This is a genomic window from Pseudomonas sp. AC239 (assembly GCF_979258545.1).
Genome location: NZ_OZ409864.1, coordinates 1655971 through 1710658 on the forward strand (window position 1 = coordinate 1655971; position 54688 = coordinate 1710658).

Here is a 54688-nt window from a genome sequence, read left to right on the forward strand (position 1 = left end):
TGCCGAGCACCGGAATGTCGTAACCGGTGGGTTTTTCGAACAGCAGCGCCGGCCCCTTGGCTCGCAGCGTGCGGTCGCACACCTCAGTCATCTCCAGCACCGGCGAGACGGGAATCTGGATGCGTTTCAACTCTCCGCGCTGCTCAAGCTGCTGCACGAAATCCCGAAGATCCTTGAATTTCATTGACGATGGCACCCTCAAAATAGGCGTACATCCTACCTGCTCTGAAGGGCAAACAGCAGTCCGTCAGAGCCTGACAGTACTCAATCTCGGTTTGTGCCCAGCAATACCGGCGCAAACAACGGGCTCAGCCTGGCGCTGCCAATGTCCGAGAGATGGTCCTCATCCTTGTACTGCGAGTGGCCGTTGACCTCGATGCTGCAGACCCCGTCAGCACACATCATCGGCGTCGGGTCGATGACGTGAACACCCGGATCGGCTTCGCTCATGGACGTGAACAAGTTGCCGAGAAAATGCTGGCGCGCCAGATGCTCATCAAGCGGACGCCCCAGACCTTCGGCGGACCGGCCAATCCTTGCCAGACTGGTCAGGCGGTTAATGGTGCCCTTGCGTTGCAGCGGCACCTCCTTGAACAGCCAGACCTGCACGCCGGCTGCGCGCAAGGCGGCCACCCGCGCGCGCAACGCGGCGGCCATGCGTTCCTCAGCCTGGGCGGTATCGTCATGGGCGTTGAGCAAAACCTTTCTGTCGCCATCCTCGCGACCATAGACGTAAAGACTCCAATTGGACGCCAATACCACGTCCTTGATGCCAAGGCTGAGCACTTTGTCCATGGTCTGCTGGTTGAAGTCCTTGCACCGCTGGCGCGGCTCGTCGCTGAGAATCGGCGGACAGGCGCTCATACTGAACAACCACACCGAACGACCGTCGCGGCGGGCATTGGCCTCGATGGCCGGCATCAACGCAGCCGCATGGCTGTCACCCCAGAACGCCTGGGTCGGCGGCGTACTCTGTTCGCCGCCGACCAGACAGGCCTTGTCGATCGATTTGTCTTGCGTCACCACCATGCATTTCATCTGCCCGGCACGCCATTCGCGGGCCTGCGCATATTCCAGAGCCTTGCCGCTCAGGCGCCCGGGGACACCGTCGGCCGAGCGAATCGCCGAACCGACCGCGACCAGTACAGCAATGGCCACTACCGCACCCGCCAGTATCGATTTACGTTCGCCCAGCAAACGCTTTTCTCGAAACGGCAATTCGATGTAGCGCAGGCTCAGCCACGCCAGACCCACTGCCAGCACCATCCAGGCGAGCGCCTCGAGCGGCTGGATACCGTCGATGGAAATGGCGTTGGCGTAAACGTAAATCGGCCAGTGCCACAGATACAGCGAATAAGACAGCAGGCCGATCCAGACCAGCGGTCGCAGGCTCAACAGTCGCGCGGCCCAGCTTGGTCCCTGGGCGCCTGACCAGATCAGGGCAGTGGTGCCCAATACCGGCAGCAACGCCGCCCATCCGGGAAACACCGTTGAGCGATCAAACGTGAACACGGCGAGCAGCACCGCTGCCAGACCGGCAATGCCGACCAACTGGTACAGCCACGGTCGTACGGCCTGTCTCGGCGCAGGCATTACCGCAAGCATTGCCCCGCACAACAATTCCCAGGCACGGGTCGGCAGAGAGAAAAAGGTGAATTCCGGCTTGTGCTCAATCCAGGCGATGTTCAGGCCAAAGGAAATCAGCAGCAATCCCAGCAACATCCAGCGCCAGTGTCTGACATAGCGAACCAGCACCGCCATCAGCAACGGGAAGAAGATGTAGTACTGCTCTTCAACCGCCAGCGACCAGGTGTGCAACAACGGTTTCAGATCGGAGGCCGGCTGGAAGTAGCCGTCCTCGCGCATGAACAGAATATTGGAGATGAACAGCGACTGATAACGCACCGTCCGGCCAAGTTCGGAGAAATCCTTCGCTGTCAGCAGCAGCCAACCCAGCGCCAGCGTCACCAGCATGACCACCGTCAGGGCCGGAATAATGCGGCGGGCACGGCGCGCCCAGAAATCGACAAAGCTGAAACGCTTGGCGCTGATTTCACGGAACAGGATCGAGGTGATCAGGAATCCGGAGATGACGAAGAAAACATCCACGCCGACAAAGCCGCCGCTGAATGTATTGAATCCGAAATGAAAGAGCACGACGGGAAGTACCGCGAGCGCGCGTAAGCCGTCGATATCACGGCGATTGCCAAACGTGTGCATGAAAAACCTTACCTGTTCTGGATACAGAATCCCTTGAAGGCGCGACGTTAGCAGCCGCGCAAACTTCAATCCAGATACAAATAAATCGCAGACAAAAAAAAGCGCCCCTTGTGGAGCGCTCCTTCTATCAGCGGCGTACTACTTGCGCTTCATCGACAAGAAGAACTCGTCGTTGGTCTTGGTCGTTTTCAGTTTGTCGACCAGGAACTCGATGGCGGCGACTTCGTCCATCGGGTGCAGCAGCTTGCGCAGGATCCACATGCGCTGCAGTTCGTCGTCGGCGGTCAGCAACTCTTCGCGGCGGGTGCCGGAGCGGTTGATGTTGATGGCCGGGAACACACGCTTCTCGGCGATCTTGCGATCCAGAGGCAGTTCCATGTTGCCGGTACCCTTGAACTCTTCGTAGATCACTTCGTCCATCTTCGAGCCGGTTTCAACCAGCGCGGTGGCGATAATGGTCAGCGAGCCGCCTTCTTCGATGTTACGCGCGGCGCCGAAGAAACGCTTCGGCTTCTCCAGGGCGTGGGCATCGACACCACCGGTCAGGACCTTGCCGGAGCTCGGGATCACGGTGTTGTAGGCTCGGGCCAGACGGGTGATGGAGTCGAGGAGGATCACCACGTCTTTCTTGTGTTCGACCAGGCGCTTGGCCTTCTCGATCACCATTTCAGCAACCTGCACGTGACGGGTCGGCGGCTCGTCGAAGGTCGAGGCAACCACTTCGCCGCGCACGGTGCGCTGCATTTCGGTCACTTCTTCCGGACGCTCGTCGATCAACAGCACGATCAGGTGAACTTCAGGATTGTTACGGGCGATGTTCGCTGCGATGTTCTGCAGCATGATGGTTTTACCGGCTTTCGGCGGTGCGACGATCAGGCCACGCTGACCTTTGCCGATCGGTGCACACAGGTCGATCACACGACCAGTGAGGTCTTCGGTCGAACCGTTACCGGCTTCCATCTTCATGCGCACGGTCGGGAACAGCGGAGTCAGGTTCTCGAAGAGAATCTTGTTTTTCGCGTTCTCCGGACGATCAAAGTTGATCGTGTCGACCTTGAGCAGGGCGAAATACCGCTCGCCTTCCTTCGGAGGACGAATCTTGCCAACGATGGTGTCACCGGTGCGCAAGTTGAAGCGGCGGATCTGGCTCGGCGAGACGTAGATGTCGTCAGGGCCGGCGAGGTAGGAAGCGTCTGCGGAGCGCAGGAAGCCGAAGCCGTCCTGGAGAATCTCCAGCACGCCATCACCGGAGATTTCCTCGCCGCTTTTCGCGTGTTTTTTCAGCAGGGAGAAAATCACGTCCTGCTTGCGCGAACGGGCCATATTTTCTATGCCCATCTGTTCGGCTAATTCGAGCAGTTCGGTAATCGGCTTTTGCTTGAGTTCAGTCAGATTCATATAGGAATGACGTAATCATTTATGGAGGGGGGAAATTAAGCTTTTGGCTTAATGAGGCCGCGCCGCGGAGAAGGCGACAGGATCGCGAACTAATTCGAAAAGGAGTGCGTCGGCGACGGCTAGCAGGGGGCAGTGGAGAAACCAGTGCGGGGCCGAATGTACCACCTGAGTTTCGGAGCGTCTAGCCCTGAATACGCAAAAAGCCCCGCGATTTGCGGGGCTTTTTTTCAGCGTTTTACTGCGACGCTCAGATGTTGGCGTCGAGGAAAGCCGCCAGTTGCGACTTCGACAGTGCGCCGACTTTGGTCGCTTCAACGTTGCCGTTCTTGAACAGCATCAGCGTCGGGATACCACGCACGCCATGCTTGGCCGGGGTTTCCTGGTTTTCGTCGATGTTCAGTTTGGCGACGGTCAGCTTGCCTTTGTAAGTCTCGGCAATCTCGTCCAGAACCGGTGCGATCATTTTGCAAGGGCCGCACCATTCAGCCCAGTAGTCGACCAGGACAGCGCCTTCGGCCTTGAGTACGTCGGCTTCGAAGCTAGCGTCGCTAACGTGTTTGATCAGATCGCTGCTCATGGAATTCTCCAGGTTGTAAGCAAAAAAACGTGGCCCATCATAGCCGCCCTTCCCTTGTTCAGGAAGCCGCAGATGATTGAGTGTTGCTATGGCCCCTGATGAGTTTGGGTATAGCTCAAGTCACGCCGTGGCGGGAGCGATGAAGGCGATTCCGGTGCGCAGTGCGGCGTTGCGCACGTGTTCCTGCATGGCTTTTTGCGCTGCTCCCGACGCACGGCGCGCCAAGGCACGGAGGATCTTGCGGTGTTCCTGCCAGGTTTCCATGGCGCGCTCGGCGCGGATGAACGGCAGTTTCTGGCTCTCGAGGAAGATCTCGGCGCTGGCGGTGAGAATGCTCAGCATCGCCTGATTGCCGCTGGCGAGAAGGATGCGCCGGTGAAATTCGAAGTCGAGTTTCGCCGCTGCTTCGAAGTCGCCGCCGCGCAAGTGCTCGCGCATCGCCGCGACATTGTCTTCCAGCGCATCCAGATCAAACGTACTCAAGGTTGTCGCGGCGAGCCCGGCGGCGAAGCCCTCCAGCGCGTAGCGCAACTGAAAGATGTCCAGCGGCGAGGCTTGCGCCGCGAATGGCCAGCCCGGCGCTTCGCCGCGCGACAACTCGACCGGCGACTGCACGAACACGCCCTTGCCCGGCTGAATACTGACCACGCCCAGTGCACTGAGCGACGACAAGGCTTCACGCAAGGAAGCGCGGCTGACGCCCAGTTGCAGCGCCAGATCCCGTTGCGACGGCAACGCATCGCCGGCGCCGAAACCCTGTTCGGTGATCAGTTTGCGGATCGCTTGCAGCGCCACTTCGGGTACGGCGCGGGAGATCGAATTCATGGTTTGCGGACGCATCAGGGCCAAGGTGCGGCTAGTTGTAAAGCTATTCGCCGAGTCCGGCAAGTCGTGCCCCAGCGGGGTTCGGCGCGGGCAGCCGATGCGCCATCGCAGTGCGAAAACCAAGTTGACTGTTCAGACCAGTAAGACCGAACCAAACCGCTGCTACCGCGGCCTGCCGGGGCGAAATCCACCTCTTGGCACGGCCCATGCTCTGTCCGATCGGAGCAACCACTTCCCGCCGATCCGGAGATTGTCCATGACCCAGCGTTACAGCGCCCTCCTCGCTTCCCTGTTTGCCGGCCTGCTGCTGTGCCAGGCTCCCGCTCACGCCGACGGTCTGGACGACGTGGTCAAACGCGGCACGCTGAAAATCGCCGTGCCCCAGGACTTCCCGCCCTTCGGCTCGGTCGGCCCGGACATGAAGCCGCGCGGCCTGGATATCGACACGGCGAAACTGCTGGCTGACCAACTCAAGGTCAAACTCGAGCTTACGCCGGTCAACAGCACCAACCGCATTCCGTTCCTCACCACCGGTAAGGTCGATCTGGTGATTTCCAGCCTTGGCAAAAACGCCGAGCGCGAGAAGGTCATCGACTTCTCTCGCGCCTATGCGCCGTTCTACCTCGCCGTGTTCGGCCCGCCAGACGCTGCGATCACCAGCCTCGACGACCTCAAGGGCAAGACCATCAGCGTCACCCGTGGCGCCATCGAAGACATCGAGCTGAGCAAAGTCGCCCCCGAAGGCGTGACCATCAAACGTTTCGAAGACAACAACTCGACCATCGCCGCTTATCTGGCAGGGCAAGTCGATCTGATCGCCAGCGGCAACGTAGTGATGGTGGCCATCAGCGAGAAGAACCCCAAGCGCGTACCGGCGCTGAAGGTGAAGCTCAAGGATTCGCCGGTCTACGTCGGTGTGAACAAGAACGAAGCGGCGCTGCTGGCCAAGGTCAACGACATCCTCAACACCGCCAAGGCTGACGGCGCACTGGAAAAGAATTCGCAGACCTGGCTGAAAGAGCCGCTGCCGGCCGATCTCTGATCGACTGCGCGGGAGACCTTCATGGCTTATCAGTTCGATTTTTTGCCGGTGGTGGAAAACACCGACCTGCTGCTGCGCGGCGCCCTGTTCACCCTCGAGCTGACCGCCATCGGCGCATTGCTCGGGGTCGGCGTCGGGATTGTCGGGGCGCTGGTGCGGGCGTGGCAGATCCGCCCGTTCTCGGCGATCTTCGGCGTCTACGTCGAGTTGATCCGCAACACGCCGTTTCTGGTGCAACTGTTCTTCATCTTCTTCGGCCTGCCGTCGCTCGGCATGCAGATCTCGGAGTGGCAGGCGGCGGTGCTGGCGATGGTGATCAACCTTGGCGCCTATTCGACCGAGATCATCCGCGCCGGCATCCAGGCGATTCCGCGCGGGCAGCTGGAAGCCGCTGCGGCACTGGCGATGACGCGCTTCGAAGCGTTCCGCCACGTCGTCCTGCTGCCGGCGCTGGGTAAGGTCTGGCCGGCGCTGAGCAGCCAGATCATCATCGTCATGCTCGGTTCGGCGGTGTGTTCGCAGATCGCCACGGAAGAATTGAGCTTCGCCGCCAACTTCATTCAGTCGCGCAACTTCCGCGCCTTTGAAACCTACGCGCTGACCACCCTGATCTACCTGTGCATGGCGCTGCTGATCCGCCAATTGCTCAACTGGTTCGGCCGCCGGTTCATTGCGAGGAGCAGCTAATGAGCGATTTCACTTTCTGGGACATCCTGCGCAACCTGCTCACCGGCCTGCAATGGACGCTGGCGCTGTCGCTGGTGGCGTTCATCGGCGGCGGCCTCGTCGGCCTGCTGATTCTGGTGATGCGCATCTCCAAGAACACCCTGCCCAGCAGCATCGCCCGCACCTGGATCGAGCTGTTTCAGGGCACGCCACTGTTGATGCAGCTGTTTCTGGTGTTCTTCGGTGTGGCGCTGGCCGGCATCGAGATTTCGCCGTGGATGGCCGCCGCGATCGCTTTGACCTTGTTCACCAGCGCCTATCTGGCGGAGATCTGGCGCGGTTGCGTCGAGGCCATTCCCCACGGTCAGTGGGAAGCTTCGTCGAGCCTGGCGCTCAATCCGCTGGAGCAGTTGCGCTATGTGATTCTGCCGCAAGCGCTGCGCATCGCCGTGGCGCCGACCGTGGGCTTCTCGGTGCAAGTGGTCAAAGGCACAGCGGTGACCTCGATCATCGGCTTCACCGAACTGACGAAGACCGGCGGCATGCTCGCCAATGCCACGTTCGAACCGTTCATGGTCTATGGCCTCGTCGCCCTCGGCTACTTCCTGCTCTGCTACCCCTTGTCCCTCAGTGCGCGCTACTTGGAAAGGAGACTGCATGCCTCTGCTTAGAATTTCCGCCCTGCATAAATATTACGGCGATCACCACGTACTCAAAGGCATCGACCTCAGCGTCGAGGAAGGTCAGGTCGTGGCGATCATCGGCCGCAGTGGCTCGGGCAAATCGACCCTGTTGCGCACGCTCAATGGCCTGGAGTCGATCAACGACGGCGTGATCGAAGTCGACGGCGAATACCTCGACGCCGCCCGCGCCGATCTGCGCAGCCTGCGACAGAAAGTCGGCATGGTCTTTCAGCAGTTCAACCTGTTCCCGCACCTGACCGTCGGCGAAAACGTCATGCTCGCCCCGCAAGTGGTGCAGAAAGTATCCAAGGCCAAGGCAGCCGAACTGGCGCGCGAAATGCTCGAGCGGGTCGGGCTCGGGGAAAAATTCGATGCCTTTCCGGATCGCCTGTCCGGCGGCCAGCAACAGCGCGTGGCGATTGCCCGGGCCCTGGCGATGTCGCCGAAGGTGCTGCTGTGCGATGAAATCACCTCGGCCCTCGACCCTGAGCTGGTCAACGAAGTGCTCAGCGTGGTGCGGCAATTGGCCAAGGAAGGCATGACACTGATCATGGTCACCCACGAAATGCGCTTTGCCCGGGAAGTCGGCGACAAACTGGTGTTCATGCACCACGGCAAGGTGCATGAGGCGGGCGATCCGAAGGTGTTGTTTGCCAATCCGCAGACGGCAGAGCTGGCGAACTTTATTGGCACGGTGGAGGCGACAGCCTGAAGCAGCCTCATCCTGATCGTTCCCACGCAGAGCGTAGGAACGATCAGGTTTGAACCATGCGCGTTGGCGCCAGCGTTTGATCGTGGCACGATGTCGGGGTTATCGACCGAGACCCCCTGACCATGCCGCAATCCCAAGCCAAGAATCTGTCCCTGATCGCCGCAATCGACCTGGGCTCCAACAGCTTTCACATGGTCGTGGCCAAGGCCCAGAACGGCGAAATCCGCATCCTCGAGCGCCTCGGCGAGAAGGTGCAACTGGCCGCCGGCATCGACGACGCGCGCCAGCTCAACGAAGAATCGATGCAGCGCGGCCTCGATTGCCTCAAGCGCTTTGCCCAACTGATCAACGGTATGCCGCTCGGCGCCGTGCGCATCGTCGGCACCAACGCCCTGCGTGAAGCGCGCAACCGCGGCGAATTCATCCGCCGCGCCGAGGAAATCCTCGGCCACACGGTAGAAGTCATCTCCGGCCGTGAAGAAGCGCGCCTGATCTATCTCGGCGTTTCGCACACACTCGCCGACACCCCAGGCAAACGTTTGGTCGCCGACATCGGCGGCGGCAGTACCGAATTCATCATCGGCCAGCGCTTCGAGCCGTTGCTGCGTGAAAGCCTGCAGATGGGCTGCGTGAGTTTCACTCAGCGCTACTTCAAGGACGGCAAGATCACCCCGGCCCGCTACGCCCAGGCCTATACGGCGGCGCGCCTGGAAATCATGAGCATCGAGCACGCCCTGCATCGCCTGACCTGGGATGAAGCCATCGGCTCTTCCGGTACGATTCGCGCCATCGGCCTGGCCCTGAAGGCTGGCGGCCATGGCAGCGGCGAGGTCAACGCCGAAGGCTTGGCGTGGCTCAAGCGCAAGCTGTTCAAGCTGGGCGACGCCGACAAGATCGATTTCGAAGGCATCAAGCCTGACCGCCGCGCGATCTTCCCGGCGGGCCTGGCGATTCTCGAAGCGATCTTCGACGCCCTCGAACTGCAACGCATGGACCATTGCGAAGGCGCGCTGCGTGAAGGCGTGCTCTACGACCTGCTCGGCCGCCATCATCACGAAGACGTGCGCGAACGCACCCTGACCTCATTGATGGAGCGCTATCACGTCGATCTGGAACAGGCGGCGCGGGTTGAGCGCAAGGCCCTGCACGCGTTCGATCAGGTCGCCGTCGACTGGGAACTGGACGACGGCATCTGGCGCGAACTGCTCGGCTGGGCGGCGAAAGTCCACGAAGTCGGCCTCGACATCGCTCACTATCACTACCACAAGCACGGCGCCTACCTGATCGAGCACTCCGATCTGGCCGGCTTCTCCCGAGAAGACCAGCAGATGCTCGCGCTATTGGTGCGAGGCCATCGGCGCAATATCCCCAAGGACAAATTTGCCGAGTTCGGCGATGACGGCATCAAGCTGATTCGCCTGTGCGTGCTGCTGCGGTTTGCCATTCTGTTCCATCACATTCGCGGAACCCAGGCGATGCCGCAGGTGGTGCTGCATGCCAATGGCGACCATCTCGATGTGCAATTCCCGGAGAACTGGCTGGATGAAAATCAGCTGACCCAGGCGGATTTCGGACTTGAGGCGGACTGGCTGACGCGGGTGGGGATTGTTCTCACGGTGCACTGACACTGATTGTGGCGAGGGGATTTATCCCCGCTGGCCTGCGCAGCAGGCCTGATTTTGCCTCAAGGGGTCGCTTCGCGCCCAACGGGGATAAATCCCCTCGCCACAGGTCGGAATCAGTGTAGATACAAAAAAGGCGATCCCGAGGGATCGCCTTTTTTATTGGGCTGACGGTCAACTGCTCACCGGCAATATCGGGCTGCCCAACCGCTCCAGCAACGTCGCCTGCGCACTGCGCGGGTTCTGGTTGCCAGTGGGCGTGTTGCGGATGTAGCGGCCGTCCGACTGCAAACTCCAGCTGTGGGTGTTGTCGGTCAGGTACAGCTCCAGCTCCTTCTTGACGCGGGTCAGCAGCTTCTTGCCTTCCACCGGGAAGCAGGTCTCGACGCGCTTGTCGAGGTTGCGCTCCATCCAGTCGGCGCTGGAGAGGAACATCTGCTCGTCGCCGCCGTTGAGGAAGTAGAACACCCGCGTGTGCTCGAGGAAGCGGCCAATGATCGAGCGCACATGAATGTTGTGCGAGACCCCGGCGATGCCCGGGCGCAGGCAGCACATGCCGCGCACCACCAGATCGATGCGCACCCCGGACTGACTGGCCTTGTACAGCGCGCGGATGATCTTCGGATCGGTCAGCGAGTTGAACTTGGCGATGATGTGCGCCGGTTTGCCTTCGAGGGCGAACTGGGTTTCGCGGGCAATCATGTCGAGCATGCCCTTCTTCAGGGTGAACGGCGCATGCAGCAGCTTTTTCATGCGCAGCGTCTTGCCCATGCCGATCAACTGGCTGAACAGTTTGCCGACGTCCTCGCACAAGGCGTCGTCGGAGGTCAGCAAGCTGTAGTCGGTGTAAAGCTTGGCGTTACCGGCGTGGTAGTTGCCGGTACCGAGATGCGCATAACGGACGATCTCGCCAGCCTCACGGCGCAGGATCAGCATCATCTTGGCGTGGGTCTTGAAGCCGACCACACCGTAGATCACCACCGCACCCGCCGCCTGCAGACGGCTGGCCAGTTGCAGGTTGGACTCTTCGTCGAAGCGCGCGCGCAGCTCGATCACCGCCGTGACTTCCTTGCCGTTACGCGCGGCGTCGACCAGCGCATCGACGATCTCGGAGTTGGCGCCGGAGCGGTACAGGGTCTGGCGAACGGCGAGAACGTGCGGGTCTTTCGCCGCCTGACGCAGCAGGTCGACCACCGGGGTGAACGACTCGAACGGGTGCAGCAGGAGGATGTCCTGCTTGCTGACCACGCTGAAGATGTTTTCGCTGTTCTGCAGCAGTTTCGGGATCTGCGGGGTGAACGGCGTGTATTGCAGCTCCGGATGGCTGTCCAGACCTGTGATGCTGAACAGGCGCGTCAGGTTGACCGGGCCGTTGACCTGATACAGCTCGGTCTCGCTCAGGTTGAACTGCTTGAGCAGGTAGTCCGAGAGATGTTTCGGGCAAGTGTCGGCAACTTCCAGACGCACCGCGTCACCGTAGCGCCGCGAGAACAGCTCGCCACGCAGGGCGCGGGCGAGGTCTTCGACGTCTTCGGAGTCGAGCGCCAGGTCGGCATTTCGGGTCAGACGGAACTGGTAGCAGCCCTTTACCTTCATCCCCTGAAACAGGTCATCGGCGTGGGCGTGGATCATCGATGACAGGAACACATAGTTGTCGCCGGCGCCGCCGACTTCTTCCGGCACCTTGATGATCCGCGGCAGCAGACGCGGAGCCGGAATGATCGCCAGACCGGAGTCGCGACCGAAGGCGTCGATGCCTTCGAGCTCGACGATGAAGTTCAGGCTCTTGTTCACCAGCAGCGGGAACGGGTGCGTCGGGTCGAGGCCGATCGGGGTGATGATTGGCGCGATCTCGTCGCGGAAATAGCGGCGGACCCAGGTCTTGAGCTTGGTCGTCCAGTTGCGCCGACGGATGAAGCGCACCTGATGCTTTTCCAGCTCCGGCAGGAGGATGTCGTTGAGGATCGCGTACTGGCGGTCAACGTGACCGTGAACCAGCTCGCTGATCCGCGCCAGCGCCTGATGCGGCTGCAAGCCGTCAGCGCCGGCCTGTTCGCGGGCGAAGGTGATCTGCTTTTTCAGCCCGGCGACGCGGATTTCAAAGAATTCATCGAGGTTGCTGGAGAAGATCAGCAGGAACTTCAGCCGCTCCAGCAACGGGTAGGACTCGTCCAGCGCCTGTTCCAGCACGCGGATGTTGAACTGCAATTGCGAAAGCTCGCGGTGGATGTACAGGCTGCTGTCATCCAGGCCGGGAATGGCGATCGCCGGCACCGCCGCGGCGGTTTCGGCGACCGGCGCGGGTGGCGCAGGCTCCAGTTCCGGCGGAGTTTCGGTGATTTGCTCGACCACCGGCTGAGCTTCTTTTACGGCAACTTCAGTGAGTCCTTCGGTATTCATGGAATGTTCCTGGGAGGGCTATTTCTGCTCTCGTAACAATTGAGCGGCACGAACGGCAAAGTAAGTCAGGATGCCATCTGCACCGGCACGTTTAAAGGCGGTCAGTGACTCGAGGATCACCGCTTCGCTCAACCAGCCATTCTGGATAGCGGCCATGTGCATGGCGTATTCGCCACTGACCTGATAGACGAAGGTCGGCACCTTGAAGGCATCTTTGACCCGAAAAAGAATGTCCAGGTAGGGCATGCCCGGTTTGACCATGACCATGTCCGCGCCTTCGGACAAGTCCGCACCGACTTCGTGCAGCGCTTCGTCGCTGTTGGCCGGGTCCATCTGATAAGAGGCTTTGTTGGCCTTGCCGAGGTTCGACGCCGAGCCCACCGCATCGCGGAATGGGCCGTAGTAGGCGCTGGCGTACTTGGCCGAGTAGGCCATGATGCGCACATTGACGTGACCGGCGATTTCCAGCGCTTCACGGATGGCCTGGATGCGACCGTCCATCATGTCCGATGGCGCCACGACCTGCGCGCCGGCTTCGGCGTGGGACAGCGCCTGACGCACCAGCGCATCGACGGTGATGTCGTTCTGCACGTAGCCGTCTTCGTCGAGAATGCCGTCCTGACCGTGGGTGGTGAACGGGTCCAGCGCCACGTCAGTGATCACGCCCAGCTCCGGGAAACGCTCGCGCAGGGCGCGAGTGGCGCGCTGGGCGATGCCTTCGGGATTCCAGGCTTCGGCGGCATCAAGGGATTTCAGCTCAGGCGGGGTGACCGGGAACAGCGCCAGCGCCGGAATGCCCAGCTCGACCCATTTCGCCGCTTCTTCAAGCAGCAGATCAATGCTCAGTCGCTCGACGCCCGGCATCGAGGCCACGGCTTCGCGGCGGTTTTCACCGTCGAGCACGAACACCGGCAGGATCAGGTCATCGACCGTCAATACGTTTTCACGCACCAGGCGCCGCGAAAAATCATCACGACGATTGCGGCGCAGACGAGTGGCAGGGAACAGACGATTGGCGAGGGTAAAGCTCACGGCAGACTCCTGAGCCCGGGCAAACGGGCGAGCGTGACAGTTATAGACGGCCATTATGACCAACAGATGACAGTTGTGTGCGCTCTGTGACAGGTAGCCGCAATCCATTGTCGGTGTAGGAAATGTTAACGTCGAGACACATTTGGACACTTTCATGAATGTGCCCGAAGGGTTAGGCTGCGCGTTCATTTCGCCAGCACCCAGACAATGCTCCAACAATTTCTGCACGACTTTGGCTACTTTGCCTTGTTTCTCGGCACGTTCTTCGAAGGCGAAACCATCCTGGTGCTCGCAGGCTTCCTCGCGTTCCGTGGATACATGGACATCAACCTGGTGGTGGTCGTGGCGTTCTTCGGCAGCTACGCCGGCGATCAGCTGTGGTACTTCCTGGGGCGCAAGCACGGGCGCAAATTGCTCGCGCGCAAACCGCGCTGGCAGATGATGGGCGACCGTGCCCTGGAGCACATTCGCAAGCATCCGGACATCTGGGTCCTCAGCTTCCGCTTCGTTTATGGACTGCGCACGGTGATGCCGGTGGCGATCGGCCTGTCGGGTTATCCGCCGGGACGCTACCTGCTGCTCAACGGCATCGGCGCGGCAATCTGGGCCACCGCACTGGCTGCGGCGGCTTTTCACTTCGGCGCAGTGCTGGAAGGCATGCTCGGCAGCATCAAGAAGTACGAGCTGTGGGTGCTCGGCGCCTTGCTGGTTCTGGGGCTGGGCCTGTGGCTGCGACGCCGCTTCAAGAATGCGCAACTGGCGAAGAAAATCTATCAGGACGAGCAACTCGCCAAAGCCGCCGAGGCCGAGCAGTTGCGCCAGGTCGAAGCGAGCCCTCCTGCCGAACCGAAAACGCCAGCCGAATAAGCCATTCGCTGGCGGCTTCCACGCGCAGCCCAGGCAAATAATGAACACCCCGCCTCCGTTGCGATCCATTGAGAGAGCGCTCTGTTCCCGCGCGCGTCGCCCATGCCCTATGGCAACGCGTGACGATTTAAGGGACATTGAGCGCCATGAATCTGGAGAGAAGCCCATGAGCAAAAAAGTTGCAGTGATCCTGTCCGGCAGTGGCGTATACGACGGCGCCGAAATCCAGGAAAGTGTCATCACCCTGTTGCGCCTCGACCAGCGCGGCGCACAGGTGCAGTGCTTCGCGCCAAACATCGCGCAATTGCATGTGATCAATCACCTGACCGGCGAAGAAATGCCGGAATCGCGCAACGTACTGGTGGAATCGGCGCGGATTGCCCGGGGCAACGTCAAGGATATCCGCGATGCCGACGTCGAAGACTTCGATGCGCTGATCGTGCCCGGCGGTTTCGGCGCGGCGAAAAACCTGTCGAACTTCGCCATCGAAGGCGCCGGCTGCACCGTGCAACCTGAAGTGCTGGCCCTGGCCGAAGCATTTGCCGAAGCGGGCAAGCCGGTCGGGCTGATCTGTATTTCCCCGGCGCTGGCGGCGAAAATCTATGGCCCGGGCGTGACCTGCACCATTGGCAACGACGCCGACACCGCGGCGGCCATGAACAAGATGGGCGCCACCCACGAAGAGTGCGCGGTGACCGAAATCGTCGAAGACAAGGCGCGGAGACTGGTCACTACCCCGGCGTACATGCTGGCGCAGACCATCAGTGAAGCGGCTTCGGGGATCAACAAACTGGTCGACCGCGTGCTCGAACTGACTCACGAAAACGACGCCTGATCCCTGCCCGCCTGCAAACCCGACTGTGGGAGCGAGCCTGCTCGCGAAAGCGGAGTGTCATTCAATTCAAATCTGTTTGATACGACGCCTTCGCGAGCAGGCTCGCTCCCACAGCGATTGTGCAAGACTCAGGGCTTGCGGGTGAGCCGGGTCAGGATCCGGTCCAGCGCATTGGCAAACGCCTGCTTTTCACGCTCGCCAAACGGCGCCGGGCCGCCGCTCATCTGGCCCTGCTCTCTGAGATCGGTGAACAGATTCCGCACCGCCAGGCGTTCGCCCATGTTCTGCGCATCGAACTCCTTGCCGCGCGGATCCAGCGCCGCCACACCCTTCTTCACCAGCCGATCGGCCAGCGGAATATCGCTGCAGATCACCAGTTCGCCCGGCACGGCGTGCTCGACCAGATAATCATCCGCCGCATCCGGCCCGCTCGGCACCACAATCAATTTGACGATCGCCAGCCCCGGCTTGATCTGCGGCTGCCCGGCTACCAGCACCACTTCGAACTGGCGCTTTAACGCGAACTTCACCACCAGATCCTTCGCCGCCCGCGGACAGGCGTCGGCATCGATCCATACACGCATGTTCTTGCCTCCAAAAAATTCGCGAGCAGGCTCGCCCCCACAGGATACATACCGAACCTGTGGGAGCGAGCCTGCTCGCGAATATGAGCGCAGCGAATGCCTTTATGCAGCCGAAACCCGGCGCTTCTCCGCCACCCAACTACGCCCGTACAACACAACAATCGCCACAATCGCCACCGCCTGCGCAATCAGCGAATAGGCATCGGCATGGATCCCCAGCCAGTCGAATTCAAAGAACGCCACCGGCCGTGTGCCGAAGATCCCGGCCTCCTGCAAGGCTTTCACGCCATGCCCGGCAAACACCACCGACAACGCGCACAACAGCGCGGCGTTGATGCTGAAGAACAGCGTCAGCGGCAGTTTCGCCGAGCCGCGCAGAATCACCCAGGCCAGGCCGACCAGCAGCACCAACGCCGTCGCACCGCCGGCCAGCACGGCGTTGTGCCCGGCGGGCCCGGCCTGCAGCCAGAGGGTTTCGTAGAACAGGATCACTTCGAACAACTCGCGATAGACCGAGAAGAACGCGAGGATCGCAAAGCCGAAACGTCCACCGCCGCCGACCAGGCTGCTCTTGATGTAATCCTGCCAGGCCGCTGCATGACGGCGGTCATGCATCCACACGCCGAGCCACAACACCATGACGCTGGCAAACAGCGCGGTGGCGCCTTCCAGCAACTCGCGCTGCGAACCGCTGACGTCGATCACATACGCCGCCAGCGCCCAGGTGCCCAAGCCCGCCAGCAACGCGAGGCCCCAGCCAACGTTGACACTGCGCACCGCTGACTGCTGACCGGTGTTGCGCAAGAAGGCGAGGATTGCCGCCAGCACCAGAATCGCTTCCAGACCTTCGCGCAGCAGAATCAGCAGACCGGAGATGTAGCTCAGCGACCAGCTCAGACCATCGCTGCCCAGCAGGCCGGCGGATTCCTTGAGTTTGGCCTTGGCCGCGTCCAGACGCTGCTCGGCCTGCTCGACCGACAGACCGTCCTGCAGCGATTGCCGATACGCCATCAGCGATTTTTCTGTGTCCTTGCGCACGTTGGCATCGACGTTGTCCAGCGAGCTTTCGACCAGTTCGAAGCCTTCCAGATACGCCGCCACCGAGAGGTCATAGGCCTGATCATGTTCACCGGCGCGGTAGGCCGCGAGGCTCTTGTCCAGCGTGGCGGCAGTGTAATCGAGCAACTGCGCCGGACCGCGTTTGACCTGCGGTGGTTGTGCGCGCTGAGCCCGGAACGTCGCCGCAACCTCTGCGCCTTCCGCCGCCTGCACTTCGGCCGGGGTCTGGCGGGCCAGATCGGCGATGTTGTAGACCTTGTCGGACTTGGCGGCCGCCGCATCGGCACTGAAGCCGGCGATGTAGGTGGCCAGATCCCAGCGCTGGCGATCATCGAGCTGATCGGCAAACGCCGGCATGTCGGTGCCTTCGACGCCCTGGCCGAGGGTGCTGTAGATCGCGTACAGGCTCAGGTGATCCATGCGCGCAGCGTCGCGCAGGTTGGCTGGCGCAGGGGTCAGACCTACGCCGGCCGGGCCGTCGCCGGCACCGGAATCGCCGTGGCACACCGAGCAATTCTGCGCATACAACGGCGCACCGCGTGTCGGGTCCGGGGTGATGATCGGCGCCTGACTGACCTCATAAGCCACCGCCAGTTTCGCCCCCAACTGTCGGGCCTGACGGGCTACATCAGCACCGTCCTGCTTCGCACTGATGGCGGCGTGCAAAGATTCGACGCCCTGTTCCAGCGCGGCTTTTTCCGGTTTGGCCGGTAATGCAGTGATCAAGCCTTGCAGAACCTGGGTGAATTCCAGCTGCTCGCGGTATTCGCCATCGTCGATGACTTTGCCTGCCGCGACCGTCGGCGGGTAATCGGCACTGATGTAATCGAGCAGGTGCAACGCTTGCGGCGCGCCTTCCACGGTATCGGCCAGCAGCGGCAGGCTGCTCAGGGACAATAACGGGAACAGCAGCCAGGCCAGCAATCGGGACGAGGCAATCATGAACGAATCTCAAATGGAAATGCGAAGTTACATATTGTTCACTTCGTAGACGTTTCTCTCAAGCTTTGTCGATGTTGGCAGGGAATGATTCATATCGTTGAAGCCATGTGCCACCATCGACTCCAATAACGTAAATGTTCCCGCTTTGTTCAAGGAAGACCCTTTCAATGCGCCCTTGCCTGCTGCTTCCCCTGCTGCTGACCGCCATGACACAACTGGCGGGTTGTGCGGCTTATCGCAATTACGACCTAGAGCTGGAACAGACCACCGAGCAATTGAAACAAGGCAACGTCGCCGGCTCGCTGGCCTTGATCGAGGCCCATAACCCGGACGAGCAGAAGGATCTGCTCTATTACTTCGAGAAAGGCGCGGTGTTGAGCGCGGGCGGTGAACTGCCCCAGAGTCAGGCGGCATGGCGCAGTGCCGAGCAAATGGTGATCGAGCGCCAGGACACCCTTGAAACCACCGGCGACAAACTCTTGGCCGCCATGGGTAATCACTGGGGCAGCATCATCAATGACAAGCTGCGGCGCTACGATGGTTATGACTATGAAAAAGTCATGCTGACCACGCAGATGGCCCTCAACCAGCTGGCCGTGAATGATTTCGATGGTGCTCGCGCCGACATCAAGAAAACCCATGAGCGCGAAGCGCTGATCGCCCGGCAGCGCGAGCTCGAATATGAGCGCGTCGAAGAGGTAGCGAAAAAGCAGGGCGTGCGTGTGCACTACAAGGATCTGCAGGGCTATCCGGTAGTCATGCTGGACGCGCCGGCGGTGATCGCCTTGAAGAACGGCTACCAAAGCGCGTTCAGTCACTACCTCGCGGGCTTTACCTATGAAGCGCTAGGGGAAAAGAATCTCGCCGCGCCCGGCTATCGCCAGGCCATCGAATTGCGCCCGGACTTGCCGTTCTTTCAGCAGGCATTGCGTGACCTCGACAGTCCCGGCCTCAAGGGTGACGAAAGCGATGTGCTGATCATCGTGCAAAGCGGCCTCGCTCCCGCACGCAGTTCGCTGCGTGTGCCGTACCCGGTGAAGCTGGCAGACGGGCAGGTCATTGTCGCCAACATCTCGTTCCCGGTGATGGTGCCCGACACTTCGACGCCGGCCTTCAATCAGATCGGCATCGATGGCCGGCAGAAGAAACTCATCGCGGTCAACAGCATCACCGACATGTCCTTGCGCACGCTGCGCGATGACATGCCCGGCATTATCCAGCGCACCACTTACCGGGCCTTTCTGGCAGCCGACGTGCAAGCCACCGACAACCGACGCGACCCGAGCAAAGCATCGTACGTGACCCATTGGGATGGTTTCGAACACGCCGATACGCGTACCTGGCGCACCCTGCCCAACCTGACTCAGGTATTGCGCGTGCGCCTGAGGAAAGGCGAACACGCGATCACTCTGCCCCACATCAACAACGCCGCACCGCTGAAGATCCGGATTGATCAGAACCGCCAGGTCATCACCCTGCGCGCCCTCGGCGATCGGGTTTTCGCCAATGGCAGCGCGTTCGGGCCCGGCAAAACAGCGGCCGAACGCGTCGTGAACAACTAAACCAGGTGATGGCACGACCGCCCTCCACGCCACCAAAAAGATATTACATAGCCATCATCTCGCGCTTATAATGCCGCGCCCTCGCCCAGCGAGCCGGCATCAAAAGCTCCTCACCCATGAGGAATTGGCAGGAGGCCAGCGCCGCCGTCGATAGGTCACACCAGCCCGACCAGCACACGCGGCTGCAAGTCTTGTTACTCAGGGAAGAAGTACCCATGGCATTCCGCGCTCCCATGCTGCTCGCGCTCAGCGCTGTCACACTGTTGTCCGGCTGCGCAGCGTTTCGCAACTACGATTCCGAACTGGCCCAGACCAATCAGCAACTGGCTTCCGGCAACGTCGATGCGGCGCTGACCCTGCTGGAAAAGAACAACACCGGCGCCGACAAAGACCTGCTCTATTACTTCGAGAAAGGTGAACTGCTGCGCGCCAAGGGCGACCTGTCGGGCAGCCAGAACGCCTGGGGCAGTGCCGATCAGGTGGTCGGTCAGTGGGAAGACGCGGTCAAGCTCGACTCGGCCAAGTACCTGGCACAGTTCGGCAGCTTCATCGTCAACGACAAGGTGCGTCGCTACGAAGGCTATGACTACGAAAAAGTCATGCTGACCACGCAGATGGCCCTGAACCTGTTGGCGGTCAACGATTTCGATGGGGCCCGCACGGCGATCAAAAAGACCCACGAACGCGAAGCGGTGATCGCCGACCTGCGTGACAAGGAATACCTCAAGAGCGAAGAACAGGCCGAGAAAGAAGGCATCAAGACTCAGTACAAGGATCTGCAGGGTTATCCGGTGGCCAGCCTCGACGCACCGGAAGTGGTCGGCCTGAAAAACAGCTACCAGAGTGCATTCAGCCATTACCTCGCCGGTTTCGTCTACGAAGCACTGGGCGAGAAAGATCTGGCCGCGCCGGGTTATCGCAAAGCCGCCGAATTGCGCCCGAACACGCCACTGCTCGAACAGGCGCTGGTCAATCTCGACAAACCGTCGAAGTCCGACGACAGCGACATTCTCATCGTCGTGCAGAGCGGTCTGGCCCCGGCCCGCGACTCGATTCGTGTGCCGCTGCCATTACCGATCGCCAATAACGTCGTGATCACTCCGCTGTCGTTCCCGATCATCAAGCCTGACACCTCCACCGCGCCGTTTGCGCAGATCGGCGTCGACGGCAAGCAAGTCGACCTGACCGCGCTGAACAGCACCACCGCCATGTCGCGCCGCGCCCTGCGCGATGACATGCCGGGGATCATCGTGCGCACCACCGTGCGCGCGATCACCAAAGGCGTGGCGCAAAAGAAGATCAACGAAACCAATCCGCTGGCCGGCCTCGCCGTGGGTATTTCTTCAGCGGTGCTTGAAGGTGCCGATACCCGTACATGGCGCACCCTGCCGGACAACACCCAAGTGGTGCGTCTGCGCCTGAAAAAAGGTGAGCATCAGGTTACCCTGCCGAGCGCCGTCGGCGGCTCGGTGGTCAAGGTCACCGTCGACCAGCGTTATCAAGTGGTCAGCCTGCGTGCCGTGGGCAACCAGGTATTCGCTGGCGGCATCGCCGCTCACGTAATGCCGAGCGCTGCCGCGACCAACGTCGCCAGCCTCAAACAACCTTAAGAACGGAGTCTTTGCAATGCGCTTGAAGATCATCGCCGTCGCCGCCCTCGCCTTGCTGGCAGGCTGCGCCACCCCGCCACCGCCAGAGCCGGGCAGCGCCGCGAGCAAAGTCGTGGCCATGGGCCCGCAGAAACACATCGTCGTCGGCGCCATGCGCGTGGCCCGGGAAAACGGCTTCATGACCGTCAACGTGCAGTTGAGCAACACCCTCAACAGCAACAAGATCTTCTACTACCGCTTCGCCTGGCTTGGCGCCGAAGGTTTCCCGGTTGCCGAAGAAGAAGTCTGGAAAAGCCAGATGATGTACGGCGCTCAGACCAGCTTCATTCAGGCCATCGCGCCGACCCCGAAAGCCGTGGATTTCCGTCTGGAAATCAAGACGCCTTAAGCCCGCCACCCTATTTCTGATTGAGAGAGCTTTCTCATGTTTGCACGCTTTTCCTGCATCGCCGTCATCGCCCTGCTCGCCTCCGGTTGCGCCAACACCTCGCCGACCCTGGGCAGCAAGAACATCAGCTACGGCGACACCAAAGCGGTTGAAACCGTGACCAACGAATTTGGTTCGACCGACCTGCAAATGATCGCCGAGTCGATGACCCGCTCGCTGGCCCAGTCCGGCATCCTGCAGGGTCGCCCGGTGGTTCAGGTCTACGACGTGAAGAACAAGACCAGCGAGTACATCGACACCCGCGAAATCACCACCAGCATCAAGACTCAGTTGATGAAGACCGGTGTTGCGCGCTTCGCCAGTGACAACAACGCCATGCAGAGCCAGGTCGATCAGCTCAAGCTGCAAAACCAGAGCGGTCTGTACAAGAAAAGCACCGTGGCCAAGACCGGCAACATGATCGCCGCCAAGTACCGCATCGAAGGTTCGATCAGCTCGATCGTCAAGCGAAGCAGCGACTACAAGGACGTCTTCTACAAATTCAGCCTGCAACTGATCGACGTCGAAAGCGGTCTGGCCGAGTGGATGGACGAAAAAGAGATCCGCAAAACCACGGAGCGTTAATCGATGCGCACATGGATTGGCATGATGGCCCTGGCTTGCGCGTTCAGCGCGCAGGCGGCCCCGAAAGTCGCGGTGACGGATCTGGCGTATCAGGAACGCGTGGAGCAATACATCCACATCGTTTCGGCGCAAAGCAACCACCGCGAGAGTTACTACAGCGCCAGCGGTTCTTCGAGCTACAACGAGATCGAAGCGACCACCAGCTACATCGAACAGGGCGAGTTGCGCAAATTCACCGGCGACATCAAGGGTGAAATCCTGCGTACCGGCATGTTCCAGCTGGTGCAGGGCACACCGTACACCGCCTCGTCCAAGGGCGATGTGTATGACGTGATCAAGCGCATCAAGGCCGGCAACTTCAAAGGCGCCGACTACGTGCTGTTCGGCACCGTGTCCGACATCGACTTCACCCAGGACATCAACGAGCTGGCGCACACCGACAGCTATTCGGCGGTGCTGGGCCTGACGCTGGTGGCGGATTTCAGCCTGATCAACACCAAGACCTACGAGATCACCTCGGCCTTCACGGCGATGGGCGAAGCGCAGGACACCAAACTGGTGAACCACCGCGACATCAAGATCTCGCTGAACCGTCCGCGGGTGGTGCGTGACGTGTCCAAGGCGTTGGGCGAAGACGTGGCCGGGCAACTGAGCATGCAGCTCGGTGGCGGTGACGGTTATGAACAACCGCGTGAGGCGCCGCAGCGCAACAATCTGCCGCGTGACACGGCGCCGGTGATTTTACGCTGAGCCGGATCTGAGGACTTTTGTGGCGAAGGGCTCTGTTGCGAGGGGATTTATCCCCGTTGGGTCGCGAAGCGGCCCTCGCTATTGATTCAAGAAAAGCTCGCTTGCCCCGATGTCTCGGTAGAAATGAAAAAGGCGACCTCTTGAGGTCGCCTTTTTTTCTGCCCGAGCGGTTTACGCCGCCGCTTTGCGCAACGTCGCCATGAATGCCGCCGCGCCGATGAACAGCCCGGCAAAGGTGCGGTTCATGCGTTTCTGCTGCTTGGGTGTGCGCAACAGGCGCAGCACCTTCGACGCGAGCCCGGTGTAGCCGGCCATGACAATCAGGTCGACAAAGACCATGGTCACGCCGATCACCAGATACTGAATCAGCAGCGGCGCATGGGGATTGATGAACTGCGGCAGCACCGCGAGCATGAATATCAATGCCTTGGGATTGCTGATATTCACCAGAAAGCCGCGAAACACCAGGGCCAGCGGCTTGCCGATCGGCCGAACCGCAGCGTCATCGCTCATGTCCATGGGCAGCGCGCGCCATTGCTTGATCGCCAGATAAACCAGATAGGCAACGCCGAACCATTTGATCGCATGGAACGCCGTGGCCGAAGCAGTGAGCACGGCGCCAACACCTGCGCCGACAATCGCAATCTGCACCGCCAGACCGATCTGCAGGCCCAGCGCGTTCCAATAGCCGCGCCAGAACCCGTATTGCAGACCGCTGGACATCGACGCAATGGCGCCCGCGCCCGGGGACAAACTGATCACCCAGCAGGCGGCAAAGAATGCCAGCCATGTTTGAAGCTCCATCGCATACCTCGGCTGATGCTTGTGACAAATGCCTAAGCTAATGCGGCTTCGTGTGGATGACTACCAGTTTTTTGCTAAATATTGCGGGAAGCTGAGGGCCCCTTCGCGAGCAGGCTCGCTCCCACAGGGGGAACGCATTCCAATGTGGGAGCGAGCCTGCTCGCGAAGGCGTCGGAACAGACGACGTAGAAATTACTTCTCAAACCCGCTCGACGGCAACACATCGGTCCCGCGCCAACGCCGCACCGAACGCTGGAAGAACAGGCTGTTCGGCACCTGCACCATGGCGCTGCCGGTGCCGAGCTCTTCGGCCTCGACCAGCGTGGTATAGAGCAGATTGATCGCGATCACCCGGCCTTTGACGCCAGGCTTGTCGGTGGTGTCCACCAGCTCGACCACGTCGCCGAGGCGGAACGGCCCGACGGTGAAAATGAGAATTGCGCAGAGCAGGTTCGACAGCACACTCCACATTGCGAAGAACGCCACCGCCGCCACCGCGACAAATCCCGACAGCGCCGTCCACAGCACCGTGGCCGAAACGCCGAGGCGCTCGAGCACGAAGAGCAGCGCGCTGCCCATGATCAGCCAGCGCAACACGCCGCGCAGCGGCATCAGCAACTGCGGTGGAAACGGATAGCGCTCACCCAGGCGAGTCAGGCCTTTGGCAACGAAACGCTGGGTGAGGTAACCGGCCAGCAGAATCAGCAGAATCTGCGCGGTGAACCAGATGGGCTCGACCCACACCGCCGCAAAGGGCAGCTCGAAGGTTTCCATCAGGACAACGCCTCCAGCTCCGCCTGCATGCTTTCCAGGGTTTCCAGGGCTTCCATCCAGGCCTCTTCCAGCTCGGCTTCACGCACCTTCAATTTGGCCTGTTCGGCGAGCAGATCACGCAATTCATTCTTGCGCGCCGGCTCGTAGATATCGCTGTCACCGAGGCTGGCATCGACCCTGGCCAGTTTCTCGTGCAGCTTGCCCAGGTCGGCTTCAAGCTTGTCGGCCTCGCGCTTGTGCGGCGCCAGTTGCTGACGCAACGCTGCCGCCGCTTGGCGCTGCGCTTTCTTGTCGGTCTTGTCCGGATTGACCGGTGTGTTGCTGACGGGCGCATTGCGCTGACGGTATTCCACCAGCCAACGCGCGTAGTCTTCGAGATCACCGTCGAACTCTTCGACCTTGCCGTCGGCAACCAGATAGAAGTTGTCGGTGGTGCTCTTGAGCAAGTGCCGATCGTGAGACACCACCAGCACCGCACCACTGAATTCCTGCAGGGCCATGGTCAGCGCCAGACGCATTTCCAGGTCGAGGTGGTTGGTCGGTTCGTCGAGCAGCAGCAGGTTCGGCCGTTCCCAGGCGATCAAAGCGAGGGCCAGACGGGCCTTCTCGCCACCGGAGAAATTCAGCACTGGCTCATCGATGCGTGCGCCACGGAAGTCGAAACCGCCGAGGAAGTCACGCAGGGTCTGCTCACGCTCGCTCGGTGCCAGGCGCTGCAAGTGCAGCAACGGGCTGGCCTTGGAGTCCAGCGAGTCGAGCTGATGCTGGGCGAAGTAGCCGACCACGGTGTTTTCGCCACGGGTCAGGCGCCCGGCCAGCGGTTCGAGCTCGCCGGCGAGGTTCTTGATCAGCGTCGATTTACCCGCACCGTTCGGCCCAAGCAGACCGATCCGTGCACCGGGGGTCAGTTGCAGCTTGACCTTCTCGAGGATGGTCTTGTCGCCATAACCCAGGCGCGCATCGGACAGGTCGATCAGTGGGCTGGAGATCTTGGTCGACTCGCGGAAGACGAAATCGAACGGCGAATCGACGTGGGCCGCCGACAATTCTTCCATGCGCTCCAGTGCCTTGATCCGGCTCTGCGCCTGACGGGCCTTGGTCGCTTGCGCCTTGAAGCGGGCGATGTAGCTTTCCATGTGCGCACGCTGCGCCTGCTGCTTCTCGTAGGCCTGTTGCTGCTGGGCCAGACGCTCGGCGCGAGCGCGTTCGAACGCGGTGTAGCCGCCCCGGTAGAGCGTCAGTTTGCGCTGATCGACATGGGCGACGTGATCGACCACTTCGTCGAGGAAATCACGGTCGTGGGAAATCAGCAGCAAAGTGCCCGGATAGCTCTTCAGCCACTCTTCGAGCCAGATGATCGCGTCGAGGTCCAAGTGGTTGGTCGGTTCGTCGAGCAACAGCAGATCAGACGGGCACATCAGCGCCTGCGCCAGATTCAGACGCATCCGCCAGCCACCGGAGAAATCGCCTACCTGACGGTCCATCTGCTCATTGGTGAAACCCAGGCCGGCGAGCAGCTTGCGCGCCCGCGCATCGGCGGTGTAGCCATCGGCGCTGTCGAGTTCGGCGTGCAGACGCGCCAGTGCGGTGCCGTCGTGGGCCTCCTCGGCGGCGGCAAGCTCGCGCTGCACCTCGCGCAGACGCAGGTCGCCATCGAGCACATAATCGACCGCCAGGCGTTCGAGGGTGTCGACCTCCTGGCGCATGTGCGCGATGCGCCAGTCGGCCGGCAGCAGGCAGTCGCCCGAATCCGGGTGCAACTCGCCGCGCAGCAAGGCGAACAGGCTGGATTTGCCGGCACCGTTGGCACCGATGAGGCCGGCTTTGTGGCCGGCGTGCAGGGTCAGCTCGGCGTCTTCTAGCAGACGTTGCGGGCCACGCTGTAAAGTCAGGTTCTGAAGTCGGATCATAATGGCGGCGGAGTCTACCAGCTTCGCTCACAACTGGCGCGAGTAGCACGATGTCCTCTGACCTGTGGAGCTTTGCCCTTGATGTCTACGCCCGACCGGGTGTGGAAGATGCCTGCCTGCAATTGCAAACGGCGGGCGCCAATGTCTGCCTGTTGCTGTGCGGTTTGTGGCTGGAGCAGCGTGCGGTGACCTGCGATGAATCGCGCGTTCGTTTGCTCAAGGCCTTGACCGCGCCGTGGGATATCGAGGTGGTGCAACCGCTGCGAACCTTGCGCATGCAATGGAAAGCGCGGGCCGTCGATGATGCGGTGGTGGCGGGCATGCGCGAGCAGATCAAGTCACTTGAGCTTGAAGCTGAGCGAACCTTGCTGTCACGGCTGGAAGGTGTGGCGCAGGAGTGGGCGCGCAACGATGCAGGTTCGGTGACCTGGCTGGAAGATCTGGCCGGCACTGCCGCCAGCCTGAACCGCGACGCGCTGCAAGTGCTGCGCGTCGCGGCAACCGGCACTTAGGAAGCGCTGGTCGGGGTGCTGCTGACGTTCGACGAAGCGGCTGGTGCTGGCGCAGTCGAAGGGGTCGATTGAGCAGCGGACGACGGTGTCGAGGTAGCTGGAGCAGCCGGGGTAGCCGCAGGCGCAGGCTTGGCGGCTGGAGCAGCAGCCGGTTTGGTCGCGGCTGGCTTGGCAGCAGCAGGCTTTTTCACCGCTGGTTTTGCGGCTGGCTTGGCGGCCGGTTTTGCAGCAGCGGTCGCAGGCTTGGCAGCAGCGGGTTTCGCAGCAGGCTTGGTGGACGGTTTCGCAGCAGTTTTTGTCGCAGGTTTTGCTGCCGATGTGGCGGCTGGTTTGGCAGCCGGTTTTACCGCCACTTTCGTAGCAGGTTTGGCGGCGGCCGGCTTGGCCGCAGTCTTGGCAGCAGGCTTCGCAGCGGCGGTCTTGGCAGCAGGTTTCGCTGCAGGTTTTGCCGCTGCTTTGGCAGCAGGTTTGGCGGCTGCGGTTTTCGCCGGTGCAGCTTTGCTCGCGGCCGGTTTTGCAGCGGCTTTGGCAGGGGTGGCTTTCACTGCTGGCTTGGCTGCAGCAGGTTTGGCTGCGGTGGTTTTAGCCGCCGGTTTTGCCGCGCTCGCCGCTGGCTTCTTCGCTGCAGTTTTCGCCGCTGGTTTGGCAGCCGCTTTCACTGGCGCCTTGGCCGCTGGTTTGGCGGCGGTTTTCGCAACATCAGGCTTGGCCGCTGCGGTCTTCGCCGGGGCTTTGCTTGCAACAGGTTTGGCGGCGGCTTTCTTCGCTGGTGCTGCTGCCGGTTTGACCGAACGCGACGACAGAACTTTGCCCACTGCTTCTTGAACGCGGCCAACACCCTGGGCCAGCTTCAGGCTTTCCTGAGCATCGCGCTTGAGTTGCAGAATGTAGCTGCGGGTCTCGGACTGACGATCCTTCAACGCGTCGAGCAGGTCTTCGAGTTCTTTCACCGAAGCCTTGGCTTTGTTCTGTGCCTTGGCTTTGCCGGCGCTGGCGGCGTCCTGCAGTTTGGTGCGCGATTTGTGCAGTTTTTCCTGCGCTTTGCCACGCTGTTTTTCAAGCTTGGCGAGCAGTTTTTCAGCATCAGCCAAGGCTTGCGAGCAAGCGTTTTCCAAATGCTCGAGCAGGCTGCCCGACAACTGTTGGAGTAAGTGCAACGGAGTATTTACAGGCTTCTTGGTGGCCGACATGGTTTACCTCCTGGCTGACGTGAGTGCGGCTCATACTAGACCTCTGCTGATACCGCCGCTAGGGCATGTTGACAGTATCTCTGCCGTTGCGTTGCACCGAAGCCCAAATGTTCTGCGTGCGAAAAAAAGCAGTTCACCGATGCAGGCGTCGGCACTGGCATAATCCCCCGCATCTCAGGTCGGAGAGTGCCCATGTCGCGCTACTTTATGTTGTCCCTCTGCATGGTTTTTTCGGCGGCGTATGCCGATGAAAAAACTACGGCAAACGATGCTCATGACCTGGCTTACAGCCTCGGTGCCAGCCTCGGCGAACGGCTGCGTCAGGAGGTGCCGCAATTGCAGATCCAGGCACTGATCGAAGGTCTGCAACAGGCGTATCAGGGCAAGCCGCTGGCGCTGAGTGAAGCGCGTATCGAACAGATTCTGGCCGATCACGAATCGCGCAATGCCGAGCAGGCATCACGGCAGTCGAGCGATGCCGCGATGGAAAACGAGCAACGCTTTCTCAGTGCGGAAAAAGCCAAACCGGGGGTGAAGGAACTGGCCGATGGCATCCTCCTGACTGAACTGGTTCCGGGCACTGGCGCCAAGGCTGGTCCGGACGGCAAAGTGCAGGTGTTGTATGTCGGCAAGCTGCCGGACGGCACCGTGTTCGATCAGAACGCCCAGCCGCAATGGTTCAACCTCGACAGCGTGATCGCCGGTTGGCGCACCGCTTTGCAGAACATGCCGGTGGGGGCGAAATGGCGATTGGTGATTCCGTCGGATCAGGCTTATGGCGCCGACGGTGCCGGCGACCTGATTGCGCCATTCACACCACTGGTATTTGAAGTGGAATTGCGTGGCGCGACGAGCTGATCAGGCATAAAAAAACGGTGCGCTTTCGGGCGCACCGTTTTTCATGAAGGACATGGATCAGGCCTGAACCGGATCTTCTGCCTTGTGTGCCGTGTGCAGCACTTCGATCAGGCAGTCTTCAAGTTCGAAGCGCTCATGCAGCAAGCCGCCCAATTCCTTGAATTTCTCCGCAACGCATTTGCCTTCATCGCACAGATCATTGAACGCGAGCAGCTTCTCGGTAATGACGTCAATGCGTGGGTAAATGGTCTCGGCGAGTTCCAGACCGCGCTTGTCGTTGAACGCCTTGGCTTCGCCAGTCAGCTGTTCATAGATTTCGAAGTGCCCAGCCGATACGTAATCGACCAGCACGCCGCAGAACTCCAACAGAGGTTTGCGGCTTTCGGACAGCGAATCAGGCTGCGCACCGAGCTTGTCGTAGGCGCCGATCAGCTCTTCACGCTCCTGCAACCAGCGGTCGATCAGCAGATGAACCCCACCCCAACGTTCCTGAGCATTCTGACAACTTTCGAGCATGGCGATCTCTCTTCCCTTGTGGGTCATGCTGCTCTACACCCGCGCCCCCGTTCTGATTTGACTGGGTGGACGATCGGGCAGAGCGTCATCGAGCAACATAATTCCAATGACACGTGCCGGCCAGATTATGCCCGCACGCCTATGGCTTCAAGGTACGCAGGAGATAAAGTTCATACAAGTGTTTAATCCTTGACCAGCGTGTAGTGCGACGCTTCGTCGCTGACCGGTCGTTGCAGAGCGCTCCAGATCAGTCGCAGCAACTGATAAACCGCAAGAATCGACACGCCGACAAAAAACAGCAGGCTCCATTCCGGAATGCTCAGGTCGAACAGCGTCCAGGAGATTTCCGCACAGTCGGCACCGCCCTTGAACATCCGCTGCAAGGCACAGATCCACGGCAGACCGCTGAACAGCGACTCCACGGTGGGCGAGCATTTGACCAGTTGCAACATCGAGTCACTCTGGATCAACACCTGCCGCCACGCAGCGGTAGTTCCACCCAGACTGGCGCCCAGCGCAAACAGCCAGTACCACCACAAGCCAACTCGGCGAGGGCCATGCACCGCCGCCACGCCGCAACCAACGCACAGCAAGGTGAGGAACAACCGCTGCACCAGGCACAGACTGCAAGGCGTCAGACCGACTGCGTATTCGAGGTAATAGGAAGCTCCCAGAGCAAAGGCCCCCGCAATGAAAGCCATGAAGAACAAGGAGCGTGAGCAGGCCAACGACATGGCTTTTCCGTAACAGTAGAGACAGACGGTTACGGTAGAGGAAAGCGTGTCAGCCTTTCAAGGCGAGGGCCTGCCGACAGTTCACCACAGGTGTAGGGAAAACCCGACAGGCTCAAGAGGAAATGATGAAGCGAACTGTAGGAATTTGCCTCCAGCGCGCAAAGAAGCGGAATTTTCAGCATGAAAAGTTCGCGAGGGAGCAACCTCCCTCGCCTTTCACACCTTCGCCGCCACCGGCAAAGGCGCCGCCAGCAGGCGTTCATCGAGCAGTCCCAGACCTTCCTGGAACAACTGGTTGCTGCGCTCGGTATCGCCAAGCTGTGCAAGCAGACGGGCCAATTCCGCACAGGTCTCCGGATTGCGCTGCACACGCAGACTGCTTTCCAGATAGTCACGCGCCTTGCCCCACAGACTGGTTTGCAGACACAAACGCCCGAGGGTCAGCAACAGGCTCGGATCGGCCGGGTGCTCTTTGAGCCAGCCTTCGGCAGTCTGCAGCTGACGCGCAGGATCGCTGCCACGAACCAGACCATAGAGCCGCGCCAGATGACTGTCGTACTTGCGCTTGAGCGCTGTGCGCAGCACTTCTTCGGCTTCGACCTGAGCGCCCAACTGGCGCAATTGCTCGGCATAGGCCAACACCAATGGCGGCTCCTGACGTTGCGCCGAAGTCAGCTGCTCCCAGGCTCGCTTGAGTGACTGCAAACCCACCGTACCGTCTTCTTCGCGATGGGCTGCCAGGGACAGGTTTTCACCCCAGGCGCGACGCTCGAGTTCGGCCAGTTCGGCTGGCGGCAGCACTTTGTCTTTGCGCAACTCCGGCAGCAAACGAATCACCGCCGACCATTCGCCACGTTGCTGATGCAGACGCTGCAATTGACGCAGTGTCTGTGCGCTGCGCGGATGCCGCTCGTGCATCGCCTGCAAAGTCACCAGTGCACCATCGGTGTCGCCGCGATCGGTCTGCAGTTGCGCGTGACTCAGGGCGATCGCCAATTCGGCTTGCGGCTGACGTTCCAGCGCGCGCTCAAGCAAACGATCGCTTTCTTCGTACTGACCTTGCTCGTTCGCCGCACGTGCGGCGCCGAGGTAGTAAAGCAGTGGCTGACGTTCGGCTTCCGCTGCGCGGGTCAGATGCCGCTGCGCACTGGCCCAGCGGCCTTCAGCCAGATCCAGTTGGCCGTGTTCGATCGCCACTTGCACGCGGCGACTGCGATTGCGCCGCGACCAGGGATTGACTACGCCGGTAGAGGTCATCACCAGCTCGGCCAGCACCTTGATGCCCCAGAACAGCAGCCACAGCACCGCGATCACTGCCAGTGTCGCCCACAGACTTGCCTCGTAGCGGAAGCTCTTGTACGCCACCAGCACGTAACCGGAATGCTCGGCGATCGCCAGGCCCAGCGCTGCCGTCGCGGCGATGACCAGAAACACGATTACATAAAGGCGCTTCATGGGGTCGCCTCCTGCGCCTGGTTGCCGGCAGGCTTGGCGAACGGTTTCACCGATTCCTCGGCATTGACGTTACGTCGCTCCAGATACCCTTGCACGGCGCTCAAGGTGCCGGCCAGATCCGGCGTCTGGACGGTGACCGGTTCCTTGCTCAGCTCGGCGACCTGCTCCAGCATGACTTTGCTTTGCGGGTTGTCCGGGTTGAAATTGCCCTTGAGCACATCGCGCGCCTCGGCCAGCGCCTGGGTATAGACCGCCGCCTGACCATTGAGCGCCGCCCACTGCGCTTGCTCCAGCGCCAGGCTCAGGGCCAGGCGCACCTGGCTCAGGCTCTGTCCGGCCAGCAGCGGCTTGACGTTCTTGTCAGCGTTGAAATCGATGCGGATATAGCGCGATACCTTGTCCCACCACTGCGCCCAGCGGCTGGCGCCGTCGCCGTCGGCAGTCAGGCCCAGCAGCGACTCGCCGCGATCCTTGTACTCCGGCGCCAGCTCGGTGAGGTCGATGACCTGATCGCGCAAAGCGCCGAGGCGCAGGAACAGCCCGGTGCGATCCGGCTGTTCGGTGCTGCGCAAGGCAACCAGGGTTTTCGCCACTTGCTCGCGCGCGGCGAAGGAACCCGGATCGTTCTGTTCACGGAGGATTTCGTCGGCGCCCTGCACCAGTGCCTGGGCGCTGCTGATGTCCTGCAACGCCGACAGGCGCAGGCTGGCCAGACGCAGCAAGTGCTCGGCCTCGGCCAGACGCCAGTCCTTGCGGCTGGCGCCGAGGACGGTTTCCAGACGCTGATTGAGGCGCTGCTGATCGCCCTGCAATTGCGTGACCAGACGCTGGCGTTCGGCGAGTTCGTCAGCACCGGGCAACTGCGCCAGACGCTCGGTCAGACGCTGTTCGTTGAGCTTCAGACTCTGCGCCTGATCGTTCAACGCCTGCACCTGACTCGACTGTTGCTGCGTGTTGCTCTGCAGGTGGCGCACCTGCCAGACACCCCAGCCACCGATGGCGACACCGGCGGCACCGAGCAGCAAGGCGACAATCGCCAGTCCATTGCCTCGGCGCGGCTCTTTGGCCGGTGGTGGAGTTTCAACCTGGGCATCAAGCGCAGGCTGGACGTCATCTTTTGGCAAGGCTGTTTCGCTCACGTATCCATCCTTTGCATTAGAAAACGGCACGGGAAATTCCCGTAACGCCGTCAGCAAAGCCGCGGCACTCGCGCCGCGGCAATCCACAACTGTTTGAGCCCCGGCGGCACGTGCCAGCTCGGCGACTCTCGGGCTTGGTACAAACAACGGCAACTGCGCAATCTTCGGCCAGGCATCGCCGGCCATTTGCCGCAGGTGCTCGAAACCCTGTCCACTGCTGACCACCAGCCCGTTCAAGCGTTCCGCTTCGATCCGCCGCGGCAGCTCGTTTGGCGGGTAGGCTGGCAGGTCGCGGCGATACAACTCCAGATACTCGACACTAGCACCTAGCGCGCGCAGGCGCTCGGCGAGCAGTTCACGACCACCCTCACCGCGCAGGATCATCACCTGCGCACCGGGCTCGCTAACCGCCTCGCGCAGACGTGGCAATTGCAGCAAGGCTTCACTGTCATCGCCGTCAGCCGGGAAGCTCACATCGAGACCATGATCGCGAAGAATCTCTGCGGTCGCCGCGCCGACGCTGAACCACGGCATGCTCAATGGCGGCGTGCCTGCGGACTTGAGCAGATCCACCGCGATCCGCGCCGCCGGCTTGCTGACCACGATCACTGCGCTGCAAGCGGGCAATCGCGACATCGCCTGACGAATAGTGTCAGAGAGCGGCAGCGGGACAATGTCCAAAAGCGGCAGGCAACTGCTGAAAATCCCGTGCCCGGCCAACTGTTCGGCCAGCGCCGCGCAGTCATCCGCAGGGCGCGTCAGCAGCAGGCGCCAGGCCGTCACTCGTGACCCGCCTCGCCGTACACCGCTTTGAGAATGTCGTCGGCGCCTTGCTTGAGCAGGTCTTCAGCGACCTGTACGCCCAAGGCTTCAGCGTCAGCACGCGGCGCCCGGGCTTCGGCGCTGAGCAACTTGCCGCCGCTTGGCTCACCGACCAGTCCGCGCAACCACAACTGCTCGCCTTCGAGCACGGCGTAGCAGGCGATCGGCACCTGGCAGCCGCCGTTCAAATGTTTGTTGAGGGCGCGTTCCGCGTTCACCCGCGAAGCGGTATCGGCGTGGTGCAAAGGCGCGAGCAAGGCGTGAATTTCGTGGTCGGCGCTGCGGCACTCGATGCCGACCGCGCCCTGGCCACCGGCCGGCAGACTGTCATCGACACTGATCGCCGAAGTGATGCGATCTTCGAAGCCGAGGCGGATCAGACCGGCAGCGGCGAGGATGATCGCGTCATATTCGCCGGCGTCGAGCTTGGCCAGACGGGTATTGACGTTGCCGCGCAGAAAGCGGATCTGCAGGTCCGGGCGACGCGCCAGCAGCTGTGTCTGCCGACGCAGGCTCGAGGTGCCGACGATGGCTCCGCTCGGTAAAGCTTCAAGGCTTGCGTAGGTATTGGAGACGAAAGCATCGCGCGGATCTTCGCGCTCGCAGATACAGAACAGGCCCAACCCTTGCGGGAAATCCATCGGCACGTCTTTCATCGAATGCACGGCGATGTCGGCCTGGTTTTCCAGCAGCGCGGTTTCCAGTTCCTTGACGAACAGGCCCTTGCCGCCGATCTTCGACAGTGGTGAGTCGAGCAGCTTGTCGCCGCGACTGACCATGGGCACCAGCGTCACCAGCAGGCCCGGGTGGGCCGCCTCGAGACGGGCTTTGACGTATTCGGCCTGCCAGAGGGCCAGCGCACTTTTACGGGTGGCGATGCGGATTTCGCGAGGGGACATGGAACAATCCGTACTGAATAGATACGGCGGATAATAACAGCTCAGTCAATTCCACTTTGACCTGAATCAGAAAACGGCGTGGCCTCCCTGGCCTGCCATGCCGGGTAAAAGAATCTGGAACGCCCGGTAAAGATCGGGTCAAAGGCCCTGCATCATCTTGCGTACACCGGCCACATGCCGACGACTGACAATCAGCGCATCGCCATTGAGACCTTTGAGAAACAACTGGAAATGTCCCAGTGGTGTGCGTTGCAATCGCTCGATGCGGTCGCGAGCGACCAGCGCGTTGCGGTGGATACGCACAAAGCGTTCGCCGAATTCGTCTTCGAGGGCTTTGAGAGGTTCGTCGAGCAGCACTTCGCCGGCTTCGTGACGCAGGGTCACGTATTTGTGGTCGGCGATGAAGTAGACCACCTGATCCAGCGGAATCAGCTCGATGCCTTTGCGGGTGCGCGCGCTGATGTGGCTGCGTGGACCGTTGCCACTTTCGGCAGCGGGACGGGTCAGGGCTGCAAGTTGCGCCCGATTGGGACGTTCAGCCCGCTTCAGGGCCTCATTCAAGTGTTCGGTTCGCACAGGTTTCACCACATAGCCCACGGCGCTGGCCTGCAGGGCTTCCACGGCAAATTCATCGGGACTGGTGCAAAACACCACGGCCGGCGGCGTCTCGCGTTCGCACAGTCGGGCAGCAACCTGCAGGCCATCGAGGCCCGGCATGCGGATATCGAGCAACACGATATCCGGTTTGTGGCTGTCGATCAGCGCTAACGCCTCCTCGCCATTCGTGGCACTGGGCTCCAGGACTGTGTAACCCTCGAGCTCGCTCACCATACGGCTTAGGCGCTCGCGAGCCAGGGGTTCGTCATCAACGATCAGGACATTCATATTGCGCTGGATTCCTGCGTGAGTCTCGCACAAGGATAGCGTAGACAGGTGTAGTGACCTCCGTCACCGCGATCCACGCTAAGACTAGCCCGAGCGCCAAAAAGTGCCGTACGTCGGCCAGCAATATTTGCCAGCGTCCGCCTGGTACTGCTCGGAGCCCGGTGTTTCCTGCGTTTCTCCCGGTGGTTGACTCAAGGACAACTCACCCGCCCCCTCTTCTTATAGCCAGTGGCCAGACCTTTGCATGATCCGCATTCGCACCGACCCTTATGTCCACTGTAGACGTTCGTCGGAACGATATTGCTCAATCAAAAAATATCCTTTTGTAAATTCCCTGCAGACCGCGCCGGACATGCCTGACACATCCGCGAAAAAACCTGTCGACCGGCGTCAGCGACAGGATTGGCAACCCTGTTATTATCCGCGCCAGCGTTTCACGCCATTTCTTCAAGCCGATACGAGCGAATTCATGAGCACTGACAAGACCAATCAGTCCTGGGGCGGCCGCTTCAGTGAACCCGTCGACGCCTTCGTCGCCCGCTTCACCGCCTCCGTCACTTTCGATCAGCGCCTGTATCGCCACGACATCATGGGCTCGATCGCCCACGCCACCATGCTGGCCAAGGTCGGCGTGCTGACCGATGCCGAGCGCGACAGCATCATCGATGGCCTGAAGACCATTCAGGGCGAAATCGAGGCCGGCCAGTTCGACTGGCGCGTCGACCTCGAAGACGTGCACATGAACATCGAAGCGCGCCTGACCGACCGCATCGGCGTCACCGGTAAAAAGCTGCATACCGGGCGCAGCCGCAACGACCAGGTCGCCACCGATATCCGCCTGTGGCTGCGCGATGAAATCGACCTGATCCTCGCCGAGATCACCCGCCTGCAAAAAGGCCTGCTGGAGCAAGCCGAACGTGAGGCTGCGAGCATCATGCCGGGCTTCACCCACTTGCAGACCGCGCAGCCAGTGACTTTCGGGCATCACATGCTGGCCTGGTTCGAAATGCTCAGCCGCGACTACGAGCGCCTGGTCGACTGCCGCAAACGCACCAACCGCATGCCATTGGGCAGCGCCGCGCTGGCCGGCACCACTTACCCGATCGACCGCGAATACACCGCGCAACTGCTCGGCTTCGACGCCGTCGGCGGCAACTCGCTGGACAATGTTTCCGATCGCGACTTCGCCATTGAATTCTGCTCGGCCGCGAGCATCGCGATGATGCACCTGTCGCGTTTCTCCGAAGAGCTGGTGCTGTGGACCAGCGCGCAGTTCCAGTTCATCGATCTGCCTGACCGTTTCTGCACCGGCAGCTCGATCATGCCGCAAAAGAAAAACCCCGACGTGCCCGAACTGGTGCGCGGCAAGACCGGCCGTGTGTTCGGCGCGCTGATGGGCCTGTTGACCCTGATGAAAGGCCAGCCACTGGCCTACAACAAGGACAATCAGGAAGACAAGGAGCCGCTGTTCGACGCCGCCGACACCCTGCGCGATTCGCTGCGCGCATTTGCCGACATGATCCCGGCGATCAAGCCGAAACACGCGATCATGCGGGAAGCGGCGCTGCGCGGTTTCTCCACCGCTACCGACCTGGCGGATTATCTGGTGCGCCGTGGCCTGCCGTTCCGTGATTGCCACGAAATCGTTGGCCACGCGGTGAAGTATGGCGTCGACACCGGCAAGGATCTGGCCGAGATGAGCCTGGAAGAACTGCGTCAGTTCAGTGATCAGATCGAGCAGGACGTGTTTGCCGTGCTGACCCTGGAAGGCTCGGTGAATGCCCGCGACCATATCGGCGGGACTGCACCGGCGCAGGTCAAGGCTGCGGTGGCGCGCGGTCAGGCCCTGATCGCCAGCCGCTAATAGCCAAGAGCTTCGCGAGCAGGCTCGCTCCCACAGGGAATCAGGACGTTCACAAAATTTGTGTTCACCACCGATTCAATGTGGGAGCGAGCCTGCTCGCGAAGGCTTCCTTCAGAGCGCTACAAAATTCACTTCTTGGCAGCAATCATCGCCAGGAATGCGGGCATCGCCGCGTCCTTGTCTGCCGCAATCTTCTGCACGTGCGGATTCTGCTCAAGCCGCTCCAGCAGCGCTTTCGCCTGCGGCATCTCGGCCAGCAGATCAATGCCGAACAGCTTCTGCCCGACCGCACAGGCCAGCGGCACGCTGTAGAGGAAATACAGATCGGCAATGCTCAGGCTGTCACCCGCCACATACGGGGCGAACCTGCCGTGACGGCCCAGCGCCGCGAAGCCCAGCAGCAGCTCGGTCCGGGTCTTTTCCTTGATCGCCTCCGGCAACGTCACACCGAAAAACGCCTCGCCATAACAGGCGCGCCCCGGCAACTCGATGTACAACTCGATCTCCTTGGCAATCGCGAGCACCTGCGCACGCTCAAACGGATCGCTCGGCAAAAGCGGCGTGGCCTTTTGTGATTGTTCGAGGTATTCGAGGATGATCGCGGTTTCGTTGATGTAACCGGCGTCCACGCCCAGCACCGGGACCTTGCCACGCGGGCTGATGGCCAGCGAGTCCGGGGTTTGCGTCGGATAGAAAGTCACTTCTTCGAAGGGCAGGCCTTTTTCCAGCAGTGCCAGTTTGACCATGTTGTAGTAGTTGCTGACAGCGAATCCGTAGAGCTTGAACATTACAGAGCCTCCAGGCCGTGCGGGGTGGGCAGTGCCTGTTTATAGATCGCCGCGACGTTTCCCGCCAGCAGCATCACGCCGCTGAATGCGGGTAAACTGGCGCCTTTCCCTGAGGAGCCTGCCATGAGCGAGCCGACAGATATCGTCAACGATGACGACGAAGAAGCATTCACCGAAGCGACCCTGATCGAAGCCATCGAGAACCAGATCGAAAGCGACAACCCGCCGGCGGCCAAGGCGACGTTGAACAAGCTGACACTGGTCGGCATCGAGCGCGAAGAGATCCTCAACCTGATGGCTCACGTGCTGGCCTACGAGATTGACGCGATGCTCGATGAAGATCGCCCGTTCGACACCCAGTGGTACGAAGCGGCACTGCGCGCTTTGCCAGAGCTGCCACCGGAAAAGCATTAAGATCAAAAGATCGCAGCCTTCGGCAGCTCCTGCACCGATCTCCTGTAAGAGCTGCCGAAGGCTGCGATCTTTTTTATGCGGACTACACTGGAATTCGCCTCAAGACAAAATCCCGTTGATCCGAGCACTGGACATGCCGCACCAGCAGGTTCACCTTAGAGGCGCTGTCGTCCAATTCCTAGAAAGTCTGGAGTCCTTATGTCGCTTACCCCTGAGTTGGTTGCCGAACTGGAAGTCCTTGCACTCTTCAACCTGGACAGTTCCCAGGAAGGTCTGAAAATTCATCAGACCGCTGCCCCGAAACACATCGCTGCTGCCCAGCGTCTCTTTGAAAAAGAACTCACCGATCAGCCCGACGGCGGATATCTGACCAGCCTCGGTCGCGATGCCGCGCAAAACGTGCAGACCGTACTGACGATTCTGAGAGAGCAGGAAACCGCCTGATTTTCCCCTGACTTTGCCCACGGGAACTCCTGCCACGGGATTTCCGCGGGCCCGCCCGATCGCTGCCGATAAAAAACCGACGTCAAAAAACAAATTCAGCTTAAACGTCCTGCCGCGCAGCGGCTAAACTGCGGCCATTCCGAGACCCTCTACGTCCGAGCCTGCAAGCCGGTTTGAGCTGACATGACGCGCACCCACGAAATCCGCCCCGACCTCGACGAAGGCATTGACCGCAAGGTACTCAGCCAGCTGCGCGCACGTTTTCTCAAACTCAATGAAGGCCGCCTCGGCCGTGCACTCGAAGGATTGTCGACGCGCCAGCAAAGCGTGTTGACGCTGTTGCCGCTGTTCTTCCACGTCAATCATCCGCTGCTGCCCGGCTACGTCTCGGGCAGTACGCCGGCCGGCTTGTCCAATTATGAGCCGGACGCCAGCGCGCTGACCGAGGCGCAGCGCCTGACTCGCTCGTTCTCCTACAAACCGCGCCATGGCAGTAACCCGCCGCGACCGATTCACGGTCTGTTCCTGATGGGCAGCCTCGGCACGCTGGCCCAGGCCGACCAAAGCGACATGGACGTGTGGGTCTGCCATGCCCCTGATCTGAGCGAAAGCGAACTCGCCGAGCTGCGCAAGAAATGCCAGTTGCTGGAAACCTGGGCCGCGAGCCAGGGCGCCGAGGCGCACTTCTTCCTGATCGACCCGGCGCGCTTCGTCAAAGGCGAACGTGATGCCCAGCTCAGCTCGGAAAACTGCGGCAGCACCCAGCACTATCTGCTCCTCGACGAGTTTTACCGCACGGCAATCTGGCTGGCCGGGCGCACACCGATCTGGTGGCTGGTGCCGGTCTATGAAGAAACCGCCTACGACGCTTACACCCACACCCTACTGTCGAAGCGCTTTATTCGCGCCGACGAAACCCTCGATCTCGGGCCGATGGCGACCATTCCGCCCGGCGAGTTCATCGGCGCCGGGTTGTGGCAATTGTTCAAAGGCATCGAGTCGCCCTACAAGTCGGTGCTCAAACTGCTGCTGACCGAGGTGTACGCCAGCGAACATCCGCAGGTGCAGTGCCTGAGCCTGCGCTTCAAGAAAGCCGTGTTCGCCAATCAGCTCGATCTGGATGAACTCGACCCGTACATGGTCGTGTACCGGCGTATCGAGGAATACCTGCTCGCCCGCAACGAGCCGGAACGCCTTGAGCTGGTGCGCCGCGCGCTGTATCTGAAGGTCAACCGCAAGCTCACCGGCAACAGCCGCAGCCAGGGTTGGCAGCGCGCACTGCTCGAACGCCTGGCTGGCGAGTGGCATTGGGATCAGCGGCAACTGGCGCTGCTCGACCGCCGCAGTCAGTGGAAAGTGCGCCAGGTCAGCGCCGAGCGCCGCGCGCTGGTCAACGAACTCAATTACAGCTATCGCTTTCTGACGCAGTTCGCCCGCAGCGAACAGACCGTCAGTCTGATCAACAAGCGCGACCTCAATGTGCTTGGTCGGCGCCTGTATGCAGCGTTCGAGCGCAAGGCCGACAAGGTCGAGTTCATCAATCCGGGCATCGCCCCGGATCTGGCCGAAGACACCCTGACCCTGGTGCAGTCGCCGAACAAAAAGGAGCCGGGGCAGACCCAGTGGGGCCTGTACAACGGCAGCCTGACGGCGCTGGAGTGGGAACATTTCGCGCCGATCAAGCGCAGTCGCGAGCTGCTTGAACTGCTGACCTGGTGCCACCGCAACGGCGTGATCGACAGCAGCACGCGCTTGGCCCTGCATCCAGGCACCAGCGACTTGAGCGAGTTCGAGCTGTTCAACCTGCTCGGCAGCCTGCAGCAGTGCATCGCCCTGCCCTTGCCCACCGTTGCCGAAGAGCCATTGCTGCGTGCCGCTGTGCCCAGCGAAGTGCTGCTGCTGATCAACGTAGGCGTCGACCCGCTCAAGCATCATCGCGATCTGAATATCCTGATGACCACCGAGCGCACCGACTCGCTGAGCTATGCCGGCGTGCGCGAAAACCTGGTGCTGACCCTCGATCAGGTCACGCTCAACAGCTGGAACGAAGTGCTGGTCAATCGTTTCGACGGCGCCCATGCGCTGCTCGATTGCCTGCGCGATTACCTCAACAACCTGCCGCGCGGCCCGGTGCAGCCGTCGCTGAAAGTGCGCTGCTTCTGCCACAACCGCGCGCAATTCATTGCCCGCCGCGTCGAGGAAATCATCGATACCGCGCAGACACTGTTGCTCAGTGATTTGAATCATCGCTATTTGATCCAGGTGCAGCAGCACTATCACGTGCTGGAGCTGGTGCCGGGTCAGGTCAACCATGTTGCCCTCGCCACCCTGCCGGCGCTGCTCGACTATCTGGGCGAAGAACAACCGCGCTACAGCCCACTGCACCTCGATCCGATGGCACTGGAGGATCACGACCTCGCGCTGATCCTGCCGATGGGCCAGCCTGAATGCGTTCAGGTGTTCTATCGCATCAGCGAGCAGCAGGCCGAGCTGTACGTGCTGGATGAATTCAATGCCTTGTGGCAACAGCAACTGCCGTACCACGATGAGCAAAGCCTGCTGGTACCGCTGCAGCGTTTTCTGCAATCGATCCAGTACCGCCGTGAGGCGCAATTGCCGATGGACGCTGGCCCGGCGGGCAGCCCCGAGATTTTGTATTACCAACTGTTGCCGTCAGGTCCGGGCCGCTCGCGCCGAGTCGAAACCCGACTGGCACCGCAGACGCCGGTGAACAAACCGTTCTATGACGTGCAGGCGATCATCGGCAAAGCCGCGCCCGGCGAAGTGCAGGTCACCTTGTACTGCAATCAGCGGGAATTCAGCGAGCTGGAGCATGGCGACCAGCTGTTCAGCGTGGTCGCCCGGGAGATCGTCGAGCAGCGCCGCGAGACCGAGCGCTATCGCTGCTACATCACCGACCTCGACCTCTCGGGTCTGCTCGGTGACGGGCACAGTTCAAGCAATCTGTATCTGCGCTACAAGGCGGACCTGGAGCGCTCGTTGAATGAAGCGCTCGAACAGGTTTGAGGCGAGGATTTACTCGGGGAAGGCGCCGCCGTTGACCGGTTGCGATTCCACTTCCAGTAGGGTCAGCTTCAGCGACTTGCCACCCGGAGCCGGCCAGTCGATGTGCTGACCGACCTTGAGACCCAACAGTGCACTGCCGACCGGCGCCAGAATGGAAATCTTGCCTTCGTCGGCGTTGGCGTCCTTCGGGTAGACCAGGGTCAGGTGATAATCCTTGCCACTGCCTTCTTCGCGGCAATGCACACGGGAATTCATGGTCACGACATCGGCGGGCACTTCATCGTGGCCGACCACGGTATCGGCGCGGTCCAGCTCGGTTTGCAGCGCAATCACGCCCGGCGCAGCCTGGTCTTTCTCGCTCAGGTTGTCGATCAGGCGCTCCAGACGTTGCACGTCCAGACGGGTAAGGGTGATGGAAGGTGCGGTCATGATCCAGGCAGACTCCTTTCTTCTGCACAAAAAAAGCAAAACCCCGCCAAAAAGACGGGGTTTTCACCGTGCCTCGGTGGTTTGAGGCGTTCGCGGACACTATCACAGCTCAAAAAATATACAAGTCACGCCCTTTTTTGCCTGGGTGAAACCCTTGTGGCGAGGGGATTTATCCCCGTTCGGCTGCGCAGCAGCCGTATAGATTTTGGGGCCGCTACGCGACCCAACGGGGATAAATCCCCTCGCCACGATATCAACAGGCTTGAAATTTTCGTGCGGCAGCCTGCTGGCAAATCACCCGGCGCCGCTGGTCATCGGCCGAGCGCCATTCGCGAATGTCTTCAACGTGGCGCGCGCAGCCGAGGCAGACTTTCTGTTCGTCGAGTCGACAGATGCCCGTGCAGGGCGAGGGCACCGCCGGGCTGACGTTGCTGTAGAGCGGTTTCGGCGGGCGAACAGGCGCGGCATCAGTCACGAATCACAGACCTTCGAATTCGAATTCAGCGCCAGCCTGTTGTTTGACGAGGCGTTCGAGCATTTCGCCGAGTTGCTCTTCACTCTTGTCGCACATCCAGCGCTCGCTTTCTTCGTTGTAATCGAAGTGGAAACCACCGGACACGGCCGCCAGCCACAGCTGACGCAAGGGTTCCTGGCGGCTGAAGATCAATTGGCTGCCGTTTTCGAATTTGACCGTCAGCACGCCGGCCGAGCTTTCCAGATCGATGTCCAGATCGCTTTCGTCAAATATGTCTTCCAGTTTTTCCTGGGTTTCATCGACCAGATCGTGGAAACGGGCTTCGGACAAACTCATTGCGGCAACCTCAAAAATGTCTGATCAGGCTCAAGCGCCGAAAGATACGGACGCTACCGGCCGATTGCAAAGATTAACGACCAAGCACCTGTCGGCCCATCCAGCACCGCCCCCGTGGGAGCGAGCCTGCTCGCGAAAGCGGTGTGTCAGGCAACGAGCCTGTTGAATTTGCCGACGCCTTCGCGAGCAGGCTCGCTCCCACAGGGATGATGCGCTTCTCAGGAGCCCCGCCGGACGGGAACCCCCTCGCATAGGCAAGCTGCCGGGTGGCCGGTATACTCCGGCGCAATTAACGCATTTTCAAGGATTTCGCCATGAAGCGCCTGATCTCTTCCCTTGCTGCGCTCGTCGCGGTTGCTTGCCTGGTCTCGGCCTGTGGCCAAAAAGGCCCGCTGTACCTGCCCGATGACGACCAGGACCCGGCCGAACAAGCCCAGTCCTCGCAAAAGCAGCCATCCAAGGCTCACAAGCACGACGTCTACCAATAAGGGATCGCCATGGACGCTTTTAACTACCGTGGCGGGGAGCTGTTCGCGGAAGGTGTGGCGCTGTCCGCCATCGCCGACCGCTTCGGCACACCCACCTATGTCTACTCGCGCGCGCACATCGAAGCACAATATCTGGCCTACGCCGATGCGCTGGCCGGCATGCCGCATCTGGTCTGCTTCGCGGTCAAGGCCAACTCCAACCTCGGTGTACTGAATGTCCTGGCCCGTCTCGGCGCCGGTTTCGACATCGTTTCCCGTGGCGAGCTGGAACGCGTACTGGCCGCTGGTGGCAGCGCCGACAAGATCGTTTTCTCCGGCGTCGGCAAGACCCGTGACGACATGCGTCGCGCCCTCGAAGTCGGCGTGCACTGCTTCAACGTCGAATCCATCGACGAGCTCGAACGCCTGCAAGTGGTCGCCGCCGAGCTGGGTGTTCGCGCCCCGGTTTCGTTGCGCGTGAACCCGGACGTCGATGCCGGCACCCACCCGTACATTTCTACCGGTCTCAAAGAGAACAAGTTCGGCATCGCCATTGCCGACGCCGAAGACGTGTACGTACGCGCCGCGCATCTGCCGAACCTGGAAGTGGTCGGTGTCGACTGCCACATCGGTTCGCAACTGACCACGCTGCCGCCGTTCATCGATGCACTGGATCGCCTGCTCGATCTGGTCGATCGCCTCGGCGACTGCGGCATTCACCTGCGCCACATCGATCTTGGTGGCGGCCTGGGCGTGCGTTATCGCGATGAAGAGCCGCCGCTGGCTGCCGACTACATCAAAGCCGTGCGCGAGCGCCTCGACGGGCGTGATCTGGCGCTGGTGTTCGAGCCGGGCCGCTTCATCGTTGCCAATGGCGGCGTGTTGCTGACCCAGGTCGAATACCTCAAGCACACCGAGCACAAAGATTTCGCCATCGTCGACGCGGCGATGAACGACCTGATCCGTCCGGCGCTGTATCAGGCGTGGATGGACGTCACGGCCGTGAAACCGCGCGACAGCGCTACACGCAAGTACGACATCGTCGGCCCGATCTGCGAAACCGGCGATTTCCTCGCCAAGGACCGCGAGCTGGCGCTGGAAGAAGGCGACTTGCTGGCAGTGCATTCGGCCGGTGCCTACGGTTTCGTCATGAGCTCCAACTACAACACCCGCGGCCGTGCCGCTGAAGTGCTGGTGGACGGGGATCAGGTTTTTGAAGTGCGTCGCCGCGAAACCGTGGCCGAGCTGTTTGCCGGCGAAAGCCTGCTGCCGGAGTAACCCATGCTGCTGCGTTTTACCAAAATGCACGGCCTGGGCAACGACTTCATGGTCCTCGACCTGGTCAGCCAGCACGCGCACATTCAGCCCAAACACGCCAAGCAATGGGGAGATCGCCACACCGGGATCGGTTTCGACCAGTTGTTGATCGTCGAAGCGCCGAGCAACCCGGACGTGGATTTCCGCTACCGGATCTTCAATTCCGACGGTTCGGAAGTGGAACAGTGCGGCAACGGTGCGCGCTGCTTCGCCCGCTTCGTGCTCGACAAGCGTCTGACTGCCAAGCGGCAGATCCGCGTCGAGACCAAGGGCGGCATCATCGAGCTGGACGTGCGTAACGACGGCCAGATCGGCGTGAACATGGGCGCGCCGCGCCTGGTGCCGGCAGACATTCCATTCCAGGCGCCAGCCCAGGCCAGCAGCTATCAGCTGGACGTCGACGGCACCACGGTCGAACTGGCCGCCGTGTCGATGGGCAATCCCCATGCCGTGATCCGCGTGGACGACATCAACAGCGCACCGGTGCATGAGCTGGGACCGAAGATCGAACACCATCCACGCTTCCCGGCGCGGGTCAATGTCGGCTTCCTTCAGGTCATCGATCGTCACCGCGCGCAACTGCGCGTGTGGGAGCGCGGCGCCGGGGAAACCCAGGCCTGCGGCACCGGCGCCTGTGCGGCGGCGGTGGCGGCCATCAGTCAGGGGTGGATGGATTCGCCGCTGTTGATCGACCTGCCCGGCGGGCGTCTGTCCATCGAGTGGGCCGGCCCGGGCGAACCGGTGTTGATGACCGGTCCGGCAGTGCGTGTATACGAAGGACAAGTGCGTCTTTGAGCGAGCAGAAATCATGACCGACAAGCCACAGGTACCCGCCCGACCAGTCGACGAATCAGCTTCCGAGAGCCTTGAGGCAGCCGCGGTTGCCGCGTACCTGGAGGCTCATCCGGACTTCTTCGTCGAGCACGAAGAGCTGCTGCCATCGTTGCGCATCCCGCACCGACGTGGCGACACCGTGTCGCTGGTCGAGCGGCAGATGACCATCCTGCGCGACCGCAATATCGAGATGCGCCATCGCCTTTCGCATCTGATGGACGTGGCCCGCGACAACGATCGCCTCTTTGAAAAAACCCGCCGCCTGATCCTCGCGCTGATGGATGCATCGACTCTGGAAGACGTGGTCATCAGCGTTGAAGACAGCCTGCGTCAGGATTTCCAGGTGCCCTTCGTCAGCCTCATCCTGCTCGGCGACAACCCGGCACCGGTTGGCCGCTGGGTGACTCACGCCGACGCGCAAACCGCGATCGGCGGCCTGCTCACCGAAGGCAAAAGCGTCAGCGGCAGCCTGCGTGAACATGAGCTGGATTTCCTCTTCGGCGAAGAACAGCGCCAGCAGATCGGCTCGACCGCCGTGGTTGCTGTCAGCCATCAGGGCATTCACGGCATTCTGGCCATCGCCAGCCGCGACCCGCAGCACTACAAGAGTTCGGTCGGCACCCTGTTCCTCAGCTACATCGCCGAGGTCATGGGCCGCGTGCTGCCACGGGTCAACAGCTCGCTGCGCTCGGTACGCTGACCATGGAACGACAACTGGACGCTTACTGCGAACATCTGCGCAGTGAGCGACAGGTGTCGCCGCACACCTTGTCGGCTTATCGCCGCGACCTCGATAAAGTTCTTGGCTGGTGCATCAAGCAGAACATCGGCAGCTGGGCCGCGCTGGACATCCAGCGCCTGCGCAGCCTGATCGCCCGACTGCATGCGCAAGGCCAGTCCTCGCGCAGCCTCGCCCGCCTGCTCTCAGCGGTGCGCGGGCTCTATCACTACTTGAATCGCGAAGGTCTGTGCGACCACGACCCGGCCACCGGCCTGGCCCCACCAAAAGGCGAACGACGCCTGCCGAAAACCCTCGATACCGACCGCGCACTGCAATTGCTGGAAGGTGCAGTCGAGGACGATTTTCTCGCCCGGCGCGATCAGGCGATTCTCGAGCTGTTCTATTCCTCCGGCCTGCGCCTGTCCGAGCTGACCGGCCTCAATCTCGATCAACTCGACCTCGCCGACGGCATGGTTCAGGTGCTCGGCAAGGGCAGCAAGACCCGGCTGTTGCCGGTTGGCACCAAGGCTCGCGAAGCCTTGGAACACTGGTTGCCGCTTAGAGCCATGACCAACCCGGCGGACGATGCGGTTTTTGTCAGCCAGCAAGGTCGGCGTCTCGGCCCGCGGGCGATTCAGGTGCGGGTCAAACTGGCTGGCGAGCGCGAACTGGGGCAGAACCTGCATCCGCACATGCTGCGGCACTCGTTCGCCAGCCATTTGCTCGAGTCCTCGCAGGATCTGCGCGCGGTGCAGGAATTGCTCGGCCACTCCGACATCAAAACCACACAGATCTATACCCACCTCGACTTCCAGCATCTGGCGGCGGTCTACGACAGCGCCCACCCCCGGGCCAAACGCATGAAAGGCGATGCTTCATGAGCATTCAGTTGATCACCTTCGACCTCGACGACACTTTGTGGGATACCGCGCCGGTGATTGCCAGCGCCGAAACCGTGTTGCGCGAATGGCTGAGCGAACATGCGTCGAATCTGGGCGCAGTGCCGGTGGAGCATTTGTGGTCGATCCGCGAGCGCGTGCTGGCGGGCGAACCGGGCCTCAAACACCGCATCAGCGCGCTGCGCCGACGTGTGCTGTTCCATGCGCTTGAAGAAGCCGGATATGCCCACGGCGAGGCGTCGGAGCTGGCTGACAAGGCTTTTGAAGTGTTTTTGCATGCGCGGCATCAGATCGAAGTGTTCCCCGAAGTCGAGCCGCTGCTGGAGCTGCTCGCCAATCACTATGCCCTCGGCGTGGTCACCAATGGCAATGCCGACGTGCGTCGACTGGGGCTGGCGGATTACTTCAAGTTCGCCTTGTGCGCCGAAGACATCGGCATCGCCAAACCGGATGCGCGGCTGTTCCAGGAAGCCTTGCAACGGGGCGGCGTAAGTGCTGAAGCGGCGGTGCATGTCGGCGATCATCCCGGTGATGACATCGCCGGGGCGCAGCAGGCAGGCTTGCGCGCGGTGTGGTTCAACCCGACGGGCAAGGTCTGGGAGGCGGAGCGCTTGCCGGATGCGGAGATTCGCAGCCTGACCGATTTGCCAGCGGTGCTCGCACGCTGGAATGCTTCCTCGAACTGATCTATAGCCCTGTGGGAGCGAGCCTGCTCGCGAATGCGGTGTGTCATTTAACATGTGTGTCGGCTGACATGCCCTCTTCGCGAGCAGGCTCGCTCCCACAGGGAACTGCATTTGTTTTCAACGGATTGATTCCAGGCATGAAAAAGCCCGCAGCGACGGCGGGCTTTTTCAGCAAGCGAGCGACGCGCCTCAGATAGGGCGGCTGCCGTACTTGTTGTCCGGCTTTTTGGGCGGATCGGCGACCACGTTGGCCTCCACTTCCTGCACCTTGCCGCCGCGCGCAAGGAATTCTTCCATGGCCTTGGCCAGGGCGTCACGCTCCTTGTTCTTGGCTTCGATGCTCGGCAACTCGTCGACCGATACCGCAGCCTTGGCTTTGCCTTTGGCAGCCGGGGCCGGCGTGTCGTCACCGCCATCGTCTTCGGCAACGTCTTCCGCTGCCGCTTCCAGGCCTTCCTCGGCCTCGTCTTCGTCGCCTACTTCGAGGTCGTCGTTTTCCAGATCATCGTCGCTCATGTTCTACCTCATGACTTGCCAAAAGCAGATTAGTTATAGACCAGCTTTGGCGGCTGTCGAAGCCGCCGTTGAAAAATCTTCCACCGCTGCCCGGCAGCGGCTCATGCCTGTTCACCGTGCAAGGTGGCGAGGACTTTACGGGCACCGCCGTGATCACGGTGCTCGCCCAGATAAATCCCTTGCCAGGTACCCAGTGCCAGCCGCCCTGCCGAAACCGGCAGGCTGATCTGGCAACCCAGCACGCTGGCCTTGAAGTGCGCCGGGAGATCGTCCGGGCCTTCATCGTTGTGCTCGTAGCCGTCCGTTCCTTGTGGGATCAGACGATTGAAAAATCGTTCGAAGTCGCGGCGAACTGCCGGATCGGCGTTCTCGTTGATGGTCAACGACGCCGATGTGTGCTGCAGCCACAAATGCAACAGACCGACCCGACAGGTCCTGAGTTCAGGCAAGCCTGCGAGCAACTCGTCGGTTACCAGATGAAAGCCCCGGGGCCGTGCCCGCAGGGTTATCAGAGTCTGTTGCCACATACAGTTCTCCGCTCGTTCGGGGCGCATTCTAGCGTGCTCTGAAAAAAAACAAAGGCCCTAATATTCCTGCAGTGATGTAAGCGATTGCCCGCAGAAAAAGCCTCGTCGTAAAGACGACCAAAGCCGTAAGAAAAATCCTTTCAGCCGCTTCTTGGATGACAAATCCCGGACAAAAAAATGCCCGGCGAACCGGGCAATTTTTTATCGCGCGTACTTACAGGTTGTAGCCGCGTTCGTTGTGTTGTGCCAGATCGAGGCCGACCGACTCTTCTTCCTCGGTGACACGCAGCCCCATGACGGCGTCCAGCACCTTGAGGATGATGAAGGTGACGATCGCGGTGTAGATCACCGTGAAGCCGACGCCTTTGATCTGAATCCAGACCTGCGCGCCGATGTCGGTCACGGTGCCGAAGCCGCCCATTGCCGGGGCTGCGAATACACCGGTGAGGATCGCGCCGAGAATACCGCCGATGCCGTGCACGCCGAAGGCATCCAGAGAATCGTCATAGCCGAGTTTGCGCTTCAGGGTGGTGGCGCAGAAGAAGCACACCACGCCTGCGGCCAGACCGATCACCAGTGCACCCATCGGGCCTACGGTGCCAGCGGCCGGAGTGATCGCGACCAGACCGGCGACCACGCCCGAAGCGATGCCCAGTGCACTTGGCTTGCCGTGGGTGACCCACTCGGCAAACATCCAGCCCAGTGCGGCAGCGGCAGTGGCGATCTGGGTAACCAGCATCGCCATACCGGCAGTGCCGTTGGCAGCAGCAGCGGAACCGGCGTTGAAGCCGAACCAGCCGACCCACAGCATCGCCGCGCCCATCAGCGTGTAGCCGAGGTTATGCGGAGCCATTGGTGTGGTCGGGAAGCCTTTGCGCTTGCCCAATACCAGGCACGCGACCAGGCCGGCGATACCGGCGTTGATGTGCACCACGGTGCCGCCAGCGAAGTCGAGCACGCCCCAGTCCCACATCAGGCCGCCGTTACCGGACCAGACCATGTGCGCGATCGGTGCATAAACCAGAGTGAACCAGACGCCCATGAAGATCAGCATCGCGGAGAACTTCATGCGCTCGGCGAACGCGCCGACGATCAGCGCTGGAGTAATGATCGCGAAGGTCATCTGGAAGGTGATGAATACCGCCTCAGGGAACAGCGCCGCCGGGCCGGTGATGCTCGAAGGCGTGACACCGGCGAGGAACGCCTTGCCCATGCCGCCGAAGAATGAATTGAAGTTGACGACGCCCTGCTCCATGCCGGTAGTGTCGAAGGCAATGCTGTAGCCATAAATGACCCACAGGATGCTGATCAGACCGGTAATGGCGAAGCACTGCATCAGCACGGAAAGAATGTTTTTCGAGCGAACCATACCGCCGTAGAACAGCGCCAGGCCGGGGATGGTCATGAACAGCACGAGCGCTGTCGAGGTGAGCATCCAGGCGGTGTCGCCGGAATTGAGGACTGGCGCTGCCACTTCGTCTGCCGCCATGGCGATGCCGGGCATTACGATGGACAACAGGGCGCCTAGCCCTGCGAATTTACGCAGAGTCATATTGTTTTCTCCTGGGGCGTTGGGTTTGTGGCGGCGCTTAGATCGCGTCGGTATCGGTTTCGCCGGTACGGATGCGGATCGCCTGTTCCAGATTGACCACGAAGATCTTGCCGTCACCGATCTTGCCGGTGTTGGCCGCTTTGGTTATCGCCTCGATAACCCGATCCAGATCCTTGTCGTCGATGGCCACGTCGATTTTCACCTTGGGCAGAAAATCGACCACATATTCCGCGCCGCGATACAGCTCGGTGTGACCCTTCTGCCGGCCGAAGCCTTTGACTTCAGTGACGGTAATGCCCTGCACGCCGATTTCGGACAGCGACTCGCGCACGTCGTCCAACTTGAACGGCTTGATGATGGCAGTGACTAGCTTCATGAAACTCTCTCCCGAATTGGTGGACTTGCCCCAGGAAAACAAACCCGTCTCAAGTCTAAGCGCAGTGCCTGGCTTTGTAACGCATCGTTGACGCCAGCTAACCGCATCAGACGAAACTCCCCGCTTCGTCTGCCGCACTGCATTCGTCACAGCGACTGCATCAGTGCATGGGTCGAGGGTGACTAAGCAGAAACCTTGCCAGCTCGGCAAAAACCCTGCATTTCAATCTCTTGGCGCCTGTTGCACGCGCTCGGGCAGAACAGCGTTTGCCGATACGCACAACAACGGTGCACCACCGTCCGTCCCCCTGCGCGAAAAGCGTGCATCCGTGCAACGGGATTGACTATAGACACTGCGTGATACACTGCCGGCCATTGTTTCCAGGACATTTCCCATGCTCGCGCCCAAAGACTTCTTCGACGCCCTGAGCGGCACCGCCTCCCGCCTCTTTAGCGGCGATACCCCGCTGCCGAAAGCCGAAATCGAAAGCCAGTTCAAAATGCTGCTGCAAAGTGCCTTCAGCAAACTCGATCTGGTCAGCCGGGAAGAGTTCGATAGTCAGATGGTGGTGTTGGCGCGCACGCGGGCACGGCTTGAGAGTCTTGAAGCGAAGGTGGCGGAGATGGAGGCGAAACTGAATCCGCCGGCTGAATAGCACCACTACTGACAGTGAAGGTTGGGCACGCTCTTCAGCTTTAAAGGCGTCGAAAAAACACCTTCAAACGTTTTCCTTCAAGCAGCCTTCAGCTCCACTGCCTAGATTCACTATCAAGCGCAATGTGCCAGCCGCTCGACCTGATCACGGATTGCAGCTCCTCTTTCAATTTCGGCTTTTCGCAGATCGTAGGTCGATTGGAGGTTCAGCCAAAACTCAGGAGTGGTGTCCAGACAGATTGAAAGTCTTAAAGCCATGTCAGCGCTGATGCCCCGGCGCTGTAGAACGATATCGTTCACCGTCGGAGTAGACACGCTCAATGCTCTCGCCAACGCAGCGGCTGTGAGGCTCAAAGGCTCCAGATACTCCTCTTTGAGGATCTCGCCGGGATGGACCGGACGCATACCATTCTTGGTCATACTCACCTCAGTGATAATCGACGATTTCAACATCCTCGGGCCCATTCAGGCCCCAGACGAAGCAAATTCGCCATTGGGCGTTGATACGAATACTGTATTGCCCGTTCCGATCGCCTCCCAGAGACTCGAGCCGATTTCCGGGAGGAGATCGGAGATCAGCCAACGCAGCTGCCGCATCAAGCATCGTCAGCTTACGTTCCGCGACACTCAATATGGCTGACCAGAAACGGGTTTTACCACTTCGGAACAGGTATTCGGTTTCAGGACATCTGAAGCTAACGATCATAGTTTAAAGCTTAACGTTATGCATTAACGCTGAGTTTATTCGTGAAAATCATTAGCGCAAACAGATGATCTTGCGATTTGGGTGTTCTTTCAGGACTTTCAGAAACGGACTACGCATGCTTGCTGGTTCTTACTGAACCCGTTGCTATCTCCTACACAAACTCTCCCCTATTCCCGTTTGCCATGGCCTGGCAAGTTCCTGGCATTTCTTGCGGCAACATCCTGCGAAATTTTTGCGCTCCACTCACCCCACTAAAATGGCTTCGCCCTACTACCCTTCAAAAACCCGCAGGAAGCGGCTCCCCGATTCAGCTCAAGGAACGACCATGTCCCTCTCCATTGTCCACAGTCGCGCCCAGATTGGCGTGGAAGCCCCCGCTGTTACCGTCGAAGTTCACCTGGCCAACGGTCTGCCGTCGCTGACCATGGTCGGCCTGCCCGAAGCGGCGGTGAAGGAGAGCAAGGATCGTGTGCGCAGCGCGATCATCAATTCAGGGCTGCAATTTCCGGCGCGGCGGATCACCTTGAATCTTGCGCCGGCGGATCTGCCCAAGGATGGCGGGCGCTTCGATCTGGCGATTGCCTTGGGGATTTTGTCGGCCAGTGTGCAGGTGCCCTGCCTGACCCTGGATGAGGTGGAATGTCTGGGTGAGTTGGCGCTGTCGGGTGCCGTGCGGCCGGTGCGTGGCGTGCTGCCGGCAGCATTGGCGGCGCGCAAGGCCGGGAGGGCGTTGGTGGTGCCTCGGGCAAATGCGGAAGAGGCGTGCCTGGCCTCGGGCCTCAAGGTATTTGCGGTCGATCATTTGCTGGAAGCGGTGGCGCATTTCAATGGGCACACGCCGGTCGAGCCTTACGTTTCCGATGGTTTGATGCACGCTGCCAAACCCTATCCCGACCTCAACGAGGTGCAGGGTCAGACAGCCGCCAAGCGCGCACTGCTGATTGCCGCTGCGGGGGCGCATAACCTGTTGTTCAGCGGGCCGCCGGGCACTGGCAAGACATTGCTGGCCAGTCGTTTGCCGGGGTTGCTGCCACCGCTTTCCGAATGCGAGGCGCTGGAAGTGGCAGCGATTCAGTCGGTCGCCAGCGGGGTGCCTCTGACTCACTGGCCGCAACGGCCCTTCCGCCAACCGCACCATTCGGCTTCAGGGCCGGCATTGGTCGGTGGCAGTTCGAAGCCGCAACCCGGTGAAATCACCCTCGCCCATCACGGCGTGCTGTTTCTTGATGAATTGCCGGAGTTTGATCGCAAGGTTCTCGAGGTGTTGCGCGAGCCACTGGAGTCCGGGCATATCGTCATCGCCCGGGCCAAGGACCGCGTGCGTTTCCCCGCGCGGTTTCAGCTGGTGGCAGCAATGAATCCGTGCCCCTGTGGATATCTTGGCGAGCCCAGCGGCAAATGCTCGTGCACGCCGGACATGGTCCAGCGCTATCGCAACAAACTGTCAGGACCGCTGCTGGACCGGATCGATCTGCACCTGACTGTGGCGCGTGAAGCGACCGCATTGAATCCGGCAGCCAAGCCCGGCGAGGACAGCGCCAGCGCCGCAGCACTTGTGGCCGAAGCGCGGGAGCGCCAGCAGAAACGTCAGCGCTGTGCCAATGCGTTTCTGGATTTGCCGGGATTGAAGCGTCATTGCAAGTTATCCACAGCCGACGAAAAATGGCTGGAAGCGGCCTGCGAGCGATTGATCCTGTCGCTGCGCTCGGCGCATCGCCTGCTCAAGGTCGCGCGCACGCTGGCGGATCTTGAACAGGCCGATGCGATTACCCGCGAGCATCTGGCCGAGGCACTGCAATACCGGCCAGCGACACCTTAATGCTCAGTCAGATCAACCAGCGGTGCCTGGCGCACTTCGGTGTCACGCCCGGCCTGAATCTCGGTCACCCGCTTGAGAGCCTTATCCACCGCCCCTTTGTCGGCCAGCAAGCTGTAGTTGATCTGGAACTGTTTGTGCTCCTTCGGAGCAATGGTTGGCACTAGATTCAATGGCCGCTGATAGCGACGGTTGTAGGAAAAACTTGTCCCCGGCTCCAGTCCGGTGACGTAGCCCTGCCCTTGGGTATCAGTGTTTTTCCACAGCGAAAATACTGGCAACTGCTGAGTATTGAAGCCAACGGACACGCCGAGGCTGGCGGCCTTGTTGTGCAGCACGGTCAGCGTCTGCCCTTTGGCATCGGCATACGGCACGACGTTATAGACCGTTTCGTCGTAATCCTTGGTTGGCGCGCGATAGGTCTGCCAGTCGGGCAGATCGCCCTTGGCCTTGTCGTTGAACGGCGACACCTGCTTCACCGGCGCAGCGAATTTCGCGCCCTGCTCGAGAAACGGCGTGCTGAAATTGCTGTGATACAGCGCCTGATATTCCTTTGGATAGTCGCCGTTGTTGGTCAGGGTGTCGTTGAGGGCGAAGCTTGCGCTGCCCGGTTCGGTGACCAGCTCGGTCGCTACCGAGAAATCGACTTTCTTGAATGCCTGCTCTTTCAGCTCGCCACGCAGCGTAATGGCATAGGGCGGCTTCTCGTCGATGTGCAGAGTTACGGTGCTGGCCGGTATGTTGGCGGCACGACCATGCAGAGTCAGCAGTTCACCGTTGTCCATGCCGGGATGGCCAACCCACTCGTAGCCGCAACGGGTGACCAGTTCATTGAAGCCTTCCAGCCAACCCAGGCCACCGCGACCGTTGAGTTCGATGAACGCCGGGTTGACCACCTCTTTGACCGGCGAATCCCAGCCCATCCGAACGTCGCCCACCGAAGC

At 60.9% G+C, this 54688-nt stretch carries 57 protein-coding genes and 2 pseudogenes (2 of these 59 running past the window's edge); 26 read left to right on the top strand and 33 right to left on the bottom strand.

The annotated features are described in order from the left end of the window. The 5 genes from ubiD to ACZ0AZ_RS07705 all read right to left on the bottom strand — a co-directional run. Positions 1–184 carry the start of a 4-hydroxy-3-polyprenylbenzoate decarboxylase gene (ubiD, locus tag ACZ0AZ_RS07685; protein WP_039757427.1) on the bottom strand. It extends 1283 nt beyond the left edge of the window, so the window shows 184 of its 1467 coding nt (coding positions 1–184); the start codon lies at positions 182–184; its stop codon lies off the left edge, out of view. 80 nt (positions 185–264) lie between these two features. Further along, a complete protein-coding gene (locus tag ACZ0AZ_RS07690) occupies positions 265–2220 on the bottom strand; it encodes an acyltransferase family protein (protein WP_463537153.1) in 1956 nt (651 codons plus the stop codon). A gap of 138 nt (positions 2221–2358) precedes the next feature. After that, on the bottom strand, positions 2359–3618 hold the full coding sequence (gene rho / locus ACZ0AZ_RS07695) for a transcription termination factor Rho (protein WP_003229334.1): 1260 nt from the start codon (positions 3616–3618) through the stop codon (positions 2359–2361). Positions 3619–3865: 247 nt separating this feature from the next. Then, the gene (gene trxA / locus ACZ0AZ_RS07700; protein ID WP_003206727.1) at positions 3866–4195 is read right to left on the bottom strand and encodes a thioredoxin TrxA; all 330 of its coding nucleotides are present in this window, start codon (positions 4193–4195) and stop codon (positions 3866–3868) included. 120 nt (positions 4196–4315) lie between these two features. Further along, positions 4316–5020, bottom strand: coding sequence for a FadR/GntR family transcriptional regulator (locus ACZ0AZ_RS07705; protein ID WP_071172248.1), 705 nt, complete (start codon positions 5018–5020; stop codon positions 4316–4318). A gap of 256 nt (positions 5021–5276) precedes the next feature. On the opposite strand from ACZ0AZ_RS07705, the gene ACZ0AZ_RS07710 reads away from it, so the two are divergent. The 5 genes from ACZ0AZ_RS07710 (at position 5277) to ppx (ending at position 9748) form a co-directional block, all read left to right on the top strand. Then, positions 5277–6062, top strand: a complete 786-nt coding sequence (locus ACZ0AZ_RS07710; protein ID WP_463537154.1) for a transporter substrate-binding domain-containing protein — start codon at positions 5277–5279, stop codon at positions 6060–6062. 21 nt (positions 6063–6083) lie between these two features. Then, positions 6084–6749 (top strand): amino acid ABC transporter permease, encoded by a 666-nt coding sequence (locus ACZ0AZ_RS07715; protein ID WP_039757424.1) that lies wholly within the window; start codon positions 6084–6086, stop codon positions 6747–6749. Further along, a complete protein-coding gene (locus ACZ0AZ_RS07720) occupies positions 6749–7399 on the top strand; it encodes an amino acid ABC transporter permease (RefSeq protein ID WP_016772621.1) in 651 nt (216 codons plus the stop codon). Before ACZ0AZ_RS07715 ends, ACZ0AZ_RS07720 begins: the two co-directional genes overlap by 1 nt. Beyond that, on the top strand, positions 7386–8123 hold the full coding sequence (locus tag ACZ0AZ_RS07725) for an amino acid ABC transporter ATP-binding protein (RefSeq protein WP_129997898.1): 738 nt from the start codon (positions 7386–7388) through the stop codon (positions 8121–8123). The genes ACZ0AZ_RS07720 and ACZ0AZ_RS07725 overlap by 14 nt, the downstream gene beginning before the upstream one ends. Positions 8124–8245: 122 nt before the next feature. Further along, on the top strand, positions 8246–9748 hold the full coding sequence (ppx, locus tag ACZ0AZ_RS07730) for an exopolyphosphatase (RefSeq protein WP_039757422.1): 1503 nt from the start codon (positions 8246–8248) through the stop codon (positions 9746–9748). 171 nt (positions 9749–9919) lie between these two features. Here ppx and ppk1 read toward each other — a convergent pair whose 3' ends face one another. Both ppk1 and hemB read right to left on the bottom strand, forming a co-directional pair. Next, a complete protein-coding gene (gene ppk1 / locus ACZ0AZ_RS07735; protein ID WP_101161521.1) occupies positions 9920–12145 on the bottom strand; it encodes a polyphosphate kinase 1 in 2226 nt (741 codons plus the stop codon). Positions 12146–12163: 18 nt separating this feature from the next. After that, a complete protein-coding gene (gene hemB, locus ACZ0AZ_RS07740) occupies positions 12164–13177 on the bottom strand; it encodes a porphobilinogen synthase (RefSeq protein WP_463537155.1) in 1014 nt (337 codons plus the stop codon). A 207-nt stretch (positions 13178–13384) separates the two neighbouring features. Between hemB and ACZ0AZ_RS07745 the strand changes: the two genes are divergently transcribed. Both ACZ0AZ_RS07745 and elbB read left to right on the top strand, forming a co-directional pair. Beyond that, positions 13385–14044 carry a DedA family protein gene (locus tag ACZ0AZ_RS07745; protein WP_129997900.1) on the top strand — a complete coding sequence of 220 codons (660 nt, stop codon included), beginning with the start codon at positions 13385–13387 and terminating at the stop codon, positions 14042–14044. A 166-nt stretch (positions 14045–14210) separates the two neighbouring features. Beyond that, positions 14211–14879: an isoprenoid biosynthesis glyoxalase ElbB gene (gene elbB, locus ACZ0AZ_RS07750; protein WP_463537156.1), complete on the top strand. Its 669-nt coding sequence runs from the start codon at positions 14211–14213 to the stop codon at positions 14877–14879. A 128-nt stretch (positions 14880–15007) separates the two neighbouring features. On the opposite strand, the gene ACZ0AZ_RS07755 is transcribed toward elbB, so the two are convergent. Then, positions 15008–15463, bottom strand: coding sequence for a YaiI/YqxD family protein (locus tag ACZ0AZ_RS07755; protein WP_042607095.1), 456 nt, complete (start codon positions 15461–15463; stop codon positions 15008–15010). A 102-nt stretch (positions 15464–15565) separates the two neighbouring features. Next, complete coding sequence (locus tag ACZ0AZ_RS07760) at positions 15566–17464, bottom strand: FTR1 family protein (RefSeq protein WP_463537157.1); 1899 nt, start codon at positions 17462–17464, stop codon at positions 15566–15568. 167 nt (positions 17465–17631) lie between these two features. On the opposite strand from ACZ0AZ_RS07760, the gene ACZ0AZ_RS07765 reads away from it, so the two are divergent. From ACZ0AZ_RS07765 to ACZ0AZ_RS07785, 5 genes are all read left to right on the top strand, one after another. Beyond that, positions 17632–19026, top strand: a complete 1395-nt coding sequence (locus tag ACZ0AZ_RS07765) for a COG3014 family protein (RefSeq protein WP_463537158.1) — start codon at positions 17632–17634, stop codon at positions 19024–19026. 215 nt (positions 19027–19241) lie between these two features. After that, positions 19242–20636, top strand: a complete 1395-nt coding sequence (locus tag ACZ0AZ_RS07770) for a COG3014 family protein (RefSeq protein WP_463537159.1) — start codon at positions 19242–19244, stop codon at positions 20634–20636. Between the two features lie 16 nt (positions 20637–20652). Next, complete coding sequence (locus ACZ0AZ_RS07775; RefSeq protein ID WP_016772611.1) at positions 20653–21024, top strand: YcfL family putative periplasmic lipoprotein; 372 nt, start codon at positions 20653–20655, stop codon at positions 21022–21024. A 36-nt stretch (positions 21025–21060) separates the two neighbouring features. Then, entirely contained in the window at positions 21061–21648 is a 588-nt protein-coding gene (lpoB, locus tag ACZ0AZ_RS07780; RefSeq protein ID WP_039757415.1) for a penicillin-binding protein activator LpoB, read from the top strand. Between the two features lie 3 nt (positions 21649–21651). After that, a complete protein-coding gene (locus ACZ0AZ_RS07785) occupies positions 21652–22398 on the top strand; it encodes a penicillin-binding protein activator LpoB (protein ID WP_129997904.1) in 747 nt (248 codons plus the stop codon). Between the two features lie 171 nt (positions 22399–22569). On the opposite strand, the gene ACZ0AZ_RS07790 is transcribed toward ACZ0AZ_RS07785, so the two are convergent. The 3 genes from ACZ0AZ_RS07790 to ACZ0AZ_RS07800 all read right to left on the bottom strand — a co-directional run bounded on the left by ACZ0AZ_RS07790 (position 22570) and on the right by ACZ0AZ_RS07800 (position 25886). Further along, positions 22570–23202: a LysE family transporter gene (locus ACZ0AZ_RS07790; protein WP_039757414.1), complete on the bottom strand. Its 633-nt coding sequence runs from the start codon at positions 23200–23202 to the stop codon at positions 22570–22572. A 192-nt stretch (positions 23203–23394) separates the two neighbouring features. After that, complete coding sequence (locus tag ACZ0AZ_RS07795; RefSeq protein WP_129997906.1) at positions 23395–23976, bottom strand: mechanosensitive ion channel family protein; 582 nt, start codon at positions 23974–23976, stop codon at positions 23395–23397. Continuing rightward, positions 23976–25886 (bottom strand): ATP-binding cassette domain-containing protein, encoded by a 1911-nt coding sequence (locus ACZ0AZ_RS07800; protein ID WP_129997907.1) that lies wholly within the window; start codon positions 25884–25886, stop codon positions 23976–23978. Before ACZ0AZ_RS07800 ends, ACZ0AZ_RS07795 begins: the two co-directional genes overlap by 1 nt. A gap of 50 nt (positions 25887–25936) precedes the next feature. Here ACZ0AZ_RS07800 and ACZ0AZ_RS07805 point away from each other — a divergent pair, with 50 nt between their 5' ends. Beyond that, positions 25937–26398, top strand: a complete 462-nt coding sequence (locus tag ACZ0AZ_RS07805) for a TIGR02444 family protein (RefSeq protein WP_039757411.1) — start codon at positions 25937–25939, stop codon at positions 26396–26398. Here ACZ0AZ_RS07805 and ACZ0AZ_RS07810 read toward each other — a convergent pair. Beyond that, positions 26395–27588: an AlgP family protein gene (locus ACZ0AZ_RS07810; RefSeq protein WP_463537160.1), complete on the bottom strand. Its 1194-nt coding sequence runs from the start codon at positions 27586–27588 to the stop codon at positions 26395–26397. The genes ACZ0AZ_RS07805 and ACZ0AZ_RS07810 overlap by 4 nt on opposite strands. A 192-nt stretch (positions 27589–27780) precedes the next feature. Between ACZ0AZ_RS07810 and ACZ0AZ_RS07815 the strand changes: the two genes are divergently transcribed. After that, entirely contained in the window at positions 27781–28446 is a 666-nt protein-coding gene (locus tag ACZ0AZ_RS07815) for an FKBP-type peptidyl-prolyl cis-trans isomerase (protein WP_463537161.1), read from the top strand. A gap of 57 nt (positions 28447–28503) precedes the next feature. On the opposite strand, the gene ACZ0AZ_RS07820 is transcribed toward ACZ0AZ_RS07815, so the two are convergent. From ACZ0AZ_RS07820 to ACZ0AZ_RS07855, 8 genes and pseudogenes are all read right to left on the bottom strand, one after another. Further along, positions 28504–28962, bottom strand: a complete 459-nt coding sequence (locus ACZ0AZ_RS07820) for an Rsd/AlgQ family anti-sigma factor (protein WP_039757408.1) — start codon at positions 28960–28962, stop codon at positions 28504–28506. Positions 28963–29144: 182 nt separating this feature from the next. Then, entirely contained in the window at positions 29145–29696 is a 552-nt protein-coding gene (locus ACZ0AZ_RS07825; RefSeq protein ID WP_129997911.1) for a disulfide bond formation protein B, read from the bottom strand. 216 nt (positions 29697–29912) lie between these two features. Beyond that, entirely contained in the window at positions 29913–31151 is a 1239-nt protein-coding gene (locus tag ACZ0AZ_RS07830) for a heme biosynthesis protein HemY (protein ID WP_039757405.1), read from the bottom strand. Continuing rightward, positions 31148–32290: a uroporphyrinogen-III C-methyltransferase gene (locus ACZ0AZ_RS07835; RefSeq protein WP_039757793.1), complete on the bottom strand. Its 1143-nt coding sequence runs from the start codon at positions 32288–32290 to the stop codon at positions 31148–31150. Before ACZ0AZ_RS07835 ends, ACZ0AZ_RS07830 begins: the two co-directional genes overlap by 4 nt. 36 nt (positions 32291–32326) lie before the next feature. After that, a pseudogene (locus ACZ0AZ_RS07840) lies at positions 32327–33073 on the bottom strand (uroporphyrinogen-III synthase); the annotation flags it as partial. After that, a complete protein-coding gene (gene hemC, locus ACZ0AZ_RS07845) occupies positions 33070–34011 on the bottom strand; it encodes a hydroxymethylbilane synthase (protein WP_039757404.1) in 942 nt (313 codons plus the stop codon). The pseudogene ACZ0AZ_RS07840 and the gene hemC, both read right to left, overlap by 4 nt. Positions 34012–34149: 138 nt before the next feature. Further along, positions 34150–34896, bottom strand: coding sequence for a LytR/AlgR family response regulator transcription factor (locus tag ACZ0AZ_RS07850; RefSeq protein WP_129997914.1), 747 nt, complete (start codon positions 34894–34896; stop codon positions 34150–34152). Beyond that, a pseudogene (locus ACZ0AZ_RS07855) lies at positions 34893–35033 on the bottom strand (sensor histidine kinase); the annotation flags it as partial. The pseudogene ACZ0AZ_RS07855 and the gene ACZ0AZ_RS07850, both read right to left, overlap by 4 nt. Positions 35034–35365: 332 nt before the next feature. On the opposite strand from ACZ0AZ_RS07855, the gene argH reads away from it, so the two are divergent. After that, positions 35366–36760, top strand: coding sequence for an argininosuccinate lyase (gene argH / locus ACZ0AZ_RS07860; protein WP_039757402.1), 1395 nt, complete (start codon positions 35366–35368; stop codon positions 36758–36760). Between the two features lie 128 nt (positions 36761–36888). Here argH and ACZ0AZ_RS07865 read toward each other — a convergent pair whose 3' ends face one another. Further along, positions 36889–37548, bottom strand: a complete 660-nt coding sequence (locus ACZ0AZ_RS07865) for a glutathione S-transferase family protein (RefSeq protein WP_463537162.1) — start codon at positions 37546–37548, stop codon at positions 36889–36891. After that, positions 37548–37673: a hypothetical protein gene (locus ACZ0AZ_RS07870; RefSeq protein WP_263596261.1), complete on the bottom strand. Its 126-nt coding sequence runs from the start codon at positions 37671–37673 to the stop codon at positions 37548–37550. The genes ACZ0AZ_RS07865 and ACZ0AZ_RS07870 overlap by 1 nt, the downstream gene beginning before the upstream one ends. Between ACZ0AZ_RS07870 and ACZ0AZ_RS07875 the strand changes: the two genes are divergently transcribed. The 3 genes from ACZ0AZ_RS07875 to ACZ0AZ_RS07885 all read left to right on the top strand — a co-directional run bounded on the left by ACZ0AZ_RS07875 (position 37672) and on the right by ACZ0AZ_RS07885 (position 41433). Then, on the top strand, positions 37672–37962 hold the full coding sequence (locus tag ACZ0AZ_RS07875) for a hypothetical protein (protein ID WP_129997917.1): 291 nt from the start codon (positions 37672–37674) through the stop codon (positions 37960–37962). The genes ACZ0AZ_RS07870 and ACZ0AZ_RS07875 overlap by 2 nt on opposite strands. A gap of 198 nt (positions 37963–38160) precedes the next feature. After that, positions 38161–38406, top strand: a complete 246-nt coding sequence (locus ACZ0AZ_RS07880; protein ID WP_039757399.1) for a TIGR02647 family protein — start codon at positions 38161–38163, stop codon at positions 38404–38406. A gap of 183 nt (positions 38407–38589) precedes the next feature. Then, entirely contained in the window at positions 38590–41433 is a 2844-nt protein-coding gene (locus ACZ0AZ_RS07885) for a class I adenylate cyclase (protein WP_463537163.1), read from the top strand. 9 nt (positions 41434–41442) lie between these two features. Here ACZ0AZ_RS07885 and rnk read toward each other — a convergent pair whose 3' ends face one another. The 3 genes from rnk to cyaY form a co-directional block, all read right to left on the bottom strand. After that, complete coding sequence (gene rnk / locus ACZ0AZ_RS07890; RefSeq protein WP_400557216.1) at positions 41443–41862, bottom strand: nucleoside diphosphate kinase regulator; 420 nt, start codon at positions 41860–41862, stop codon at positions 41443–41445. A 253-nt stretch (positions 41863–42115) separates the two neighbouring features. Next, positions 42116–42337, bottom strand: coding sequence for a DUF1289 domain-containing protein (locus ACZ0AZ_RS07895; protein ID WP_129997919.1), 222 nt, complete (start codon positions 42335–42337; stop codon positions 42116–42118). Positions 42338–42340: 3 nt separating this feature from the next. After that, a complete protein-coding gene (cyaY, locus tag ACZ0AZ_RS07900) occupies positions 42341–42673 on the bottom strand; it encodes an iron donor protein CyaY (protein WP_129997920.1) in 333 nt (110 codons plus the stop codon). A gap of 314 nt (positions 42674–42987) precedes the next feature. On the opposite strand from cyaY, the gene lptM reads away from it, so the two are divergent. From lptM to ACZ0AZ_RS07930, 6 genes are read left to right on the top strand one after another with little or no spacing between them, the layout of a single operon-like run. Continuing rightward, positions 42988–43161 (top strand): LPS translocon maturation chaperone LptM, encoded by a 174-nt coding sequence (lptM, locus tag ACZ0AZ_RS07905; protein WP_007911098.1) that lies wholly within the window; start codon positions 42988–42990, stop codon positions 43159–43161. A gap of 9 nt (positions 43162–43170) precedes the next feature. Further along, a complete protein-coding gene (gene lysA, locus ACZ0AZ_RS07910) occupies positions 43171–44418 on the top strand; it encodes a diaminopimelate decarboxylase (protein ID WP_129997921.1) in 1248 nt (415 codons plus the stop codon). Between the two features lie 3 nt (positions 44419–44421). Then, on the top strand, positions 44422–45252 hold the full coding sequence (gene dapF, locus ACZ0AZ_RS07915; RefSeq protein WP_039757394.1) for a diaminopimelate epimerase: 831 nt from the start codon (positions 44422–44424) through the stop codon (positions 45250–45252). Between the two features lie 13 nt (positions 45253–45265). After that, complete coding sequence (locus tag ACZ0AZ_RS07920) at positions 45266–45991, top strand: DUF484 family protein (RefSeq protein WP_024014772.1); 726 nt, start codon at positions 45266–45268, stop codon at positions 45989–45991. A gap of 2 nt (positions 45992–45993) precedes the next feature. Beyond that, entirely contained in the window at positions 45994–46893 is a 900-nt protein-coding gene (gene xerC, locus ACZ0AZ_RS07925) for a tyrosine recombinase XerC (protein WP_129997922.1), read from the top strand. After that, positions 46890–47597 carry an HAD family hydrolase gene (locus ACZ0AZ_RS07930; RefSeq protein ID WP_129997923.1) on the top strand — a complete coding sequence of 236 codons (708 nt, stop codon included), beginning with the start codon at positions 46890–46892 and terminating at the stop codon, positions 47595–47597. Before xerC ends, ACZ0AZ_RS07930 begins: the two co-directional genes overlap by 4 nt. Positions 47598–47786: 189 nt before the next feature. On the opposite strand, the gene sutA is transcribed toward ACZ0AZ_RS07930, so the two are convergent. From sutA to glnK, 4 genes are all read right to left on the bottom strand, one after another. Next, a complete protein-coding gene (sutA, locus tag ACZ0AZ_RS07935) occupies positions 47787–48113 on the bottom strand; it encodes a transcriptional regulator SutA (RefSeq protein ID WP_016772583.1) in 327 nt (108 codons plus the stop codon). 101 nt (positions 48114–48214) lie between these two features. Continuing rightward, positions 48215–48640: a secondary thiamine-phosphate synthase enzyme YjbQ gene (locus ACZ0AZ_RS07940; protein ID WP_129997924.1), complete on the bottom strand. Its 426-nt coding sequence runs from the start codon at positions 48638–48640 to the stop codon at positions 48215–48217. Between the two features lie 214 nt (positions 48641–48854). After that, on the bottom strand, positions 48855–50192 hold the full coding sequence (locus tag ACZ0AZ_RS07945) for an ammonium transporter (RefSeq protein ID WP_463537164.1): 1338 nt from the start codon (positions 50190–50192) through the stop codon (positions 48855–48857). Between the two features lie 37 nt (positions 50193–50229). Beyond that, on the bottom strand, positions 50230–50568 hold the full coding sequence (glnK, locus tag ACZ0AZ_RS07950) for a P-II family nitrogen regulator (RefSeq protein WP_002555808.1): 339 nt from the start codon (positions 50566–50568) through the stop codon (positions 50230–50232). A 394-nt stretch (positions 50569–50962) separates the two neighbouring features. Here glnK and ACZ0AZ_RS07955 point away from each other — a divergent pair, with 394 nt between their 5' ends. Further along, positions 50963–51223, top strand: a complete 261-nt coding sequence (locus ACZ0AZ_RS07955; RefSeq protein ID WP_415761089.1) for an accessory factor UbiK family protein — start codon at positions 50963–50965, stop codon at positions 51221–51223. 113 nt (positions 51224–51336) lie between these two features. Here the strand turns inward: ACZ0AZ_RS07955 and ACZ0AZ_RS07960 are convergent, their stop codons facing one another. Both ACZ0AZ_RS07960 and ACZ0AZ_RS07965 read right to left on the bottom strand, forming a co-directional pair. Continuing rightward, complete coding sequence (locus ACZ0AZ_RS07960) at positions 51337–51642, bottom strand: HigA family addiction module antitoxin (RefSeq protein ID WP_039757791.1); 306 nt, start codon at positions 51640–51642, stop codon at positions 51337–51339. 7 nt (positions 51643–51649) lie between these two features. Next, positions 51650–51928, bottom strand: coding sequence for a type II toxin-antitoxin system RelE/ParE family toxin (locus ACZ0AZ_RS07965; protein ID WP_463537165.1), 279 nt, complete (start codon positions 51926–51928; stop codon positions 51650–51652). Positions 51929–52253: 325 nt separating this feature from the next. Between ACZ0AZ_RS07965 and ACZ0AZ_RS07970 the strand changes: the two genes are divergently transcribed. Beyond that, positions 52254–53747 carry a YifB family Mg chelatase-like AAA ATPase gene (locus ACZ0AZ_RS07970; RefSeq protein WP_039757390.1) on the top strand — a complete coding sequence of 498 codons (1494 nt, stop codon included), beginning with the start codon at positions 52254–52256 and terminating at the stop codon, positions 53745–53747. Here the strand turns inward: ACZ0AZ_RS07970 and ACZ0AZ_RS07975 are convergent. After that, a protein-coding gene (locus tag ACZ0AZ_RS07975) for an aldose 1-epimerase family protein (RefSeq protein ID WP_463537166.1) crosses the window boundary here: on the bottom strand, positions 53744–54688 show its 3' portion. The gene runs 270 nt beyond the window's last position; only the last 945 of its 1215 coding nucleotides appear in the window; its start codon lies off the right edge, out of view; it ends in the stop codon at positions 53744–53746. The genes ACZ0AZ_RS07970 and ACZ0AZ_RS07975 overlap by 4 nt on opposite strands.

Coding starts and splice junctions, on each gene's coding strand:
- ACZ0AZ_RS07930 (WP_129997923.1), top strand. CDS start 46,890: ATGAGCATTCAGTTGATCACCTTCGACCTCGACGACACTTTGTGGGAT.
- elbB (WP_463537156.1), top strand. CDS start 14,211: ATGAGCAAAAAAGTTGCAGTGATCCTGTCCGGCAGTGGCGTATACGAC.
- ACZ0AZ_RS07805 (WP_039757411.1), top strand. CDS start 25,937: ATGTCCTCTGACCTGTGGAGCTTTGCCCTTGATGTCTACGCCCGACCG.
- rho (WP_003229334.1), bottom strand. CDS start 3,618: ATGAATCTGACTGAACTCAAGCAAAAGCCGATTACCGAACTGCTCGAA.
- ACZ0AZ_RS07815 (WP_463537161.1), top strand. CDS start 27,781: ATGTCGCGCTACTTTATGTTGTCCCTCTGCATGGTTTTTTCGGCGGCG.
- ACZ0AZ_RS07690 (WP_463537153.1), bottom strand. CDS start 2,220: ATGCACACGTTTGGCAATCGCCGTGATATCGACGGCTTACGCGCGCTC.
- ACZ0AZ_RS07810 (WP_463537160.1), bottom strand. CDS start 27,588: ATGTCGGCCACCAAGAAGCCTGTAAATACTCCGTTGCACTTACTCCAA.
- ACZ0AZ_RS07920 (WP_024014772.1), top strand. CDS start 45,266: ATGACCGACAAGCCACAGGTACCCGCCCGACCAGTCGACGAATCAGCT.
- ACZ0AZ_RS07715 (WP_039757424.1), top strand. CDS start 6,084: ATGGCTTATCAGTTCGATTTTTTGCCGGTGGTGGAAAACACCGACCTG.
- argH (WP_039757402.1), top strand. CDS start 35,366: ATGAGCACTGACAAGACCAATCAGTCCTGGGGCGGCCGCTTCAGTGAA.
- sutA (WP_016772583.1), bottom strand. CDS start 48,113: ATGAGCGACGATGATCTGGAAAACGACGACCTCGAAGTAGGCGACGAA.
- trxA (WP_003206727.1), bottom strand. CDS start 4,195: ATGAGCAGCGATCTGATCAAACACGTTAGCGACGCTAGCTTCGAAGCC.
- lptM (WP_007911098.1), top strand. CDS start 42,988: ATGAAGCGCCTGATCTCTTCCCTTGCTGCGCTCGTCGCGGTTGCTTGC.
- ACZ0AZ_RS07960 (WP_039757791.1), bottom strand. CDS start 51,642: ATGACCAAGAATGGTATGCGTCCGGTCCATCCCGGCGAGATCCTCAAA.
- ACZ0AZ_RS07965 (WP_463537165.1), bottom strand. CDS start 51,928: ATGATCGTTAGCTTCAGATGTCCTGAAACCGAATACCTGTTCCGAAGT.
- ACZ0AZ_RS07725 (WP_129997898.1), top strand. CDS start 7,386: ATGCCTCTGCTTAGAATTTCCGCCCTGCATAAATATTACGGCGATCAC.
- ACZ0AZ_RS07970 (WP_039757390.1), top strand. CDS start 52,254: ATGTCCCTCTCCATTGTCCACAGTCGCGCCCAGATTGGCGTGGAAGCC.
- ACZ0AZ_RS07875 (WP_129997917.1), top strand. CDS start 37,672: ATGAGCGAGCCGACAGATATCGTCAACGATGACGACGAAGAAGCATTC.
- ACZ0AZ_RS07765 (WP_463537158.1), top strand. CDS start 17,632: ATGCGCCCTTGCCTGCTGCTTCCCCTGCTGCTGACCGCCATGACACAA.
- ACZ0AZ_RS07710 (WP_463537154.1), top strand. CDS start 5,277: ATGACCCAGCGTTACAGCGCCCTCCTCGCTTCCCTGTTTGCCGGCCTG.
- ACZ0AZ_RS07800 (WP_129997907.1), bottom strand. CDS start 25,886: ATGATCCGACTTCAGAACCTGACTTTACAGCGTGGCCCGCAACGTCTG.
- ACZ0AZ_RS07775 (WP_016772611.1), top strand. CDS start 20,653: ATGCGCTTGAAGATCATCGCCGTCGCCGCCCTCGCCTTGCTGGCAGGC.
- glnK (WP_002555808.1), bottom strand. CDS start 50,568: ATGAAGCTAGTCACTGCCATCATCAAGCCGTTCAAGTTGGACGACGTG.
- ACZ0AZ_RS07850 (WP_129997914.1), bottom strand. CDS start 34,896: ATGAATGTCCTGATCGTTGATGACGAACCCCTGGCTCGCGAGCGCCTA.
- ACZ0AZ_RS07755 (WP_042607095.1), bottom strand. CDS start 15,463: ATGCGTGTATGGATCGATGCCGACGCCTGTCCGCGGGCGGCGAAGGAT.
- ACZ0AZ_RS07880 (WP_039757399.1), top strand. CDS start 38,161: ATGTCGCTTACCCCTGAGTTGGTTGCCGAACTGGAAGTCCTTGCACTC.
- ACZ0AZ_RS07820 (WP_039757408.1), bottom strand. CDS start 28,962: ATGCTCGAAAGTTGTCAGAATGCTCAGGAACGTTGGGGTGGGGTTCAT.
- ACZ0AZ_RS07720 (WP_016772621.1), top strand. CDS start 6,749: ATGAGCGATTTCACTTTCTGGGACATCCTGCGCAACCTGCTCACCGGC.
- ACZ0AZ_RS07870 (WP_263596261.1), bottom strand. CDS start 37,673: ATGGCAGGCTCCTCAGGGAAAGGCGCCAGTTTACCCGCATTCAGCGGC.
- ACZ0AZ_RS07825 (WP_129997911.1), bottom strand. CDS start 29,696: ATGTCGTTGGCCTGCTCACGCTCCTTGTTCTTCATGGCTTTCATTGCG.
- ACZ0AZ_RS07955 (WP_415761089.1), top strand. CDS start 50,963: ATGCTCGCGCCCAAAGACTTCTTCGACGCCCTGAGCGGCACCGCCTCC.
- lysA (WP_129997921.1), top strand. CDS start 43,171: ATGGACGCTTTTAACTACCGTGGCGGGGAGCTGTTCGCGGAAGGTGTG.
- ACZ0AZ_RS07705 (WP_071172248.1), bottom strand. CDS start 5,020: ATGAATTCGATCTCCCGCGCCGTACCCGAAGTGGCGCTGCAAGCGATC.
- ACZ0AZ_RS07790 (WP_039757414.1), bottom strand. CDS start 23,202: ATGGAGCTTCAAACATGGCTGGCATTCTTTGCCGCCTGCTGGGTGATC.
- ppk1 (WP_101161521.1), bottom strand. CDS start 12,145: ATGAATACCGAAGGACTCACTGAAGTTGCCGTAAAAGAAGCTCAGCCG.
- ACZ0AZ_RS07745 (WP_129997900.1), top strand. CDS start 13,385: ATGCTCCAACAATTTCTGCACGACTTTGGCTACTTTGCCTTGTTTCTC.
- ACZ0AZ_RS07830 (WP_039757405.1), bottom strand. CDS start 31,151: ATGAAGCGCCTTTATGTAATCGTGTTTCTGGTCATCGCCGCGACGGCA.
- rnk (WP_400557216.1), bottom strand. CDS start 41,862: ATGACCGCACCTTCCATCACCCTTACCCGTCTGGACGTGCAACGTCTG.
- lpoB (WP_039757415.1), top strand. CDS start 21,061: ATGTTTGCACGCTTTTCCTGCATCGCCGTCATCGCCCTGCTCGCCTCC.
- dapF (WP_039757394.1), top strand. CDS start 44,422: ATGCTGCTGCGTTTTACCAAAATGCACGGCCTGGGCAACGACTTCATG.
- xerC (WP_129997922.1), top strand. CDS start 45,994: ATGGAACGACAACTGGACGCTTACTGCGAACATCTGCGCAGTGAGCGA.
- hemC (WP_039757404.1), bottom strand. CDS start 34,011: ATGTCCCCTCGCGAAATCCGCATCGCCACCCGTAAAAGTGCGCTGGCC.
- ACZ0AZ_RS07865 (WP_463537162.1), bottom strand. CDS start 37,548: ATGTTCAAGCTCTACGGATTCGCTGTCAGCAACTACTACAACATGGTC.
- ACZ0AZ_RS07945 (WP_463537164.1), bottom strand. CDS start 50,192: ATGACTCTGCGTAAATTCGCAGGGCTAGGCGCCCTGTTGTCCATCGTA.
- ACZ0AZ_RS07795 (WP_129997906.1), bottom strand. CDS start 23,976: ATGGAAACCTTCGAGCTGCCCTTTGCGGCGGTGTGGGTCGAGCCCATC.
- ACZ0AZ_RS07940 (WP_129997924.1), bottom strand. CDS start 48,640: ATGTGGCAACAGACTCTGATAACCCTGCGGGCACGGCCCCGGGGCTTT.
- ACZ0AZ_RS07885 (WP_463537163.1), top strand. CDS start 38,590: ATGACGCGCACCCACGAAATCCGCCCCGACCTCGACGAAGGCATTGAC.
- ACZ0AZ_RS07770 (WP_463537159.1), top strand. CDS start 19,242: ATGGCATTCCGCGCTCCCATGCTGCTCGCGCTCAGCGCTGTCACACTG.
- cyaY (WP_129997920.1), bottom strand. CDS start 42,673: ATGAGTTTGTCCGAAGCCCGTTTCCACGATCTGGTCGATGAAACCCAG.
- ppx (WP_039757422.1), top strand. CDS start 8,246: ATGCCGCAATCCCAAGCCAAGAATCTGTCCCTGATCGCCGCAATCGAC.
- ACZ0AZ_RS07785 (WP_129997904.1), top strand. CDS start 21,652: ATGCGCACATGGATTGGCATGATGGCCCTGGCTTGCGCGTTCAGCGCG.
- ACZ0AZ_RS07760 (WP_463537157.1), bottom strand. CDS start 17,464: ATGATTGCCTCGTCCCGATTGCTGGCCTGGCTGCTGTTCCCGTTATTG.